Below are 57671 nucleotides of genomic sequence, written 5' to 3'. Positions count from 1 at the left end.
AAAAATCAATTTGTAAATAGTCTGATTTAGTGCAATTGACGAATGGTGTCATATTATTATCATCGATTAAATGCGAAGAATATTTAAGTAAGTTGCTGATTAATTGTTGAGTTTTATGTTTCTTATGATAACGATTTGTATATTCATGACAAAGAGCTATAAGATGTTCAGAAAGCCAAAACCAGTTATTTCTATTTGAAGATGCCCAAATAGTACAAGGGTGTTTCAAATGGGTAGGTTTATAAATATCAGGATATACAATTTGACTATTGCAGAAAATAGCAGTACTAAGTAATTGAGCAGACTCAACTATCATTTTTAGGACTCGTTTATTATCAAGTGCCTGTGCTGATAATATTGGACAAATATTAGTAATAAAAATGTTCATATATGTGTGATTTATAGACCTTGTTACAACAGAAATGTAAGATAAAATAGTATCTAATTATTAAAAAACTTGATTACTACAGCTTGTTATAATAGGAATTAAGTTAGGGACTTACAAGGTCATTTGTAATGGATGCTAAGATTAAGTTGCGTTTGAGTTGTATTAAGTTATATAAACAATTAGAGCATGCAGGAAAGGTATGCGAACATTATGGTATTTCACGCTTTACATTACGCAAGTGGTACAAACGCTATGAAGTATTAGGTAAAAATGGTTTGTGTGATATTAGTAGTAAGCCCAAAAACTTTCCTTTTCAAAAAAGAAGTGAAGTTGATGAAAATCTTATACTAGACCTCTTTCGAAAATCGCTTGTGCGCAAGGGTGTGAAGGAGACGCTTCACCTCGAACCGCAGCGTACTCTAATTCCGTTACGGATTCGAGTACCGCATCATTGTTCAAATCACCAGCAGAAGTAGAGTTGCGAAAGAAGTCTATTCTAAGGCCATCAGCAACTGTTCCTCCAAATTGAGCTTATTTTTACGCCCTCCTTTTGATTTCTTAAGACCATCAGCTTGCCTCAAAATATCCACCATCTTTGAGAATGTTCCCTTCTTTACTCCTGTTAATCGACGAAATTTTTCATCCTCTAACTCTTTAATATGTTCGAATTTCATTATTACTTCAAATCAGATATTTATAACACCATTCTACATCATTGTCTAGTTTCGAAAGAAGTCTAATAATGATATGCCTTTTATGTTACACGAATATCTTAATGATTTTAATTGGACTATGCTTGAACTAATGGCTTAAGAGCAGGAAATTGAAATTCTTTGGCATAGTTTGCAAAATAACTTGTGTAAGATACGAGAACAATTTATAGGGGAATAAAAATATAAAATTAACTTTTATATTTAATAACATATTTTATTATGCTAACTCCTATGTAAAATAAAGGAGTACTACATATTGTGAAGAAAAGTTTAAATAAATAGCTGTTCACTATAAGTGACCACATACGATCTATTGGTAGAACTCCAAATATACTCATGAAGCTAATAACAATACAAGTATCTACAAATAGCGAAATTGCTGTACTGCCATTGTTCCTAAGCCATAGCCATCTAGCATGAGTAACTTTACGTATCCATAAATAAATTGTAATATCAATGAGTTGAGCAGTGTAACAGGCAATAATTGAACCTATGAAAGCAATACTATATAACCCAAAAACCTTATGAAAAGTTATATTATCGATTTTAGACCATTCTGTGGCATTTAACCTATCCATTATTGCTATAATTAATACAACAATTATATTCATAGCTAGTGCAAGTTTAACACAGAAATTAGCTTTGGTTTTCCCATAAAATTCAGCAATTAAATCAGTAAGTAAAAATGTTAATGGGTATGTTATTGCACCTACAGAAAGTTCAAAAGTATAAAAAGGTAATATTGGTAAGAAAACAAACTTTTGATATATTAAATTACCTGTTACAATGAGAATTGCAAATAATACGCATATAGTAATATAAATTTTTTCATCTATGGTCATGTTTTTGGAATCATAAATTAAGAATATTTTGGGTGAAAACTATATTAAAATAAATAAGTCTACCTAGAATTCAACTTATAAAATTATTTATATATGGTAAAGCTTGTTGTATTACATCATCATCCACCACGGTTTCACCATATAATTAATATTGTGACATTAATACAAAAATTCTACTTTTCTTGTATGTAGAATAATACAATTATTCTTTACTAAAATGCACCAATATCTATATTAACTCTAAATTAAATTTTTTTAAAGGTTACAATTGTGCTCAAGAAAATTAAGGTACTTTGCATTGCTACTCTGATGGTTATAACACCAACTTTAACAATGGCAATTAGTGGTGAGGTTAGAAAAATTACTCCACCAAAATTAGACACTGCATATTTGGGACAAAAAATACTTTGTTATCGTCCAATGAGACATGGTTCTCCTAAAATGAGTGTAGAGGAAAAAGATAGTAAAATAATCGCTAATAACTATGGGCATGGTGGTAGTGGCTGGACTCTTGGACCTGGTTCTGCTGAGTACGTTAATAACTTACTTATAAACTCAAAATATGCAACTGATCTTACAAAAGATACGCCAATTACCATTATTGGAGCAGGCGTCTTGGGATTGTTTACAGCTTATGATTTAGAACAAAAAGGTTTTAAGAATATTACGATTGTTGCAGAAAAATTTGATGGACTGGCTTCTAATAATGCGGGTGGCTTACTTGCTCCAGTATCTATGGATAATGATCAAGAAATACAGACAGTTCTTCAGAAAATAGAAATTGATGCTTATAAATTTTATGCATCAATCGCTAAGAAACAGCATCCACACTTTAAGGAAGGAGCTATCATTGTTCCAACTTATTTTAGAACTCGGGAAGAATCTGGTTTAGAGCCTTATGTTGGTAAGGTCATGAAACCAGCAAAAGAGGTGACAGTTGACTTTGATAATGGTACGACAAGGAAGATGATTGTATATGATGACGGTATTTTTATGGATACAGGCATACTTATGGCAGAACTTAACGAATATTTAAGAAGTAAAAATATTAAGTTTGTACAGAAAAAAGTTAACTCATTTGCTGAACTTGATGGAAAATTTATCTTCAATTGTACTGGACTTGGTGCTAGTAAGCTTAATAATGATGAAAAATTGGTGTCAGTCCAAGGTCACTTGATTATGCTTAAAGATCAAAATCCTAAAGATATACAATATATGATTTTGACTCGTTGGGATGAAGGTAAAACTAAGTCTGGACAAAAAATAGAGCGTGATTTTTATATTTTCCCAAAACATATGCCAAATACTGGTGTGAATGATGTAGGAGTCATTGGTGGTACTTTTATTGAAGACGCAACACCTGAAACACCTAATGACGAGGAATTTGGTGTTATACTAAAAAATGCTAAAGAATTTTATGGGATTAAACAAGTCCCATAATTAGGGTCATTTAAAAGTTGTAACTAATGATAGAAAAGTTTGTTTTTTAAAATAGACCTCCTTCGAAACTCTACTTCTGCTGAGGGATTTGAAGGAGACGCTTCACCTCGAACCACAGCGTATACTGCTCGTAAATGAAGAGTTGGTAGACGATAGTATAACTTCAAGAAGAGCTAGGCAGTAGCAAAGTCGAGCAGCGTAGCGTACATTAGTACATGAGCAGCTTCGATCTTTAGACACGACAACGCCAATTCTTGAAGTTCACCGAGTATACTCTAATTCCGTTACGGATTCGAGTACCGCATCATTGTCCAAATCACCAGCAGAAGTAGAGTTTCGAAAGAAGTCTGTTCTTAGTAGGTATAATTGCCTATATACTTATTCAATAAATAACTTTCTATCAATTGACAAGCTTATTTTTATTTGTTAGCATCAAAGACTCCATAACATTATTTTAAAAACAAATTCACGACAACTTAACTAGAATATCAAATATGCAATTTCAAGATACTAACGATTTACATAAAATAGCCGATATTATTAGTACTAAGCTAAGTGAACATGATATAGCAGCAACAACATATTATAGATTAAAAGACCCTTGTTCTGCCTTAAATAAGATGATACTAAAGACTAACGAATTAAAGGATCTAGTTGCTTTTAGATTTATAGTTGATAAGCTAGAATATTGTTATAAAGTGTTAGATATTATCTGTGGCATCTATTCTGTTAAAACAATAGAGAAAAAGAATTATATTGATTATCCTAAAGATAATGGTTATCGTTCCTTGCATATTGTTACGAGTGTCGGCAACCCTAGACGTGATGTGGAAATGCAGGTACGAACCAATGAGATGCATGATATAGCAGAATTTGGTACAGCAAATCACCATGAATATAAAAAGATACAGGCAGCAAAGATAAGAGAGTTACTGCCTAGTGGCATGTTGAATGTGGCTGCTATTAATACTGGGCTAAATAAAGCGTACGACATCTTTACCAATTTTAATTGGACTATACAAGAACTTATTGATTATGAGCAAACAATTATAAACCTTTATCGTATTTATCAAGACAACTTGCGTAAAGTATGAAGTGCATAGTGTTATTGAGTAGCTAAAATATTTTCGGGTTAGCTATAGCTTCAAACCATGTTTGGCTAGTAAAGATGAAAGCTCTAGTTTTAGACTATTTAGTTTTTCCAAACTATCTGATTCATATTTAGCAATAATTTTAGCTTCAGTATTTGAAGCTCTTAGTAACCACCATGCATACCCTTGAGATTCATTGGGCATATTATGTGAGTCAACCCTTATACCATCAATATCGTTAAAAGTGATATTTCTACTGTTTAAATCCTCTTTTATTTGCTGAATAATATCAAATTTAAGGTTATCTGATACAGAAATCTTAATTTCAGGGGTACTATAACATTTAGGTAACTCATCTATCATATCGTCCAAAGTTTTTTTTGACCTTGATAGTAAATCAACAAACCGTAGGGCAGCATAAATTGCATCATCATATCCATAATATTTATCAGCAAAAAATATATGACCACTAGTTTCACCGCCAAGTAACGCCTTAGTTTTTTGCATCTTATCTTTGATAAAGGAATGACCTGTTTTCCACATTATCACATTTCCACCATAGGACTTAATTTGATTAAATATGCTGCTACTTGATTTGATATCCATTATAATAGTTGCATTTGGATTTTGCTCAATTACATCTTTTGCCAATATAGCAAGAATTTGGTCGCCTAAAATTATTCGTCCTTTCTTACTTATAATGCCTATACGATCTCCATCCCCATCGAATGCAATACCAATATCGCAATCCTGAGTCTTAACTATCTCTATTAGTTGTTCTAGATTCTTGGGAATAGTTGGATCTGGGTGGTGATTAGGAAAATTACCATCAATTTCTGAATTTATAACGATATTTTTGTTGGGTAATCTTAATGCTAATAAGTCAATAATATTTCCAGCCGCACCATTGGCAGGATCCCATGCGACTTTTATTTGAGGTTCTATAGTTATTCCTTGCAAAATCCTATCTAGATATTTATCGGTAACATTTAAATTGCGTATATTACTTAGTGCTAGAAAATTTTTTGGTATAATAAGATTGGTGGACCAATCTTGACTTAGAATATTATTCAGTAAATCTTGTATTTGTTGGTCGAAAAAAGACTCTCCTTGTGATAACAACTTAAAGCCATTATCATCTTTGTGGTTATGGGATCCTGTTATCATTATGCTAGCTTGTGGCTTAAATATTTTATCAGCAAAATATAAAACAGGGGAGGGTACAATACCTATTGAGGTAACCTTCCCCTTAGCTGAAATAATACCATTAACCAAAGCATGGTAAAGGGCAGGGGAGCTTAATCTACCATCACATCCTATAAATATTTCATTCCCTTGCTTTGATATATGCATTTTGGTAAAACAAAAGCCAATTTTATAAGCAATAGTTGGATTAATATCTATTAGACTGCTGCCACGAATGTCGTACAGTCTAAAAATTGTTCTATTTATTTCCATTGTCATTATAATTGAGTATACTTACAAAACTTGAAATCATAGCAGTATATATTATAAATGAAAATTTTAGCATTTGATACGGCAAATAATAGTGCATCTGTTGCAATCTCTGAAGATCAGATTATTCTAGCCTATATTGAGGAATTAAGGTCTTCCATGCAGGCTGAAACTATCGTGCCAATGATTGAAGAAGCATTGAAAATAGCAAAGCTTTCTTATCATGACCTAGATTATTTAGCCGTTACAAACGGCCCGGGTAGTTTTACAGGCATTAGAATAGGCTTATCAGTGGCAAAAGGCATTTTGCTAAGTACAGATATAATAGGCACTACTATATCTAATTTTGAGTTTTCCTGGTGGGGAGCCAGCAGGCAAGTAAAAAATTATGATAAAATTTTTATTTTTCTCAATGCATATAGAGGGCAATTATATAGCCAAGTTTTTGACCAAAATGAACAAGCTTCTATTCCGTCACTGATAAATTATGACCAAGCTGTGGAATTATTAAATACAGAAAATGCTGCTATTAATGTCTGTGCAGGTAGTGGGGTAGAGATGATATACGACAAGATTAGGGATATAAAAAATTTAACAATCTTACCTCGTTTTACTAGAGTTAAGGCACTGCATATATGTAAATATATAGCCGATAAAATAGACCTCTTGCGTAACTCTACTTCTGCTGGTAATTTGTGCGTCGATCCGGCACTCGAATCCTCACGTACATTTGAGTACGCTGCGGTTCAAGGTGAAGTGTCTCCTGCAAATTCCCTAGCAGAAGCGAATTTCGCAAGAGGTCTAATAAGGAAGCACAATTTCTCTAACTCCATAGAACCGTTATATATTAGACCAGCTGATGCGAAGATTAGACTTCTTACATAATTCTACTGCTGCAAGAAGTCTATTAAAAATTTTCCTAACCTCTTCCTTTACCTTCTGTTTTTTCATTATGTGGAGGTGGTGACGTTGGTGCTTTAGATGACATATGTGATTTTGCTTTTTGTCCGACAAATTTTGCCTCATTCTTCAATTGTTCAGCCAATGGTAGTTTGCTCTTGTCATCAGAATATCCATGCCATTTGTCTTTTAAATATTCACAAATTCTTTTAATAAAATTCTTCCTTGGTATTATCGTATTCGATGATGCAGCTTGATCATTTACTAATTGCTTAGTAAATTTCTTTACTGTATATTTATTTGGATTATCGATAAACTTATTTAACTGTTCCGCAGCTTTTTTAGCAATGTCATTAACGGATTGTGAACTTAATTTCCCTGTCTTTGTATCTTTTTGAGTTGCAATTGCTTGACCAATTTGTTCTATCAATACGTCAGCTAAAGCCTCTGTAGCACCATTTGCTTTTTTAAATGCGCTTATTGTTTCCGGCTTCACTCTTTCATCTGATATGATTTCTGCAACTCTTTCTTTCATATCTGTTTTATATTGATTTTCATTAAGAGGAGCAGTTAATAATTCTTTCGATAAAGCCTTATTGCTATCAATAATTGCTTGAGGGGATTTTTGCTCACAATTTGTTTGGATTGTTTGTATATCGCCAATAAATCGATCAGCAATCTTACCAGTACCAGCCACATCAATTACTACCTGCGTTTTTGGTTCAATATCTCCTACTTTTCCTAACGTAGCGGTAATATTTACAGCCATATAATCTTGACTATTAAATTCCGTACCCATCATCTTCCTAAGGTTACTCTGTGGCAAGAAAGCACCCATACTACAATCAAACATGAAATTCTGTCCGCCAATATATGATACGTTACGATCTTTATCTATAGTGATCTTGGACATACTACCATCTCTTAGCCATTCATTCGTAGGATCGCATCCATAGTTATTAAATGCTTTAAATCTTAGTGGAGTCAATCCACCTATACCACCAGCTATACCCCCTTGGTGATTTGCAGCTAAAATATATTTAGTTTGTTTTTGTGATAAATGATAATCTTTTGTTAATATATCATGCAGATCTTGATAAGTTACCTTATAGTCCTGATCTTTACCTAACTTACACTGATCTATTAAGTCTACTAGTTTACCGTCTTGAGATTCAAGATAGAAACCGCGGTCTATATCATTGTTAACCTGCTTTTCACGAGATTGAGGATTGTTTTGATAATCTTTGTCATGTTTAGGATCAAAGGACTCTGCCATATATTGTAAGTCTTTATCTATATTTTCTGCAGCATCATCAGATGTAAAACTATATGATTTCATAATATAATATCTCCTTAGTTAACTTGCATTCAATAAACTAGATTAATAAACTAGTTTTCAATAAGCTTTTTCCACATTGACTATGATAATGGGTGATTTATTTATCTCATGTTTCAATGTCTTACGAATAGCCGATCTTACAGCATTCTCAATCTGTTCATTGAGAATGTTACCTTTTGATTTCCTCTGAATTTCTATCGTTTCAGCAATATCATCTTTAATCATATTAATTAGCTGTGCATCATCGTCAGAGTCAAGAAGACCCGGCATAGATAAAATAGGTCTGCAACTAAGGCTACCATTTTTATTTATTACCAAACTTGCCACTACTATACCAGAATCACGCATACGTCTACGAGTTCTAAAAATCGATGAGTCTGCTGGTAAAAGATAATTGCCGTCTACAGCTAAATAACCTGTTGTTACCTTGGATAAAATACGAGGATTATGAGGATCAAGTAATAATAAGCTACCATTTTCGACTTCAACAGCATGTTTTATACCGTTTTTACGAGCTAATTTCGCGTGTTCATGTATATGTACCGGCTCACCATGCACTGGTACACAAATCTGAGGTCTAATTAGAGAGTACATGTGTTTGAGTTCGTCAATTGATGGATGCCCAGAAACATGTACAAAGTGATCTCGTTCAGTTACCACTTCAATTCCTGACCTCACAAAAATATTAAACATACGGAAAATTTTCTTTTCATTGCCGGGAATAATTTTTGAAGAAAATATAATTGTATCTTTAGGAGCTAACTTTATACTATGGTGACTATTATTTGCCATTTTTGCAGTAGCTGCTAGAGGCTCACCTTGGCAACCAGTAGCAATAACTAAAAGTTCTTGCCTTTTAAATCTTGCTATATCTCGTTCATCGATCAAAGGGGCAATATCTTTCATATAACCACTTTCCTGTGCTGCAAGCAAAATTCTATGCAAACTTCTTCCCGATAGGACAACTTTTCTTTTTGCCATCTGACCTGCGTGAATTAGAGTCTCAAGACGAGCCAAATTTGAGGCAAAAGTTGTTACCACAACCATCTGAGAGCAACCTGCTATAATATCTACTAAACTTTTACGCACTTCTCCTTCTGAACCAGAAGTTCCTTCATTAAATACATTAGTTGAGTCACAGACTAAAGCTAGAACCCCTTCATCACCATAAGATTTTAGTAGAGCTTCATCAGCTTTCTTACCAAGTACCGGATCATTATCAAATTTCCAGTCTCCTGTATGGAGAATATTGCCAGCTTGTGTACGTATCATAATCGCCTGCATTTCTGGAGCTGAGTGGGTTAGCGGTATCATCTCTAGTTGGAATGGATCAAGATTTATTTTTGCCGAAGGCTTTACTTCATGAATTTTTATAGTTTTAGCAAAATCATATTCTGCTAATCTAAGTTTTAGAAAATTTGCTGTAAAGGTAGTGGCATATATTGGACATTCTAGGCTACTCCACAAATATTGGATTGCTCCCAAATGGTCTTCATGTGCGTGAGTTAGAACTAAACTTACTATATCTTTTTTATAGCGTTCAATAAAGCTAATATCAGCAATTATCATGTCAACACCTGGTAAATAATCATCGGCAAAACCGCTACCGCAGTCAACCATCAACCATTTTCCTTGATAATGATATAGATTGACATTTATGCCTATTTCATTTGCACCACCAAGTGGTAAAAATAGTAAATCATTTTTATGGTTTTTAATGTTGAATGACATATTAACTTCTATATGATGTAGGATTTAAGTATACTTTTATAACTTATTTTTGGCTTTTAGTCTATGATTAATACTAATTTAGTTTATACTAGTATATTCACCTTTGGTATAGTTTTATTATTAACTATACTATTTCCTAATTTGGATATAGATTTCTCAAAATTATTCTACGACAGCAATAATGGATTTATCTATCGTAACAATAATATTGTACAATTATTATTTGAAGTTATTCCAATATTAACTACTATACTGACTATAGTAATATTATTATACCTACTTTACTTAATTGTTAAGTACAAAACTTTTAATAAGCTTATTATTTCAGGGGGTTTTTATATAATTTTATCTACAGCAATAGGTCCTGGACTACTAGTAAATTATATATTTAAAGAAAATTTTGGTAGGGCTCGTCCGCTGCAGATTAAAGAGTTTAATGGTACAAAAAATTTTACTAGAGCCTTCTCAATCTCTAATGAATGTTTACATAATTGCTCATTTTCATCAGGCCATGCAGCTATGGCGTATAGCTTAACTAGTTTTGCTTATGTTGCTCCTTTGATATTTTTCTCAAGAATTTATAGTATCACATTGATTTTTGGTACATTAGTTGGACTAAGTCGTATATTAATGGGAGGACATTTTTTAAGTGATGTACTGGCTTCATGTGTTGTTATACTAATAATTAATCATCTATTATATTTATGTTGGCAAAAACTAAAATTAATTTAAATAAAATTGCGATTGTTTATAATAGTGCTAAAAAATCATTAGAGCTAGTTAGACAGCTTGAACTAGTTTATAAGTTTTGTAAGGTAGAAGAAGCAGAAATAATTGTTGTAGTTGGAGGGGACGGAGAATTACTACATGCGATACACCGTTATATGCATCTTGATGTTTCTTTTTATGGAATTAATTCTGGTAACATTGGGTTTTTAATGAATCCAGTTATTGTTGAAAAGTTAATGGATAATTTACAAGAATCTATAATTTCTCATTTATACCCTTTAAAAATGCAAGCCGAAAGCATAGACAATAAAACCTATACTGCCCTAGCTATTAATGAAGTATCAATATTTCGTAAAACCAACCAAGCTGCTAAATTCAAGATCGAAATTGATCAAGTTGAGCGTATGAGTGAATTAGTAGCCGATGGGGCAATGGTTGCAACCCCAGCTGGCAGTAGTGCATACAACTTATCTGCTGGAGGTCCTATTTTGCCACTTGAGTCAAACGTATTATGCCTCACACCAATTTGTCCTTTCCGTCCAAGACGCTGGCATGGTGCGTTACTACCATTTTCTACTACTATAAAGTTTGAAATCTTAGAAAGTAATAAAAGACCAGTAAATGCAGCTGCAGATTTTCAAGAGTTTGATAATATTAAGTCAGTATTAATTAAATCTGTAAAAAACAAGAAGATAAAGTTACTATTTGATAAAAAAAATAGCCTTGAAAATCGAATTATTAAAGAGCAATTTAATGAGTAATTCACCTTATGTATAACATAAAAGTCATAGGGAAAATAGCCTAGAGCTATTAGCGAGGAGTTACTTTGGTGACACCCCCCCCTAATGGCGATGATTACTTGAGCCTACTATATATAGTCAATTGATGAGAAGTTGGTGACGTCGTCACTCGTCGCTCACCTATTACATATAGGCGTCGCTCCATCGCTCCTAGCACCAAATCCTCCTGAATTGACTATAATTTATTACATTGAACTGAGGTTAAAAAAATAATTTTTATCAAAACTAAAGATTATTTCTCCCATTTTTCTTAAAGCTTTGTTATAATCACTCTAGGTGCTGTGAACCTAGTATCATAGTATCTTACATTTTTCTATAATCGTCATAGCAAGGCTCTTTAGATGCCGTGGCGATCTAGGTAAACAGCGAAGCTGTTTTTTTAGAGTAACGCTTCGCGTATCCTAGATTGCCGCGTTGCTGCTTTTTCGTGACTCCTCGCTAATAGACGCTCGGAAGGACTCTTAACAGTAGTGACATAAAAAATGTAAAATTGCTATGACCTAGTATACTTAAACTTGCATACTTGCTAATCTTATAATTTAATATGAGAATAAATGAATAAAGAATTTGTAAGACATTTCCTAATAGGCTTTTTTAGTGTATTTAAAATATCTCAAACGACAGTAAGAAAAAAGCTAGAGACAGATTTACTTGAATACTTTATTAGAGTAGAAAAAGATATTAATTCAACATTTCAAGAAATAAGAAAAGAATATGAAAGATAGTAAAAGTTTTTTTGCTAATAACAATAGGTTGAATAAAGGATATTTAAAAGTTAGTAATCCTAAGGAGTCGGATAATAGCTTCTATAGTAAGAAGTTTGCACATGTTTTGCCACCTGTAGATTTAATGGCAGAATATGAAAATATTTATCCAGGAACATTGACAAAGCTAATTGCCATGGCAGAAAAAGAGCAAGTACATAGACATCAGATGGATATTAAAAGTATTGAGGTTTATGAAAGCGTAACAAAAAAAGGTAGAATAAGTAGCATTATATTCATGATAATGGTCTGTATTACTACTGTAGTTTTGGCTGTATTGGGACATTTTATAATTGCCAGTATTTTCACGGTTTCAGTATTGTTAGGCATAGGAACTGGCGTATTCTTGTCTTCTGCTAAATTTACTAAGCGGAAAGACTATACTAAAAGGTGAAATTATATAAGAATCTTATAATAATTGAGTAAAGATTATGAGTAAATTACAAAAAGAAATGCAAGAAAGGCAGCAAAGTCCTTTTAAATATGTGGCTTTTAGTGGTGGTGGAGCTAAGGGGGCTGGATATTCTGGTGTTTATGAGGGTTTGAATGAATCTAAAGTAATTGAAGGGGTAGAAGCAGTTGCAGGATCATCGGCAGGGGCAATAGCTGCTGCAGTGACAGCATTTGGTATACCACCTAAAGAATATGAAGCTATTTCAAAAAATACAAACTTCAAAGATTTACTTGGGACTCAAGGATTTTCAATTGGTCCGGTACCGCTTAGCAAAGATGGTACTCCATTATACGAGCTTGTAGATAAGACTATAAGAAAAGGTGCTTATAATTTTTTAAAGGGCAAAAATTTTGTGGAACTTGCTACAGCGAGATATGAAAGGATTTCAGAAGAACTGAGAGAGTTAGACAAAAAAAGGCAAGATCTTTTAAATACGATTGAAACATTAAAACAACAAGATGATAGTAATAGTCAGCAGATTGCTGATATAAATGAAAATATTCAAGGTTTAGATTTTCAGGAACAAAATTTTAAAAAACAATCCAAGAAAATTCAAGCTATAATAGAATCTAACGGGAAAGAATTCATTGAATTAACAGACAAATGTCAAAAGGGTGGTGAACTCCTTTTTAAGGATTTAGCTCTTTTAAGACTTCTTGATCCAGTGCAATTTAAAGACTTATTAATTACTGCAGTAAGGCGAGATGATAGTACTTTGCAAATTTTTAGTGCTGAAAATACTCCTGATGTTCCAATTGCTAGAGCTTGCCATGCTTCCGCTTCTCTTCCTTTAGTTTTTCAACCTGTAAAAATTGATGGTGTCGAGTATGTCGATGGGGGGTATAGAGACAATACTCCTATAGACTATTTCCCCGAAAATGACAGTAAAGTCGATGTTGCGGAAGAGTTGGATGGTTTTGAGAATGTTACCCTAGCAAAAAAGCAAGGTAGGGTTTTAGCTCTTGCCTTCGGTAGTGGTATGGATGATTCAGCAAATATTGCTATATATAGTGCTAAGAATTTTGAAGGTCCAAATGCCCTAGTGAAATTTTTAATTGATGTAGTATATAAAATGCTAGCTAAAGTTGGTGGAAATCTTATACACACAGAAACTAATAAAAAGACTTTTGATGATTTACGTGAGAATGCATTAAATACGGTTGCATTAAATACTCAAGGTATATCTACTCTCAGCTTTGATGATGCTGAAAAATATGCAAGTTACTTACATATTAAAGGTCGTTTTCAGACTTTGGAGTATTTAGATAATTTTGAACTTGGTAAAGGGGTAGATAAAGCATTTGAACAACAAAAATTTCTCCTAAATGTTTATGAAGTTTATGATAATGAAAATTTGAATAAAACTTTTTTTAATAAGCTATTAAATCACATAGCCCCACCCCCACCGGAAGAAACTAAAAAAAAGAACTCTTGGCAAGATCGTGATGTTATGCGAAATCATCAAGAAAAAGCTGACACATTGTTATCTTTTTGTACGGAAGAACGCTGGAAGGGGAAAGATAACAAGGCTGTATTAAAAGAGTATGTAATAGTTGCAGCAACTGCACGCAATAATGAACTTAGAAATGATACCAAGTCTATAGAATCACTGATTAAGACCTTAAATAATCCAACAACACCGAGTAAAATTAAAAATGATTTTGTAGAATTATTAGCTATTGATAAAAAACAAGATCAGAGATTTGATACAAGTAAAAGTCCAGCAAAGAATATTACTGAGTTTAAGTTTACAAAAGAAGATTTTAAAGATTTTCTAGGTAAAAATAAAAGTGAGGCATTTCGAATTAGTAGTGGAGGAAAGGGAGTAGGGCAGGCTAAGGGGGGATGACCATAAATATGGAAATTAATTATGGGAATAATTATGCAAATTACCACGTCTATTATCGAAGAAGTAGCGAAGCACTACGAAGCAATCTATTTTTGGTTACTTAGCTATTCTCAACTTTTAACAAATCTGTGGTACTATGGTAAATAATCTTATTTGTAATCCTACCAGCAAACCTTGGAGTACTAATGATTTAATCCACTCGGAACTTATTACATCGAGAGATCTAATATATAATCCATGTCAGTTTATATGTTCTGAACCAGTAATGGAAAGTGAAAGTATTGCATATGGAGCCTACATGTTCAAGTTAAATTCTATGAATGTTAGATTTCGTGTTGCTAAGATTACTCCTACAAAAATTGGTCAATTTGTAACACTATGGAAGAGAATTGGGAATGGATCAATCCAGCCATATGATATTGCAGATTCAATTGATCTTTTTATTGTAACAACGCGTAAAAGAGATAAGTTTGGTCAATTTATATTTCCACAATCTGTTTTGTATAAATATGATATAGTCTCGCATAATAACCAAGGTGGTAAGAGAGCAATAAGGGTATATCCACCTTGGGACATTGTTATAAACAAGCAAGCTAAAAAAACTCAAGCATGGCAACTAGAATATTTTTTAGAAATTCCAAGAAATAAACCAATTAACTACGCAAGAGCACAAATGCTTTATAATCAAGTTAAATAGTCATTACTAATTTTGGATCAAGGCAATAGATTGGCTTGCCTATGTCTAATCTCTTGATTGCTGCATTGCAGCTCCTCGCAATGATGGTGGTACTCTTACTGACAAAATATTTGTGGGTAATGCTAAGAAATAGGCTTTTCGTAGTGACGTAAGTTTGGTATATAGTTAAACCTATTGAATTAGGTGATATAAATAGAAAAAATATCATTAACCTTTAAGAAATTATTGTTATATTCTTGTCACCTAATATTACAGGTTTTACTATAAATACTTATTCGGGATAGTCGTAGAAATTAACCATCTTCTCAGATATTAATTGGCAATCATATTTTTCTAAAATATCTTGTCGAATTTTTTTACCTAGGTGTTTTCTAAGTAGAGGCATAGTGATTAATAGCTCCATAGCTCTTGCTAAATCTTCTGTATTTTGCGGTTTAACTAATAATCCGTTTATTTGGTCTTGTATTAATTCTCTACCACCTGGGGCATCAGTAGTAATAATGGCTCTACCATATGCTCCAGCCTCTAAAAGACTACGACTTAGCCCTTCACGGTAGGAAGGTAATACTGCAATATGTGCTTTTTTCCATATTTCTTCTATATTTTTCTGATAACCAAGATATTTGATATATCCTAGATTTTGATAGTCTTCTAATATTGATTGTGCTATTGATTGCTTATTATCTTTATCAGGTTCGCCAACTAACCAAAACTCAGCATCTATACCTTTTTGTTTTAATATTTTTGCAGCATATATAAATTCATATATACCTTTATCAATAATCATTCTAGCTACCAATGCCACCACTATTTTATTACCTAGTGGTTCTAGAAGAAAAGGAAACTTTTCAGTTTCTATACCAACGCTGCATTGTTTAACAATTAAATTTTTGGGTGCTATAGCTAATTTTACCAGTAAGGCTAAATCATCATCGTTTTGTACGACAAATAACATACTTCTATAATATCCTATTATGGATATTATTCTAACTATAATGCTTCTAACTAATCTTAGCAAAAAATTGCTACTTATAAAAATTAAACCCATACCAACAAAAGTGTTAATAACTTGCGGTAAACCCTTCTGTTTTGAGCATATACTGCATAAGAAGGCAGTTATACTCCCATAAAAAATTGGTTTTATAGTAAAATTATGCAATATATCCGGTTTCTCTTTATTTAATATGCTAATTAACTTGATTAATAATAATAAATCAGTAAAAGGGTTGATACTTCCACGCTTTATTGAAATTGGGATTACTTGTAAACCATGCTGTTCTATCTTATCTTTGAATTCACTAATATTTGTTAACACTTTTACTTCATAGCCTTGCATTTTAGCAGTTAAAGCAATTGGTAGAAGATGGGCATAAAAGTGCCAATCTGTATTTGTGAAAATGATAATTTTTTTCATTTGCTTTTCTTAATAATAATTCTATAAATATACCTATAGAGCAAATACCCACTTAATTATATCATAAAAATTAATTGCACTAATAGCATATGTCAAATTATTTAGTTACTGGAGGTGCTGGTTTCATCGGTTCACATCTTGTTAACTTACTAGTAAAAGAAGGTAATCAGGTTGTAATATTAGATGATCTTTCAACAGGAGATTTCAAGAATTCGTTAAAAAAAAATGTTAAATTTGTTCAAGGGAATATCTTAGATCAAAATATTTTAGAAAAACTATTTAGAAATATTGATGGTTGCTTCCATCTTGCAGCGATAGCAAATGTACAGGAATCAATTGATAATTGGTATCACAATCATCAAGTGAATTTAACAGGAACTATTAATATATTTCTTCAGGCAAGTAAACAGAATATACCCGTTGTATATGCATCATCTGCTGCAGTTTATGGCACAGTAAGTGACTTTCCTTTACAAGAGAATGGTAAGGTAAACCCGCTTTCTCCTTATGCAGCGGATAAATTAGCCTGTGAGCTGCAAGCTAAGGTTTTTGGTGAGCTTAAATCTCTTAAAACCTGTGGTTTACGCCTTTTTAATGTTTATGGTAAAGGGCAACTTAGAGGTTCTGATTACTCTGGTGTAATATCAATATTTAAACAGAAAGTAGAAGAGGGTAAGGAGCTGGTTGTTTTTGGTGAGGGTAATCAAAGTCGTGATTTTATACATGTTTCAGATGTTACCAACATGTGTGTTAGAGCCTTGTCTATTGCGAGTAGCTCAGCCCCTATACTAAATGTTTGTACGGGACGTACCTACTCTATAAATGAACTTATTCAACTAATTAATAAGATTGCTATTGTCAAAGGGGTAAAATATCTACCAACTCAGGCCGGGAGTATAAATATTTCTGTTGGCAGCACAGAATTGGCTCAGCAGCTTTTAAATTATATGCCAGTATATGAGTTAGAAGCTGGATTATTAGAGCTATTTAGTGTAAATTTATGAATTCAAAAGAAACCCTGATTTTAGTATCTGATATTAGGGGATGGGCTTTTGATAACGTCGCTCAATATGTTCAATCTTTGCTAAGCAACCAATATGATTGTCATATTATTTACAGCTGTGATTACAAAACATATAAGGATTTTTTAATCAAATTAAACCAATATACTTCTATTAAATTAATACATTTTTTCTATCGTGGCTATCTGACAGAATTACTAAGAAGCATAGCAGATAATTCTAGTAATAGTAAGGCTACAGGAGAAATATTAGTAAATACTACCATTACCACTAGCATACCTGATCATCTATTTATTGAAAGTGAAAGTGAAATATTAAAAAATTTACCAACTTTCCAATTTATTGATAACTACTACACTACTTCTAAAAGATTATATGATATTTATGTAAATATCATATATTATCCAAAGCCTTGGCAAGTAATTTATGATAATGTACTAATTCATGATGCGGAATCAAGTCATGATGAAGATCATGCAAGTTTAGTTGTAACATGGATTGGTAATAGTTCTTGGGGAAGTTGGTATAGTAGTACTCCTGATTATAAAGGTCTAAAAACAGTAATTATACCGTCACTAGAACAGATGGATAAAGATGGAATTCATATCAAAAGATGTATAGTGGATAAAAATGAGCGAATACGTTCTAAACAAGAAATTTGGGAGATTTTAAAAAAAACAGACATTTTGCTAATAGCATCTGTGCAAGAAGGAACGCCGCTAACCATTATTGAAGCTATGGCATTTGGTTGTGCAATTATTACTACGGATGTAGGTATTGCTAGGGAGGTGTTACCTGAGGTGCAACATGAATTTATAATTAACCGGAATCATACAGGATTTATAAATGCAATAAAAAAATTAAATGTTGAAAGGGAACTATTAGCAAAGATTAAACAACAAAACTGTCTGTCTTATCAAGAAATCTTTGCAAATAAAACTCAAATGCAAAACTTATGGTATTCATTTATAGAAGATTCAGTAAATAATCATACTAAAAAACAGATATTACAAACAAAACAACAAATTTTAAGAAATATAGAGCTTGTTAATAATAAAGATTCTTCCTCTGTAACGTATAGACTACTCTCAAGACTCCTTTCCTTACCCTTTCTTAAGAAAATAGCCCGATTTCTTCTAAAATATTCTTGGGTTAAGTTGCCTGTTAGACGAATAATTACTATGTTCTATTCTTTTTTTTCAAAAAATGACTATGATAATTTTAAAAATTTTATCATCAAATATCAAGGACAAAAACAAGATCGATGTCATTCCAGCAACGGCGGAAATCTAGACCCGCTGCCTCTAGGGCAAAAAGATATGGATGATATTTATGTAATTTATCCTAGCATTTTTCCTGGAGTTGCTAATTCTACTAAAGGATTATTTAATAAAACCATTCCTTTTCCTATGGGAAAACTCAACGTTTTGATAAGTTATATTAACTCGTATTTACCTGACAAAATTATTACTCAAATAGCAAAATTACTTATAAAAACAGGTATTAAAAACTTAATTATATCTGGAGGGCTTGATGTTCATATTCAATTAGTAGAGAAGCTACATGAAATGAAAGGGGATAATTGTTTAAATATCTACTATTTATGGCATGGTTCTCCTGCCCAATGGGTAGGTATTGGTCATTGCCAAACTTTTTATAGATGGTTGAATTTATATAAGCAGCATAAAATTAAATCTATTATCACTCTGAAAAATGGTCTAGAACAATTTCTTATAGCCAATGGTGTACAATCTTATCTATTACAAAACTTCATACCATTGCTGCTAGAAAAAAAGATAATTTCCCGAGAAGCTGGTAAATTTACAATTGGTATATGGAGCACATCAAACATATGGATCAAGAATCTCTACCCTCAATTTGCGGCGATAAGTATGTTCAAAGATCGAGTTTGTTGTTATACTAATTTCTCTTTAGATAACAATAAATATGCTTCTTGGATGATGGAAGATGTAGAACTTAAAGTTTTTCCTGAAAATTTACCACATAAAGAATTAATAAAATTGATGGCAAATACTAATTTAACTTTATACATTACTAATTCGGAATGTTCCCCTATGATAGTTTTAGAAAGCCTAGGTTTAGGAGTACCTTGTTTAGTCGGTCCTACAGCGGATGTTTATGATGATGAATTTTTACGTGATATGTTAACGGTTAACCGTGTTGACTGTCCGTTAACTATATTTAATGCCATAGAAAAGGTTCAACAAAATATTGATATAATCTGTTCTAAGCTACCTGACTTCATTAAAAAATATAATGAAAAAGCTCTTGTTTTAAAAAACTCTTTGCTGACAGCAATAAAAGATAATCATATGAATTAACTATGCTTAACTTCAACCACATTGGTTAATTTAATAATGAAGCTAGTAGTACTATTGATTTTATGCTATATTAGCTTTAATAACTTCACACAGCCTAATAACATAAATAATGATTATGAATAATGATAAACCATTAATTTCCTTTGACTATGCTATTAAATACCTTCTGAAAGATAAAGGCGATTATTCTATAGTAGAAGGTTTTATCTCAGCTCTTCTTAAGACCAAGGGTTATAAGGACGTTAAAATAGTAGCCTTACTTGAGACCGAGAGTAACAAAGAAGATAGTAAAAGCAAAAGAAGTCTAGCTGATGTAATTGTAGAAGACGAAGATCACCATAAATACATTATTGAAATCGAGCGTAATGTTAAGGATTCTTTTATTCATAAGGCATGTTTTAATACCTCAAGACTTATAGTTGATACTCTTGCCCAAAGAGAAGATTATACTCAAATAATCAAGATATTTCATATATCGCTACTCTATTTTCCTATAGGAAATGGTAATGGAGTTATTTACCATGGTAAAACTATTATTCATGAGGTAGAAACTAATGAAAGATTAAATGTGCATATTAAAAATATGGAGACTTCTGAGGTTTTTGATGCTACTAACATCCTACCAGAATATTTTTATATATCAGTACCTCTATTTAATGATCGTTTAGAGAAAGAGATTGATGACTGGCTACATGTCATGAAATATGATGAAGTCCCACCAAACTATCATTCGCCTTATATGAGACAAGTAGCAGACAAGCTGAGCATTCTCAAAATGACCAAAGAAGAGAGGGCAAACTACTCCTATTACCAAAAAAAGCTTTATAACGATAGAGATGAATTGCAAGCTGCTGAAGCTAGAGGAGAAGCTAGAGAAAAAATTGTTATAGCTAGAAATTTACTTAAAGCTGGATTATCAATTGATATCATCGCTGAGTCTACTGGTTTGAGCAGAGAGGAAATCCAAAAATTAACTCTTGTAGCTAACGAACCCACAACTGTTGAAAGTTAAAAAACCGTCTATTAGCGAAGTGCTATTGTAAGGTTTAAACGTCTATTAGCAGTTGTATGGATAACACCGAAGCTGCTTAAGTTAACAAAACGCACACTTGGTAAACTATCTGACTATAACTCCACTAATCTACAATTGTAGTACTAGATCATGACACAACAAAGTTTCCTAAACTCATTAAATCCTCAACAACTGCTAGCAGTGTCCCATGTACATGGTCCTATTCTTGTGCTTGCTGGAGCAGGGACTGGTAAAACTAAAGTGTTAACGACTAGAATAGCCAACATAATCCAGCAAGGGTTAACTCTACCTCAAAATATTCTAGCAGTTACTTTTACTAATAAAGCTGCTAGAGAAATGCAAGATCGAATCAACAAAATGATTGATTGTTATGGGCTAAATATAGGTACATTTCATTCTATAGCAGCAAGAATTTTGCGTCAGCAAGCAGAACATTTGAATTTTAGCTTGAATAGTAGGTTTACTATTATTAGCCCTGATGATCAACTTAAATTGGTTAAAGATATAGTTAAGCAGAAAAATATAGATACCAAAAAATATGTTCCCAAACTTTTACATATTATTATTTCGTGTTGGAAAGATCAGGGATTATTGCCGTATAAACTTTCTGAATCTGATATTAAGCTACCAATTCATAAAGTGGCTCAATTTGTCTATGACGAATATCAGCAAAATTTACTAGCATCTAATGTAGTAGATTTCGGGGATTTACTACTTTACAATAATGAATTGTTTATAAAAAACCCTATAATATTAAAGTATTATCAGGAACAATATAAATATATTCTGATTGATGAGTATCAAGACACTAACGCTGTTCAGTATCTTTGGGCAAGGATGCTGGCAAGTAGCTCAAAAAATATCTGCTGTGTTGGTGATGATGATCAATCTATATATAGTTGGCGGGGTGCAGAAGTCGGTAATATATTACGTTTTGAAAAGGATTTTCCAAATGCTACAATAATAAAATTAGAACAAAATTATAGATCTAGTTCAAAAATTTTATTAGCTGCATCAAGTGTAATTAACCATAATAAGAATCGTCACGGTAAAACATTATGGACTGATAAAAATGATGGAGAAAAAATTAAAATTATATCTTGTTGGAATGATAAAGAAGAAGCAAGATTCGTTGTATCTGAAATTAGCAAGTTAGTTACAGAGGGAAAGTATAATGCAGGATTAGTTGCGATATTAGTTAGAGCAGGTTTCCAAACTAGAGCATTTGAAGAAGTGTTTATTAGTAATGCATTACCATACAAAATTATAGGTGGTCTTAAGTTTTATGAACGAATGGAGATACGTGACCTACTTGCCTATATACGTATCACTTTAAATCATAGTGACAATCTTGCTCTTGAACGCATAATAAATGTTCCAAGGAGAGCAATTGGTAATACCACATTAAAACAAATAAAAGATTATGCGGTTGAACATAATATACCTATTATTGCTGCCATTCGTCAGATGTTACAAGCAGAAATTTTTAAAAATAAAGTCAAAGATAGTCTAAACAAATTTATTAGTAATATCGATAATTGGAGTTTACGATATAGAAATGACCCAGCTATTAATGTCACTAAGTCTTTACTAGAAGAATCAGGTTATCTTGAGATGCTACAAGAAGAAAAAACAGATGAAGCAACTGGCAGAATTGAAAATATTAATGAAATGCTTAGAGCAATCGCGGAATTCGATAATATTCAAGATTTTATAGAACATTCTAGTTTGGTAATGGAAAATGAGGAATTAGAATCAAATTTTGGTGGTTCTGTTAGCATTATGACTCTTCATGCTGCTAAAGGTCTTGAATTTGATCTAGTTTTTCTACCAGGTTGGGAAGAGGGGGTGTTTCCACATCAGCGATCACTAAGAGAGGGGGAAAAAGGTCTAGAAGAAGAGAGAAGAATCGCCTATGTGGGTATTACTAGAGCTAAGAAAGACCTGTATATTACTTATGCAGAAAGTCGTTTTATGTTTTATGAAATAATAAGATCCTCTCCTTCTAGGTTTCTTGGAGAAATACCAGGTAATGTTTGTATTAGAACTTCTTCAACCAAACAACTTAATTATTTAGGGACAAAACACAAAGTTTCTTTTTAATCTTTATAAAATTATTTCATAAATGGTATTAGTGTATTCAAATTTTATGATATATTGTTTACAAGTTTTAAGAGAAATTTAGCTTGCAAGGATGAAGAAGCTTATTGCTTAATGGAGATATTTTTATATAATCCTTTCATTTTAAGAGATATAGAATGCATAAATACAGGACGCATAATTGTAATGAATTGCGATTAAAGGATGCTGGGCAAAGGGTAAAATTATCCGGCTGGGTACATAGAAGAAGGGATCACGGTAATTTAGTCTTTATTGATCTTAGAGATCATTTTGGTATAAGCCAGTTGGTATTTACTGATCAAAATCCAAGTTTAATGGATGATGCTAGTCGGTTAAGGTATGAATCAGTTATAACTGTTGTAGGTAAAGTGATAGCAAGGAGTGATGAAACAATAAACGACTCGTTAATGACTGGTAAAATTGAAATATTGGCAAGTGAGTTTATAGTTGAGTCTAATGCTGAAAATTTACCATTGTTAGTCAATTCTGAACAAATTTCTCCCGAAGAAACTAGGTTAAAATACCGTTTCCTAGATCTTAGGCGTGAAAAATTACATAATAACATTATGTTAAGATCGCAAGTTATTGCTCACGTGCGGCATCTGATGACGCAAAAAGGGTTTACGGAGTTTCAAACACCGATTCTAACAGCTAGTTCACCAGAAGGAGCTAGGGACTTCTTAGTTCCAAGCAGATTACATCCTGGTAAATTTTATGCATTACCGCAAGCTCCTCAGCAATTTAAACAATTACTGATGGTATCAGGATTTGATCGCTATTTTCAGATAGCCCCTTGTTTTAGAGATGAAGATGCTAGGGCTGATAGGTCACCAGGTGAGTTTTATCAGTTGGATGTAGAGATGTCTTTTGTTACGCAGGAAGAGGTATTTAATACCATTGAGCCGGTAATGTATGAGATATTCAGCAAATTTTCTGATAAAGAAGTATCAAATACACCTTTTGTACAAATTCCATATGAACAAGCAATGTTAAAATATGGTTCTGATAAGCCGGATCTTAGAAACCCACTGATCATTGCAGATGTTACAGAATTATTTAGAAATTCTAACTTTGCTATTTTTAAAGAAAATATAAAAAATGGCTCTGTTGTTAGAGCTGTGCCAGCTCCTAAAGCTTCTGCTTTACCTAGAAGCTTCTTTGACAAAATGGCAGAATTTGCAACTTCCGAGGGAGCAAGCGGGCTTGGTTATATCCAGTTTCTAGAAAATGGACAAGCTAAAGGACCTATTGTTAAATTTCTAACAGATGAGCAATTATTGAATTTAAAGTCTTTAGCGAATCTACAAAATGGTGATGCTGTCTTCTTCTCTAGTGATAAAGCTGATAAAGCATCTAAACTTGCTGGCAAGCTACGAACTAAATTAGGGGAAGAATTAGACCTACTTAAAAAAGATTGTTTTGAGTTTTGTTGGATAACAGATTTCCCATTTTATGAATTAAATGAGCAAACCAAAAAAATAGATTTTAGCCATAACCCATTTTCTATGCCACAAGGTGGCATGGAAGTGCTAGAATCAGCCAAAACAGTAGATGATTTACTAGCCATCAAAGCTTATCAATATGATATTGTTTGTAATGGTATCGAGTTATCTAGTGGTGCAATTAGGAATCATAAACCGGAAATAATGTATAAAGCTTTTGAGATTGCCGGATACTCCCCGGAAGTTGTTGATAAAAAGTTTGGTGGTATGATCAGGGCTTTTAAATTTGGAGCCCCTCCACATGGCGGGATAGCCCCTGGAATAGATAGGATGGTTATGTTATTAACTGATTCAACTAATGTTAGAGAGGTAATAGCTTTCCCACTAAATCAGCAAGCGGAAGATTTATTGATGAATGCTCCTGATTATATTGATGAAAAAGCTTTAAAAGAGCTTAATATTAACTTAGCACCTTCAGTTAGAAATAAATTGTTAACTGAAGGCTCTTAAACAGAGTACTAAAGAGCAGTATATAGTGAAAAAAAAAACAAGAAATAAAATTATCGGAGCATTTCTAGGTACAATAGTTGAATATTATGATTATGGTTTGTATGGTTTCTCTGCTGGTATTATGGCAGCAAAATTCTTTCCAAATACTGATTATCTAACTAATCTAATAAATGTTTTTGCTATTTATGCGATAGCATATTTATCAAAACCTATGGGATCACTGATTTTTGGCCGTATCGGAGACTTGTATGGGCGTAAAACTGCATTAAGTATAACCATCATAGGTATTGGAATACCTACTATGGTTATAGGCTTCCTGCCAGAATACTCATCTATTGGTGTGTGGGGTGCAATAATTTTGGCTTTGTGTCGCTTTATGCAAGGTTTTTTTATAGGTGGAGAATATGATGGAGCGGCTATTTATGTTATCGAACATTTAGGGGAGAAATACCGATATACAGCTTCAGCAATAACTCGTTGTACTGGGGTTGTAGGTTTATTACTAGGGAATGGGGCAACCAATTTTTTTAATGCCCATATTTTTCTAGATTGGAGTTGGCGTATTCCTTTTTTCTTTAGTTTACCTTTAGCTTTAATCGTTTTATATTTTCGCCGAACATTTGATGAAACACCGGAATTTAAAAAGAATCAAGACAGTAAAACGAAGACGCAAAGCTTAGCTATTTTAATTAAGAAGCAGTGGCGAGTTATTTTGATGGCAGTGTTTCTTGCTGGTGGATTTGGTGCGACTTATCAAATATCCGTTATGTTTATGAAACAATATTTGCCTATGATCCTACCGCAAACTAGTTTCATTATTAGTACATTTTCAGTTTTAATAACCATATGTTTTGCCATTCCTATGCCTATTGCTGGCTTGTTAGCAGATCGGCTTAGTCAAATGTTAGTATTTAAGTTTAGCTTATTTGGTACTATTGTATCTAGTCTATTATTTATTATATCCGTTAACTATCAGATGGTTAATTTAGCTTTGGGTTCTTGTTTAATGCTAGCATGTTTTGTTGCTCCTTTCAATGCTCTTTCGCATGGTATAATGACAAAAGCTTTTGCTGTCAATGATCGTTATCGTGCAGTAAGTCTTGGTCATAATATTGGGTCAATGTTGATGTCTGGCAGCGCTAATTCTGTTTGTTTAATATTAATGAGATACCTAAATTTTCAATTATTGCCAATCATATATCTTATGTTCTTTGCAATATTAGCATATTTCATGGCAAAATGTTTTGAGAAAGATTATAAAAACAAAATTAAGTTGCAAATTGATATCAATTTATAAAATTATACTACTATAGTTGTAGTACTAGCGTCAAAACAATATCATCCCACAACTCTGTTGAAAGTTAGTAAATACAGCTTCTTTATACGTCTATTAGCGAGGAGAGGCGATGGAATCGCCAACGCGGCAATTTTGTTGTGAAGTAGGGACAAGTATTACTTCAAAAGATTGCTACGACGCCGCTTTTCGCGACTCCTCGCTAATAGACGTATCTTTTAATAATTCTAAAAAACTTGATTATCTAGTCTTACATCGACACTTAAGATTAAACTAGTTTCTGTTGAATTAAATTTATAGAGTCGTTAATACCAAAAAGCTTAATAAAAGACCCAAGCCTTGGTCCTTCAGTTTGCCCAAGTAATATTTGATATAATTCTTTAAAATAATCTCTTAAATTATTATAACCATGCTTATTACCAATATCATAAATTTTTTCTTGGATTTGCTCGGAAGTAATATCTCCCGGCAAAACATTTAACATAGCGATAATTTCTTGTAAGATAATTTTTTGCTGATCATTAGGAACTAAATAGCACTTATTAGTTTTAATAAAGTCATTATAATAACGAGTGGCAAAATCTGTCAAATGATCAAGGTACGGGGCATTTTGTTTCGTTGCACTCGGGGCGTACTTACTGATAAATCCCCAAAGTACCGATTTATCTTCAGGATTGCAAACCGATGCAAGGTTTAGCAATAAGCTAAAACTAATACCAAAAGTTTCAATAATAGGCACATTCCCATGATGAATATGGTGTACTGGATTGGCAAAACGCTTTACTTGATCTAGTTCTAAATGATATTTTTTATTGAAGGTAATATATTCATCAACATTTTTAGGTATCACATCAAAATGTAAACGTTTGGCTCTTGTTGGATTTTGGTACATAAATAACGACATACTTTCCATCGGTGCATATTGCAGCCATTGATCAACAGTAATGCCATTGCCTGTAGATTTAGAGATTTTCTCTCCGCTTTCATTAAGAAATAATTCATAAAAAAATTGTACTGGTGGAATCCCCTCTAAAATTCGACAAATCTCAGAATATAACCTAGCATTAGGCATATGCTCCTTACCATACATTTCATAATCCACTTGCAGGGCAGCCCACCGCATACCCAAATCAGGTTTCCATTGCAGCTTACAATGTCCCTTTGTCACAGGAACTTCTACAAATTTCCCTTCATTGTCTTTATAGGTAATAGTAGCGGCTAAACGATCGATCTTTGCAATAGGTACTTGTAATACAATACCGGTTTTTGGACAAATTGGCATAAAAGGTGAATAAGTTGCCTGTCGTTCTTCTCGAAAAGTTGGTAACATTAGAGCCATTATTTCATCATATTTGTCTATGACTTTCAGCATCATCTGATCAAATAAACCGGATTTATAACATTCTGTACTACTAAAAAATTCATATTTGAAGCCAAATCTATCTAAAAATGAACGAAGCTTAGCGTTCATATAATGTCCATAACTTTCACATTCGCCAAAAGGGTCGGGAATAGATGTTAAAGGTTTGCCAATATGTGATGCCACCATATCAAGGTTTGGGATATTATTTGGGACTTTACGCAAACCATCCATATCATCAGAAAAACAGATAATCTTAGTTGGGATATTGGATAGTTGTTTAAATGCTTCTTGCACCATTATAGATCTAGCAACTTCTGCAAATGTACCTATATGTGGTATCCCTGACGGTCCATAACCAGTTTCAAATAATACATAACCTTTAGCTGGAATTTTGCTACCCAGTTGATCTAATATTTTTTTTGCTTCTAAAAAAGGCCAAGCGTTTGATTTAACGGCATTTTCTAAAACATTTTCTAAAATTTCTAATTCTGACATCTGTATATCCATTTCCATATAGTTTGATTTCGCATATTGAATATAATATACGTGGTTTCTGTAAATTTATAAATTTATCTCTTGAGTTTTTTCTAATATTCTTAGACAATAGCGCTTAAAAATTAGTATTTACTTATGACTATTCTTTCTATTGTCCATTTTATTCGCAAAGATAGCTTTAGAGTTTTACATATAGCCCTAATTTGCACATGCATCTTTGCCTTATCTTTGGCTTATTTTGTCGAATATATATTACATTTTTCACCTTGCCCTTTGTGTATTTATCAAAGATTCCCATATTTATTTATAATCAAGATTTCAGTTGTAGCGATTCTTATCAAGAAAATCAGCAAATATACTTTATTTTTTATCGTTCTAAATTTATTAGGTGCTTGCATATTAGCAGGCTATCATAGTGGAGTGGAAAGAGGGATATTTGAACCAAGTAGTCTTTGTTCAACTTTAATCCATATTCCAAAGCACTTATCCATTCAAGATATTAAAGAAATATTTTATAGCCAACCTATTGCGACTTGCACAAAACCGGCAGTTAAATTATTTGATATATCTATGACAGAATGGAATTTACTACTAAACCTATCTTTATTATTTGCCGTACTCTTTATTTGGTTTTATCCTAATCCCAAATCTAAAAATTAATACTAATATAGAGGAAATTTGACTAGCACTAAGTATAAATCTTGAAAAATATAATAATTATGCAAATATTTTACATACTTGGATCAAAAAGAAAATTAAATTCTTTCCAGCTATTGTAACGCTGAGGGTCTAGATTATTAATAGGGCTTGCTTGCCATACTGCCCTCATTGCACTGTCAGATAGAGCGTCACAAGCTATTTTTGTTATATTTGGACATATTGTTTCTTTGACTTTTACTTCTTTGACACTGCCATCTTGATTTAAAGCTATATACAAAGTTACCCGTAGCTGCTCAAGGTTTTGTATCCCAATAGGTTTGCTCCATACTCTTTCTATTTGTTGTTTAATTAAAGATATTTCACTGATGGAAAGAGGCAATGTGTCATCGTAAGGACCTTTTGATTCTTGGGTTTCTTTATTTTCTTTGGATCTAGCTTGTTTATTTGATTTTGCACTCGATCCTTCAGATGATTGTTCTAAATTTTTAAGCAAAGAATCTAAGTCACTTTTATTAGGAACTTTCTTTTTTTTCTCGAGTGGCTTCTTTGTTTCTACAGGTTTTTTTTCTTCTGCAGGCTTCTTCTTTTCTATAGGCTTTGTTTCTATAGGCTTCTTCTCTTCTATAGGTTTTTTATCTATAATCTTCTTTTCCTCGATAGGAAGCTTGTCTTCAATAGGTTTCTTTTCTTCTATAGGCTTTGTATCTACAGGTTTCTTTTCTTCTAGAAGTTTCTCTAGAGGCTTCTCTAAGGGTCTCTTCTCTTCTGTATCATCAGGTTTGCTTTGTTCTACTTTTTTTGCATCTTGATTTTCTATAGCTTTTTCAGGTTGTTTGGTTTTATTGGGTATATTAGATTTAGTATTAATTGGTAACATTTCAAAAACTATTACTTGTTCTTCAGGAGATTTTTTAAACAATGATGGAAGACCAAATAAGAAAAAATATATTATTAGTAAATGAAGTACTACGGAGCAAATAAAAGAAATAGAAAAAATATTATTATTTTTCATTATATTTAATATTTGAAACTAGTGCTACCTTAGAAAAGCCTGCTGCATGGATTTCAGATACAACGCTAACTACCTCGCCATATGGCACATTTTTGTCGCCTCTTACAAAAATTCTAATATCTTTTTTTTCTTTTGTAATATTAGTTAGCTTAGTAGCTAAATTTTGTCTCTCTATTTTAGATTCCAATAAATATAATTCTCCTTTATTGTTAATACTAATCACTAACGGTTCATCTTGCCCTGACAGGGGGGTAGAAGTTGTTTCTGGTAAATCAACATTAATACCGGATACTAGCATTGGAGAGGTTATCATAAAGATGATCAATAGCACTAACATGACGTCAACGAGTGGTGTAACGTTGATCTCACTGACTAAATTACGTCTAGATCTTTGATTGTTTGAATTTGGTAATTGTATAGCCATTACATTTTCCCTTCATCTATGGCTCTTGATAGTATAGAACTAAGCTCATTAATGAAATCATCAATTTTGTTATTAATCTTAATTATTTGTGAAGAAAGGTAGTTGTAAAAAATCACTGCCGGAATTGCTGCAAATAGACCTATTGCTGTTGCAAGTAGAGCTTCTGCAATGCCAGGAGCTACGATAGCAAGTGAGGTATTTTTTGATGCTGCAATAGATTGAAAACTATGCATAATCCCCCAAACAGTACCAAATAACCCTATAAATGGTGTACTAGAAGCAACAGTTGCCAAAAAACCTAAATTTTGTTCTAATCTTTCAAGTTCACGATTCCTTATCAAGTACATAGATTGTATTATTCGCTCTTTATGGCTAATTTTAAGTGCATCAGTGAGGTTGTTAGGATTTTGGCGTTTACATTCGTTCATAGCTGCTACAAAAACTGCGGCAAGAGGATTATTCATTGTTCTTTTAATAGTTTCATATAACTGATCTAAAACTGCTCCAGACCAAAAAGTAGCTTCAAAAGTTGCAATTTTTTTTCTTATTTGAACTAAATGAACTATCTTATCTATAATTATTGTCCATGCCCAAATTGAAGCAATTACCAAAATTATCATAACAGATTTTCCTATAATATCAGTGGATGATATCATAGAGAAAATTGATGAACCACTTTGTGCTGTAATTTCTACAACGTCATTAATATTGTTATGTGTACTCATTTGATGTAACTAACCTTCATTGCTTAAATATTGTTTCTGTATATATACTCAGCTAGACCTTCAAGAATTAAGGTCATCGTACCCTAAAAAGATCAAAGTTGTTCTGTTACTCATGTATACTGCTCGTAAATGAAGAGCTGGTAGACGATAGTATAACTTCAAGAAGAGCTAGGCAGTAGCAAAGTCGAGCGGCGTAGCGTACATGAGTAACGGAGCAGCTTCGATCTTTAGACACGACAACGCCAATTCTTGAAGTTCTACCTGAGTATACGCACAGCTAGCTCTTCTTGAAGTTATACGATGGTACCTCTGGCCGGACTTGAACCAGCACGCCTTTTGAGCTGTAGATTTTGAGTCTACCGTGTCTACCATTCCACCACAGAGGCATTAAATCCCTAAAAATTAGTTCATATTTTTTTAACTTTTGTAGACAAAATAGCAATATCTTTGTATCATGTAAATAACTAAATTGCCTTGGACTAAATTCCGTTACAAATTCGAGAACGGAAATAACGATATATAAGACCATTAGATAGAAATGTCCACACAACCTAAATTATCCTTGTCGTATTTGTTATCTTATCTTGACAAAGTGATAAGAAGCATAGTTAATTAATTAAGGTTTCTTATGAAAAATACATTCAAACCAAAACCAGTTTCTGTTAATTACAAGAACATAGACCTTGCAAATCCTAAAGAAAAAGCAAAATTAATAACACAGCTAAGAAAAAAGAATGTCGAGGCTCTTGATTTATCTAATAGTAAGGTTCAATTGGACAAAGAGATATTAGAGGCTATTATAGAAAATCCAATTTCCGAGCTTAATTTATCTAGTAACAATTTGGGAGATGGCGGAGCTGAGCTAGTTGCAGGCATTATTCAGAATAGTACTAAGCTTAAGATTCTAAAGTTAAGTGATAACAAAATTGGAAGTGAGGGCATGGGAGCTTTGTCATCCGCTTTTGATCATAATAAAACTGTTACTGATCTTGATCTATCGAATAATTATCTAGGAGATGAAGGAGCTAAAGAAGTTGCAACACTTCTTACTAATAATTCTACTATTACTGATATAAATTTAGATTATAACGAATTTAGCACACACGGTCTGCTACGTTTACCATTCTCTCTTCTTAATCGAAAATAACACTACTAATATTTCTTTAGCTTCTGCTGATATTCCAGAAGGAGCTGTTGCACGTTTTGCAAGAGTGTTACAACAGAACGAAAACGTACACTCAATTAACTTCGTGGATAAAGAGCAAAAGAATGAGAAAGCAGTGCATGCTCAAAAATTATTTGATACTATAATTAAAATTAGAGATTCCAATGGTCTTGATAAAGAAAGTCAGAAAGAATTTAATAACCTAGTTTGGGAATGTATTGTACCATATCCCAAGTGGAAAGAGCTTTTTCGGGACTTAGTGAAAGACTCTAAGGAACCTTACTTATTTGACCCGGATACTCTTGATGCAAACGGAGAGCGAATGTTAACCAAAGTTTATGATCCTGATCTATTCGACGTTGTTGCCAGGCATGAAGTAGCAAATAGATCAAAAGCAGCGCAACAAGGCGAGCTACCTCCACTAGATGACAAATGGTTCGACAGAACAGTAAGAGACGGTGCTCTGCCATTAGAGAATGCTGCTGCTCCGAATGTAACAGAATCACTTTTGACATCAGTAGTAGGTAATGAAGACCTGGAAAGAGCGTATGCACGGCTTAATGATGATATTCCAGATTCGCCTAGTCCATTAGAGAGAATACAGGCAAGAAATCTACGAAATTATAATCTCGCAGACACACTTACTCCTAGTTCAGAAGAAGGGGTAGAAATGCAGACAATAATTGGAGGTCATCCTGACCTAGATATGACAATTTTAGGTAATGATAGCTCACATCCTGGTTCACTAGATATGACAATTGTTCATGCTCAAAATGTATCAACAACAGATAGATTATCGTCTGTTGCTCCTAAAAAAGCTACACCAGAATATGACCCAAAAATGCAAGTAGCGGTACAAAAGCTGGGAAAAACTATGTCTTCATATATGGCTTCCACATCTCAAAGTAATGCTACACCCAATGCACCCAATACACCCAATATAGGCAAAAAACATGAGCAGGCTAGTGATTTTAAAAGATAATTTAATAAAAACTCATAGGATCGATATCTACTTTTAATTTTATAAATCTTACATTTGACATAAATATTGTATGCCCAAAAAAACTAAAAACATAAAAGATGATATAGACAAGGGTTATCTAGCTGACTTAGAAGATAATGAAGATAAATTACCTAAAAATAGAAGTACTAATAATAATGCTGAAAGTACTAAAATTTATAATATTTCTATTTGGGACGAAATGAATGCGGCGGATAGTAAGATACATGAGTTGAAACTTGCTGGTAATGATGATAATTCTGATAGTGTTAGTGAATAATAAATATTAATCTAGGAAACTAAATTATAAAATTTCCTCTCTAATCTTTTCTTTGCTTTTATAAACGTTTCATGATAATTTAAATAAATATTTCACGATTTTCTTCTTGAAAAGAAAAGGTATGAAGCTTATACTATTATAGTATAAATAATAACATGATTCATGGGGTTTCTTATGATTGATTACACAAAAACTTTTACTGCTACTCAGAAAACATATGATGTCGGACTGAGAGAATATATGCTTAAGGTCTATAATTATATGGCGTTAGCTCTTGTGCTAACTGGAGTAATGGCTTTTGCTACTATATCATTTGAGCCATTAACTAGGCTTTTATTTCAAGTTGAAGCAAATGGACAGTTCATGGGCTATACCGGTTTGGGAACATTGGTAATGATTTCTCCTGTGGGAATTGCTTTGTACTTTTTTATGGGATTTGGCAGGATGAGTCTAGATACTACTAAAGTATTGTTTTGGGTTTATGCTGCTTTAACTGGTATGTCTTTAGCATCCCTCGGGCTTATCTATACAGGAGAGTCAATTGCTCGAACTTTCTTTATTTGTGCATCTGTTTTTGGTGCAATGAGCCTTTATGGGTATAGTACCAATAGGGATTTGACATCAATGGGGTCATTTCTTATCATGGGGTTATTTGGTCTTATCATTGTGTCACTAGTCAACATATTTTTACAAAGCTCAGCTATATATTTTGCAACGTCTCTCATTGGGGTTGGTATATTTATGGGTATTATTGCATGGGATACTCAAAAAATTAAGTCTATGTATTTTATGTCTGGAGGTGGAGAGTTAGGACAAAAAATGTCCATAATGGCCGCTTTTAATTTGTATTTAGACTTTATTAATTTGTTCTTACATCTTCTAAGATTCTTTGGTAATAGAAGAAACTAATATTACAGTTGTAGTTATACAGAGCTGTTATCTCCGTGAAAGCACAACAGTTGTGAGTTAAAAAATTGTCTATTAGCGAAGTGCTGTTGTGCCTAAATTTTAAAAACCCCAGCACTATGAGCCTTCCAAGCTTATGCCTTATTAAAAAATGCGGAAGTCGGGAGGTCTAATTTAGTATTTTCTGTCATTAGTTGAGACCTTTAAACTGCCCTAGGGTGACATTGAAGGTACGGTAATGTTACATTATATTGAATTCAGGATATTCTAGTAAAACTAGTTTTTATCGTATAATTTTTGTTAGGGCCTAAAACTTTATAACTCAGTTCAAAAGAATTCTTATTTAAAAATGTGTAATTAGCTTGATAAATATCTAAGTTACATTGATGTGTACCTTTAGCCTGAAGTTTATCCTGAAAAGGAGTATTAGAGATAAAATGTAATTGGTAAAATAGACCATTGTTATTTTCATTAACAAAATATTTAACAATTTTGTTTTGCTCTAGAGAGTATAGATACTCCTTAAAAGCTTTTACCCTATTGGTATTACCATAATATTCAACATCAAGCTCCTCTCTGTATAATATACGTGAATGAGGTGAGCTATGTCCTTTATCTTCTATAAAGTAAGCGATTCCTTTAGCTGTACCATAATTGCCTAAAATTCTTGTAATAGCATATGTTCCAACTAGGTTGTGAAATATATACTCTTCTACTTTGAAGAATTGTTTCTTTGTAAATACTTGCTGGGAATTCACGTACTCACGTACTTCATGTATGCTCACCCCTTGTTTATTGTCCCCATTCATAGAATCATTTAAATCTATTAAATCATTTGAGTACATTTCAACCTAGCAATAGCATTTTCTTTACCAATTATGGCGATAATTTCAAAAATACTTGGGGAAGCAGTCATACCTGTTATTAGAGATCTAATGGATTGCATGAGATCTGCAAGTTTAATATTATTATTCTTGGCTATTTCTTTAAATTTTATTTGAATTGAGTCTTTATCAGAATGTTGTAAATTCTTTAATTCCTCAATAACTTGCTCTAGCAAATTTTTATCACAATTCTTGATTATCTCTTTGGCTTCCTCAGAGTAGATAATAGGAACGTTAATCAAGTAAATCTTGGCTAGTTCAGCTAATTCGACTAAATTTGTGCTTCTTATTTTTAAGTTTGGCATTGCTTGCTTAATATATTCCGTTTCTTCCGTGGTGATTTTATAAGTTTTTTGCAAATTCTTACAAATCATTTTTGTTAATAGCTTAACATCAAGCTGACGTAGATAATGAGCATTTAAATTATCCATTTTGGCAAAATCAAGACGGGAAGGTGATTTACCAAGCCCTTCAAGGTTAAACCATTCTATAGCTTGTTGTCTTGAAATAATCTCATTATCTTTGTGACTCCATCCTAACCTTAGTAAATAATTACACAAGCTCTCGGGTAAATATCCCATATCTTGGTATGCTTTTATTCCAAGAGCACCATGTCTTTTAGATAATTTTGCCCCATCATCACCGTGTATTAATGGTATATGTATCATATGTGGTACATCCCAACCAAAGGCTTGATAAAGTAGGATTTGACGAGCAGCGTTAGTTAAATGGTCATCCCCCCTGATAATATGGGTAATCTGCATATCGTGGTCGTCCACTACTACTGCCAACATATAGGTGCTACTTCCGTCGCTACGTAACAGCACCATATCATCTAGGTGGGAGTTTTCAATGGTAACATCCCCTTGTAAAGCATCATGGATAGTTGTATAGCCAGTTCTTGGAGCTTTCAGCCTAATCACTGCTTTTGTGGATTGGTAACCTTTCGGAAAGTTACAAGGGTCAGCATCTCGCCAAGGACTTTGAAATAAAAAATGTTGTTTATTAGCTATAGCATTATCTCGCTGCCGATCTATTTCTTCTTGAGGTGTAAAACAATAATAAGCTTTTCCTTCATCTAGTAATTTCAGAGCTGCTTTTTTGTATAAATCATTTCTTTTAGACTGAAAAATCACTTCACCGTCCCAGTCTAAACCAAGCCATTTCAAACCAGAAAATATAGCATTTACTGCATCTTCGGTTGATCTTGTTTTATCAGTATCCTCAATTCGAAGTAAAAATTTGCCATTATGGTGTTTGGCAAATAAATAATTAAACAATGCTGTCCTTGCCCCGCCAATATGCAAGAAGCCAGTAGGGGAGGGGGCGAATCTAGTAATTATAGTCATAGTATTTTCTTTAAAGTTAATCTAGAGGGAGTTCTGCAAGAGGTCTAGTTAAATAAGCAAAATAATTTACCTCTATATCATCACTCAACTGCCAACTTCTATTGACAATATTATAAGTTAAGCCCTTAAGCTCTTTAAGCTCTATGTTATTTTTACTAAACATAGAATAAATTTCAGATGGTTTAAGAAATTTACTATGGTCATGGGTTTTTTTTGGTATCCAATTAAGCAGGTATTCTGCCATCAAAATAGCTAACATATAAGCTTTTACAGTACGGTTAATTGTTGAAATTATAATCATGCCATTTGGTTTTACTAGATTGGCAAGATTTTTTACAAAATCACTAGGATTGTCTATATGTTCCATAACTTCTAAACATAGTACCACATCATACTGTTTGCTATTTGAGTATACTAATTCCTCAGCAGTAGATTTAAGATATTGTATATTCAAATTTTCTTCTTCAGCATGCTTCATCGCAATATCTATATTACTTTGTAGCGCATCTATGCCAGTGACTGTGCCATTTAGTTTACAGAGAGCAGAGGTAATTAATCCCCCGCCACATCCTACGTCTAAAATATCTAATTTTGAAGATAGTACTACATCGTCATCTATATTAAAATGATCTTTTATCTTATCTATTATGTAACCAAGACGAATAGGATTTATTTGATGAAGAATTTTAAACTCTCCATCTTCCTGCCACCACCCGCTAGAAATTTTACTAAACTTTTCTAGTTCTATTTGATTAATAGAAGATTTTGTAGACATATTTCTTTACTGGTTATAGAATCCATTCCTAATATACCATAGAAATCATGAAGCACTAAGTGCTATTCTCAAATTATCTAGCAAAAATCGTATAAAATGACTATAATAATATTAACTATAATTCTAATCAGTCTAATTTTTGCTCCTCTTGGTTGTATAAGCTTATGGAAAAAATATATTTATTTTGGTGATGGTCTTTCGCACGCGAGTTTACTGGCTGGAAGTATTAGTATCCTTGTCCATTTGCCTGTTGTTTATTCAGGACTAGTTGTTGCCGTTATATTTGCTATCTTGGTGTTTACGTTAAAACATAGGTCAGGTGGTAGTAGCGTGGTAATGTTAATATCAAGTTTTATGTTATCTTTAGCCTTAGTAGTAGGTTATATGTACCCACTACAGATTAAGATCACTAACCTATTATTTGGCGATATTTTATCTGCCTCTTTAAATGATATATTAACCTTATCAATTATACTTATATTCGTTATTTCTTTCGTTTGGTATTTCTATAGCCAGATTATTCTAATTGTCATTAATAGAGATATTGCACAAATTAAGGGGGTGAAAGTAAGAACGATTGAATTGGCATTTTTGTTACTGTTATCTTTATCAGTATTCTTGACTATTAAGATTGTTGGGGCATTACTCGTTACTAGTATTTTGCTGATTCCAGCCATGACTGCTAGGATGATTTCTAGTAATCCAGTACAAATGATTATCAATTCAGTTATCGTAGCTTTAATTGTAGACTTCCTTGGCTTAGTAGTGTCATTATATCTTGACATACCAATTACCCCAATAATTACGGTAATAAACACCATAGTTTATTGTTTATTCTATATAATTTCACGGGCAAATAAAACAGGATTTTTTAGATTATAGTCAATTGATAAGAGTTTGGTAACGTCGTCTTCGATCGCTCGCCTATTATCTAGAGGCTTCGTTCCATCGTTCCTGCTATCCAATTCTCCTGAATTGACTATACCTATCATTCTTGGCAAATAGAACAATAGAAACTAGTTCTGCCGGATTGTTTTATTTTCCTTATTATTCCCTTGCAGTTTAGACATTTTTGATTTTCTCGTGCATAAACCTGTAATTCTTGTTGGAAGTAACCAGGTTTACTATCACCGCTAACAAAATCTTTGAGAGTAGTACCTCCTGCTGATATTGCCTTTGTTAAAACATTTTTAATGGCTAATACCAAATTACTTATTTCCTTGTTTGACAAACTACTACCCAGTCTGCTTGGGTGTATTTTAGCAATAAAAAGGCTTTCAGAAGCATATATATTACCAACACCGACAATAATCCGATTATCCATTAATAAATTTTTTATCGGAACAGAGCGATTTAATAATTTTGTTTTTAGATACTCATCAGACATATCATTTGACAAAGGTTCTACACCTAAATTTAGTAAAAATTTTTCTTGGGCAAGGTTTGTTAGCATACTATAAATCATCCCGAAACGTCGTGGATCATTAAAAACTAATTTCTCGCAAGTTGTCAAAGATATAACCACATGATCATGCGTTTGTAGCTTATAATCACTAGGTTGTAGGGTCAGCCTACCAGTCATGCCAAGATGTACAATAATGGAATAATAATTATCCAAATCTATTAGCAAATATTTTGCTCTACGTCTTAAAGCTACAATTCTTGCTAACTCTACATTTGACTCTAACTGATCGCTTAGTTTATAGCGTATATCATCTCGTTTCTTATCGAGTTTATTGATGGTAGCCCCTACTATTCGCTGTTCTAGACAACGTTTTAATGTTTCAACCTCAGGAAGTTCTGGCATTTTTACATTTTAACACTATTAATAATTCATTATATATCATAATATAACATATAAACAACTTAGCACTAAGTAGTAATATGAAAAATAATGATAACCAATCTGAGCAAGTAAATTTTGGCTTCTCAAAAGTGAGCTTTGATCAGAAAAGAGATTTAGTTAAAGATATCTTTTCTAGTGTTGCTAATAAATATGATGTAATGAATGACTTAATGAGTTTGGGAGTACATCGTTTGTGGAAAGATGAATTTGTTAGGCAAATTCCCAATTTAAAATCAAATATATTGGATGTGGCAAGTGGCACAGGTGATATAGCTTTTAGAATAATAAAGCGAGCATCGGCAAAAAATATATTAGTGCAGTTGACAATGTGTGATATAAATCATGATATGCTGGAGGTAGCACGTCACAAAGCTATTGATAGTAATATATTACAGGGATTAGAGTATGTCGTTGCTGATGCAGAAAGCTTACCTTTTGCTGATAATAGTTTCGATTATTATACTATAGCATTTGGTATTAGGAATGTGGCAAAAATTGACAATGCCCTAAAAGAAGCATATCGAGTACTAAAACCTGGGGGGAAATTTTTATGTTTAGAATTTTCTAAAGTGGAATACGATTGTTTGAAGCAATTATACCAGTTTTATTCGTTTAATATTATTCCTAAGATTGGTAAAATTATAGCAAACAACGAATCAGCTTATCAATATTTGGTGGAAAGTATTAATGTATTCCCAGATCAGGAGAGTTTTGCAATTATGCTAAAGGATGTCGGCTTTACTGATGTTAGTTATAAGAATCTTACTTTAGGTGTTGCTGCTATTCATAGTGCTTATAAATAATAGACTTGCTGCATAAATCAAAGATAGTTGAGGGATTTTTAGGAGAAACGAAGCCGGCTACCTTCGCGTACACAGACGTACGTGAGGAGCGGAGGCGAGTTTCGACGACAAAATCACCAACTAGATTGACTTATGCAGTAAGTCTAATGAAGATGTTGCTAAAATATCAACTGAGATCAGAGAGTTATTGACCCTCATTCACATATACCATGCTAGTGAATTATTGGATATTGTTTTTATAGATAAAAAAATATTAGAAATTAATAATAGTTACAATTTAAGAATGCTTGACTAATAATTTAGTATTAGTTTTAATAATAAAATAGTTAACCAAACCCTAATATGGTGAAATATAAGTGAAATATAAAATGACCAATGATTTAGATAATGATGCTTCTAAGAGGAATTTCATTAAAAAAGAGTATGAAAAACTTGAGGGGAGGGTACGTAATGCTACTTCAAGGACGCAATTAGCTTTGATTATAGCTGATGCTGGTAGTTTAGCTTTAATGGCTAGTCAGTTAGGGATAGATATTGGAATACTGGAATTAATAGCAACTGCAGTAAGTAAAACTCTTGATTATGAAACAACTGAGCAAATCCAAGTTGTGGATTTCAATGAGGGCATAAGATTAGCAAAAGAACAAGAAAAAATTGATAGAGAGCATAAATTTCAAGGCATTTATAAAGCTTTTGATTCTTTTTATGATGATTCTCTTAATAGACAAAGGAAAGATAATGAAAGTTTACACGAAATCTTTGAAGCTACAAAAGCAGGTCGGAAACTTACTGAGGAAGAAAAGCAGAAATTCAGTAAAACACCTGAACAAATAAAAGAAGAAAACGCTCGTAGTAAACACATGCGGCTAACTAAAAAGCTAGCTAAAATAGAACGAGAACATCACTCTAATGAAATAAAGAAAATTGAGGAATATGAGGAACAAGTTAAGCATTTATCAGAGAATCACCCGGAAAGAGTCTTGTTGGCTAATCAGAAAAAACATCATGAAGATTACTGTAATTTAGTTAATAAGAAAATAGATCAGTACAAAGCATACAAGCAAGGAATAAAACAACAGGCTTACAATATTTGTCTTAATAAAGAGTTAGCTGAGAACAATAGATGTAACGAAGGTTTAGTACAATCTTGGGAAGAAGTATTTCATAAGATATACGATATTACTCCAGAGGAAATGGCTAAAAAGTTAACTCCAATGGAAAAACAGCCCCAAACTTTTATTACTTTGCCACCTTCAAAATCTAGAAGTACATTATCGTCAAAAAGCCTAGCCGTTCCAGTATCGCAACAAGAGTTAGATACAAAACAAATAATTTCTGATTATAAGTTAGAGAAACATATGGGAATATTAAGTGGTAAAGAAAATAAGGATACTAAATTACAAAGAACAAATTCTATAAATCTTAATAACCCAAAGGATAAAGATACTAGCAAAGGTAGAGGTGGAAGAGATTAGCAGAATTAAAGGATTTAAAGATAAATAATAGGTATTATTATGGCAAAATCAACATCACAAAATAAACTTACCTCTGAACATCATCACCGTTGGGGAGAGTACTATTATGGCTTAGCTGCTGATATGGAAGATCAGGATGCACCACAAAGCAAAATAGATGCAAGTTGGAAAATGGCTGCTATGGAATTTTGGTTTGCATTAACTTTAGGTAGTGAAAAAGCTCCTCTCTCCTTGTTTAAGTGTTTTAGACAAGGTGTTGGTGTAGAGAAAGATCCTTATATAAGAGATCTCATGTATGGTGCAGCATTACAACTTACACCTAAAGACTGTGCTGATAAGGTCAAACCTGAAAATAAACCAATAATTGCTAAGTCTATGCAATCTGAAATTGATACACTAGTAAAATTAGTAAAACAAACTCGTGATCAGTTGCCAGTTGAGGGAGTGGATGCAAAGGTATTTAATGAGCAACTCACTAAGTTCAACCACGCCATCAAACTACCATCAGGCAAGCCAATACAGAGTTGTTTTATTGAGAAAAGTGCTAAAGCTACTTCTAAAGAAAAAGATTTAAAGTCCAAAGCATTAGAATTAACAAAGAATCTGTCAAATAAGAATAAACCAACCACAACTACTATGAACCATGTACCTAGAAAGGCTAATAAATCTTCATCTAGAATTGGTTGTATTATATCATAAATATGTAATTTATACAACAAGATTAGAAAATACGCATCTTTTTAAAAATAAAAAGCAGTAAATGCTTTAAGTAATCAGAATTTTAGTTTATAATAACTTTATAATTAAAATATCATGGTTTCTTACGGAAGATGTTAATAACTATTGGGATAATTCAAAATACCAGTATTGTGCATATGCTGAGAGGTTGCTTAATGAATTAATTTTGCTAAATACAAAAGTAAAGCAACCAATAGACATGTATGAATTCAAAAAAGGCATCTACTATGCTAAAAAATATCATGGCAGTCAAATGAGGCAGTCTGGTGAGCCTTATTACTCGCATCCGATTGAAGTGGCTTATATGCTTGCCCAGTACACAGCCCTAGAGCTTCCACAATATTTCAGAACAGACATGATTGTTACCGCATTACTACACGACACCATCGAAGATACAACACTTACCGAAAAGATGATTGCCTATATTTTTGGCAGTCAAGTGGCTAGTCAAGTGCAAGACTTGACTAGGGTTAAGCCTCATGGCAAGATTAGCTCGGCGGAAATGGTCGAAATGTTATATAAAGAAAAGAAACATGATATGCTTTTAGTTAAGTTATTTGACAGATTACATAATATACGAACGGTTAGTGCTAAATCACCGGAGAAAGCTAAAAAGATTATAGAAGAGACCTTACGGTATTTCATAGTTCTAGCAGAATATTTAGGGTTACCTAGCGTATCAAAATTAATACACACATATACTACTATTAATGTATTGACAGATATTGATTTAAATGCAACTAATTTTTCTTATCAAGATAATTACCAGCCGCTTTCTCTAATCTACCAAAATGCATTACACCAAAACTATAACTTATAACCACAGGTATCATTATAATTAATAATCCTATATAGCCAAAAAACTCAACTAAATACACCAGTCCGAATGAAGTTATTATATACATTATAACACGTGATAAAGCATACGAAAAAGATGAATAAGTAAAACGTCGGAAAATTGATATATGCGTATATGTTATTGGTCTTGCTGGCACATAGTCACAGGCAAATAGCATTATACAACATTGAATAAAAAATATAGTATAATGACTAGATGTTTTTGTTATTAACATTGGGGTAAATAACATAACAATTATAAACAAGCATAGTTTAGCTTTGATGATTTTTGGTGGATAAACTTTATAACTTAAAAAAGTCAATACTAACATTCCTATTAATTGAATTATTGAAACAATAAAATTTTGATGAATGATTTGTTCTGAGCTGAATCCAAAATCTTGCTTAAGAATATTACCACAATAAACATAAGCAAAGTAAAAACATACTGGCCAAGCACAATCCATAAAAAACAAAGCTATTATGTTTTTCCTATCACTATTTTTTTCTACAATTCCTTTCCATATAGGATTAGATTTTAAGTCTTTTTTTGAGTCACCTAAAATATTTTCCACCCGTCTTTTTGCGTCAGCAAAATCAGTAGTTTCCTTTAAAGTTGTTCGGGCTATAACACCTATTATAGCTACCCCTGCTCCAAACCAAAACGCTATACGCCAGTTTAAATTATGTAACGTTGTAAAAGATGCAATAGCTAATGCAAATGTACCACCTAATATAGAAAAGACAGAGGTTAATGCTACTACTGGGTATTGGATAGGTGGTTTTGTTATTTCAGTTAAATATAATTGTGCACCTATAAATTCTCCCATAGATGATAAGCCTTGAAGAATTCGACATATTGTAACTAATATAGTAGCAATGAGTCCAACTTCAGCATAAGTTGGAAGAGTAGCCATCACAAAACAGGATAAAGCCATCATAAAAGTTGTAATAATAACAGTCGCCTTACGTCCAATATTATCTCCTATCCAACCAAATAGTAAAGCCCCAAATGGTCTTAATAAATAAGTAGAACAAAAAGCAAAAGCAGAATAAATTGCTGCAGTATGAGGATCGGCTTTTGGAAAAAACAACTCATTTAACAGTACAGCCATATGAACATAAAGCATCAGATCAAAATATTCCAAAAAAGTCCCAATCGATAGCAATCCAACAGCTTCTTTTTGTTCTTTAGTTAGGCTTCTTTGTTCTTGCTGATATCCTATCATTTATTCACCTTAATATATTTATTAATACTAATAGATATTGATAATTTGGTTAATTAATAGCAAGAAAAAATAATGCAGAAAATTGAAATAATAAGTCTTGGTTGTAACAATATCACGGTTCTATAAACAAATTAGAAGGGGGAAAAGAGATATTGGCTGTCAAAAGTGCATGACATGTTAGTAAATTATTAAAATAAAATACTAACATTGTTGTTATGTGGATCGAATGATTTAAAGAATTGGCTTCGTAAATACTTGCGAGGAATTTGCGTATTCACGTAGTTTATCTATAATTGGTTGCTCACCCATTGTTTATTGTCCCTATTCTTCAAATCTTCGAGTATATTTGCCCTTGAATTCGATATAAGAATTGAGATTATACTTATTATAGATATATCTACCGCTATAAATCTCGTTTATGTTTATCAATCTCTAGGATATCATCATTTTCTAGCCCTTGTTCTATTGCATGTTTTTCAAACATTGATTGCATCATACTAATATCTTGAAAATTTTCTAGATACTCTTCTAGTTTATCAAGCTCAGTCATACAGCTATTCTTATCGCCCTGTTTAAGATGTAATTTGGCTGATTCTACTAGTTGCTGTAATGTACCTAAAACATCCAATTTCATTAGTTCCTTCAGGGAATCACCTTGCGTAGCATAAATACACCTCTTTAATTATATATCATATTTCTTATGCTATGCTAAGTAGTTTAGATGTCAAAAATTTAATTTCTATTGTAATAAATAATTATCTTTAAAGAGTGAAAGTTTAAACCAGTAGTGATATTGTTCAAGAATTTATTATTTCAATTTTTGATATTAGACTTCTTTCGAAACTCTACTTCTGCTGGTGATTTGGACAATGATGCGGCACTCGAATCCGTAACGGAATTAGAGTACGCTGCGGTTGGAGGTGAAGCGTCTCCTTCAAATCCCTTGCGCACAAGCGAGTTTCGAAAGAGGTCTATTATTTTTTTTCTATACTCAAATGATTTGAAGAATTGGATTTGAAAATGAATGGTGAGTATGCTAGGTATGCATATTAGTACATGAGCATACGAATTCCGTGATATTTTCAAAAAACAATTCGTAGGAGCAGAAGAGTATAGCAATTAACCAAATCATCAATATCTACAACACTAGATATCTTTGGCAAACTTGCTTATGCTGAGGAATTTAAAGAAGCCACGGAATCTTGATCCACAGCGTACTCAAATGTATTTGAGGAGCAGAGGTAGCACGAATAAATTACCAGCAGAAGTCAGGTGAGGTTATCAATTAAATCAGCCATTTTTTTTTCGTCCAAATCCTCAAAGAAATCATCATTAATTTGTACAACTGGTGCATTGACACAAGCTCCCAAACATTCAACTTCTGTAAGGCTAAATTTTTTATCACTTGTTAGTTCACCAAAGTTAATACCAAGTTTTTTTTTACAAATAGTTACAATTTTATCGCTACCCCTTAGCCAACAAGGAGTAGTCCCACAAATTTGTATATGATATCGTCCTACTGGCTTTAGATTAAACATGGTATAAAATGTTGCAACTTCATATGCTCGGATGAAAGGTAAATTTAAAAAATTTGCTACATACTCTATGCAGCCTCTTGGTAACCAACCATTCATTTGGCGTTGTGCAAGGTCAAGTAATGGCAAGATCGCACTCTTTTGTTTGTTTTCAGGATATTTCTTAATGATATTTTGGGCTTTTTTTAAGTTCTCATCATTAAAACTGAAATTTAGTGGTTCATCATTCATCGATCAATTTCTCCAAAAACAATATCAAGACTGGCAATAATAGTTACCACATCTGCCATCAAATGTCCTTTCGACATAAAGTCTAGACCTTGTAGATGAGCAAACCCAGGGGCTTTAATCCGGCATCTATAAGGTCTGTTTGTTCCATCAGAGTATAAATACACACCAAACTCGCCTTTTGGTGCTTCAACAAATTTATATATTTCGCCTTTTGGTACATCATATCCTTCAGTGTAAAGTTTAAAATGATTAATCATGGCTTCCATTGATTCTTTCATTTTTTCTCTTGAGGGTGGTGCAATTCTAGGATCATCGGTTTTAATAGAACCCTTTGGCATTTTTTCAAGACATTGCTGTATAATTTTAAGTGATTGGTACATTTCTTCAATACGCACCAAATACCTATCATAACAATCACCATTTTTGCCAATTGGTATATCAAAATCTAGCTCATCATATACATCATACGGGGTGGCTTTTCTAAGATCCCATGCGATGCCTGAGCCTCTAAGCATTGGACCAGAAAACCCCCAATCCATAGCTTCTTTTTGACTTACTACTCCGATATCTACTAAGCGTTGTTTCCAAATTCTATTGTCATTTAACAGACTCTCGACGTCTTCTAGTTTTTTTGAGAATTGCTGAACAAAAATATTTATATCTTCTAGTATACCATTTGGTAAGTCCTGTGCAACACCACCAGGTCTAAAATAATTTGCATGCATTCTAGAGCCGGAGACACGCTCATAAAATTCCATAATTTTTTCGCGTTCCTCAAATAACCATAATAGGGGGGTAGTAGCACCAACATCTAGGGCTTGTGTTGTTATATTCAGTATGTGGTTAAGGATACGAGTAAGCTCAGAAAACATCACTCGAATAAACCCTGCTCGTCTTGGCACGTTGCAGCCAAGCAATCCTTCAACTGCTAAGGCAAAAGCGTGTTCTTGGCACATTGGCGATACGTAATCTAACCGATCAAAATATGGTATAGCTTGTAGGTATGTTTTATGCTCAATTAATTTTTCAGTACCACGATGCAGCAATCCAATATGCGGGTCTGCTTTATTGATAACCTCACCATCCATTTCTAAAATTAATCTTAATACCCCATGGGTAGCTGGATGTTGTGGCCCAAAATTTAACACAACACTTTTATTATTATCACTCACCTTGTTTTAGACTCCGGCAATTGTTGATTTTAATCGAGTATATATCAAAATTTTTGTCCACTAAGTGAAAAAATTATATAATATTAAAATAATAGCATTATTTTTCCATGTCATCTATTAAAGCTTGCTCTCCATCATTCAGATCTTTTGGAGAATGAATTTTGTGGCTCTTTGTATCTTTTTCTTCGATAGAAGGCAATTCATAGTGAGGGGGAACTTCTAAGGTTTTATTGCGTTGTACCCTATACTCATCAGGACCAGGTGTCACTATACCTATTGTTTCTTTTACTTTTTTATTGCAGGCAGACAGTGTTACTAAGGTAGTAAATAACAAAAAAATTATACGCATACTCTTCTGCTTTAAAGAATTGGTTTTTGCAAATACTTGCTGGGTATTCGCGTACTCACGTACCTTATTGTACTGTTTGCGTTCGCTTATCCCTTGTTTGTTTTCCCCATCCTCCAAATCATTTGAGTACATATCAATCCTCTTTATAAATTTATATTTTTCTTAGAATCAAGCTCACGAATCCTATCCGCTTCAGTTTGCAATCGAGCGTGATTATATTCAACATCTTGTTGTTGTTCAACAATTTTCTTGGTCTTATAATAATCGTGCAATAAGAATATTGCACCTAATGAAATGAAACTATCTGCTAGATTAAATACCGGAAAACCAAAATCTTTATAGTGAAAATAAATAAAATCAAATACCGCCCCATGAACAAAACGGTCGATCAAATTACTAATAGCACCACCAATAAAAAAACTATAACCAACGAAGCTTGGCATTGTTTTACATTTTAATAAGATATACCACAAATATGCTATAAGGGCAGAGTTAACAACTATAAAAAGCATATTACTATACTGGTAATAATTTCGAAGTATTCCAAAACTAATTCCATAATTCCAAATATAAACCATATCTAAAAAGCTGGTTATTTCTAGCGTTAGACCAGCTTTACCTCTTAGATAACCTATAAGATACCATTTTACTAATTGATCTATAATTACTAATTTAACAATTATACGACTACTTTGGCGAATAATTAGTAATATTTTCTTAAATATTGATGGTATACGCATATTAGAATTTAATTTTTGATTATATACTCAGGTAGAACTTCAAGAATTGGCGTCGTCATGTCTAAAGATCGAAGCTGCCTAGTTACTCATGTACGCTACGCCGCTCGACTTTGCTACTGCCTAGCTCTTCTTGAAGTTATACTATTGTCTACCCAACTCTTCATTTACGAGCAGTATACTCTTCTGCTCCTACGAATTGTTTTTTGAACATATCATGGATTCGCATGCTCACCATTCATTTTCAAATCCAATTCTTCAAATCATTTGAGTATACTTCTATTTTATTAATCCTTTCTAGACATATCTTTTCAGTCACTATCTTTAATTCCTCTACCCGGTTAATAAGGTAAAGTAATTGTTCTTTACTAATTGTATAATCTTGATCATACCTTGCGTCAACATAAGCATTTCGCAATAACGTAAAGCACTCTTCTTGCTCAGGAGTCTCATGTGGAAATATCTTATAGAGATCGTAATGATGACTTCTAGCCCTATCGCCAAGTCCCAGTATATCATGTGACTTTGCCTTGTAACCAGTAAAAACTAACAGGATAGCATTATAAAAGCTCTCGGTAGCTTGGTGAAGCATAAAGGCTGCATTATTCAATTGTTCTATATCTAAACACAAATGAGCAAGCAATAGAAAGTCCTTGGCTTTTTTAAACCAATATTTGTAATCTTTCTCAGCTATTGGTCTACGTTCCTTCCATGATAGTTCCTTAGCTTCAGATAGTATAAATTCACCACTATTATATAAAAGAATGCCCTCTTTCTTGATATCACTAAAGAAATACTGCCCCTTTTCCAGTTGCCTATTTACCAGTTTAATAGGTTCAAGTATCAGAGTAATTGGTGGTTTTTCATCTAATGAGAATTTTTTACCTAGCCTATTCTCTATCTTATGTTGTAGGTTTATAGCTGGATAGCCGGCATATTCTCCGTTCTTTAAAATCAACAAAAGGTCAAAATCACTTTGATACTTATAATAACTAATATCCCCTACCTTCTCTATATCCTCTACCCAATCTCCTCTAGCATAAGAGCCAAATAAGATAATCATTGCTATTTTTGATTTGCCTACATATAGGATTTCTTTAACAATATTATCTAGCTTTTCTTTAATCACTAGTGAACGACTAGGTAAGGTAGTTTTCATAAAGCTATTTTTTTTATCCTAGATCAACTAATATACCAAATATTTAAATAATCAACAACAATTTAATCATAAATTAAAAAATAATTTAAAATTACAATCAATAGTTGTTATATGTGTCATAATCAGTAACAATAACATAAGAATTCAGGATAAGAATTAGTTAATTCTTATCCCAAATTCGCGGGAGTAGTATACAAGACATGAGGTAGCCTAGATGTTATCCCAAATTCGCGGGAGTAGTATACAAGACATGAGGTAGCCTAGATGTTATCCCAAATTCGCATAAATTACTATACTTCCCTAGAACTAGGCTCTTTTTTGATACCAACTAGTTTGGGGGATGGAGTAGGAGGAAGGGTTTTGTATCCATCTTTTGGGGTCATGGGGAGATTTCCTCCAATAGCTTTTGCTGCTGACTGTAACTTTGGTGGGAATTGTCCTTTTGTCGTATCAACGTTAGCAACAGGGTTAGACGGTAACTCAGCCAATTCTCCTCTATCAAGATTTTTCTTAATCTTCTCTAGCTGCTGGATGACTTTATCTCGTTTTTTCTCCCTATCTTCATCATCCCAAATGTCGTCATCATTAATAAGTTTAATTAGCTCCTTATCATCTTTAACACCAGCCTTGTTAATAAGAGTTTTAAGGGTATTCTCATCAACAATCCTTCCCTCAATAAGTTTCACAAGATCAGCATGTTCAGGTTCCTCATCTTCATCATCACGAAATGCCTTAGATCTATCTATTATAGCCTGTCTAAGGCTATCTGCTATTGAACCAGAAGGGCTAGTAGGTGGTGTTTTTGGTTTTTCCTCTAGTTTTCTCTCTAGTTCTTCTAGTGCTTTATTTCCCCCTAATACAGATAGTTTTTCTTCTCTAAGCTTTGCCTTCAGTACCATTTCAGTTAAGAATTTTGTTTCTCCTTCCCCTTGCTCTCTTACTGTTGCTTTGTCATGATCAGAACCTGACGGTGGAGATACTGGATGGGTTGTTGTGGGTGCTTTTTTAAGTTGTATCCCCTTCCTAATTTCATCCCATAATGCTCCCCTATCTTCTCCTTGTCCTTGCGGTGTTACTGCTGCTGCCTTCTGAGCTTGACCTGCCGTAGGTTCTGCAGGCGGTGGCGGAGGGGGCGGTGGAGGAGGTGCTGCCATAGCATTTCCTGCTGCTTGCTGAGTGGCACGTAAACCTTCTATCGGAGGAGGTGGAGGTGGTGGCGGAGGAGGTGGTACTGCCATAGCATTCCCCATTGTGTGCTGAGTACCTTGTGGCAATGGAGGAGGTGGAGGTGGTGGCGGAGGAGGTGGTACTGCCATAGCATTCCCCATTGTGTGCTGAGTACCTTGTGGCAATGGAGGAGGTGGAGGTGGTGGCGGAGGAGGTGGTACTGCCATAGCATTTCCCACTGCTTGCTGCACCTCTTGATTCTGCGACGGTGGAGGAGATGGTGCTTTGCCTTTACCAGCTATATGTGCTTTCGGTTTAGTTTCCTCTCTATGCTGAATATTTTGTGAATCCTGCAATGATGTATGAGGAAGGGGTGAAGATGAAAGAGAGCTTGTTATAGTGTTTTCCGCTGCTTGATGAATAGTTGGGTTCGGCATCGACGTAGTACGCATAAGTGGAGGAGGTGGCGCTGGGCGTTTAGGTGTTATCCGTTCAGGCATTGATGATGACATGGCTTGAGATTGAGCCAAATCTTGGCTTGTAGATAATGGCTGTGAAGCAGTAACTGCAGATATAAAAGTGGTTTCAAGCTCATTTCTTAAAGCTTCTACTTTGTCTGACCTGAGCTTTAGTATATCTCTACCTTCAAGTTTTTCTAGTTCTTTCCGTAACTTATTTGTTCTAGCTACTGTTGAATCTTTTATGTTTTTACCAGTGATCTCTAATCCCTCATCAACCCTTTTTAATATTGTATTATTGAGAGGTATGTTTTCTTTTAAAATTTGTTCTGGAGTTTTTACGAAAACATGCTTAATCTTTGCAGTAATTTTTTTAAGACCATCTAGCCATGTTGATGGTAATTCTTCCCGTAAGTCTGCTAAGTCTTTCTTTATAGTAAGAAGTTCTTTAATATTATCATTAGCCTTTACCAACTTAACTAGGTCTTGTTGTACGTGTAACAGTCTTATTCTTTCTTGGTGTAGTGCCTTTGCTTCATCAGCATTATAAACTTGTGGTACAATTTGGCTAAATTTTTCATGAGATATACCTAAATTTACTAAGGATTCTCTTAATCCTTTTACCTTTTCTAGTTGTTTCTCTGATAGTTCTTTGGTTATGATATCATCAAATCCTGCTTGTAACTCTGTATCTATAATTTTCTGTAAATATAAGTTTTTTTTACCTACATCTCTTAACTTATTGTCAACATTTTTGAGAGCCTTTCTGTTGTCTCTTCTCTTTTTTTCAGCAATTTCCTTATCATTTTGTATAAACAGATATTTTACTTGTGTAACAGTATGTACAAACCTTTTAAACCAAGGTAAAGAAGGGTATTCTTTCTTTAAATCTTCCACTTTCTGTTGTAGATGTCTACTATTTTCTAATTGTTTATTAGCCTCTAAAAGATTCCCTACAGAATTTATTGTATCCAGTAATTTACCTTTTTCCTGTGATAACAGGCTTTCTATTTGTTGATCTTTATCTTTCGACATGTAAATACCTCCTTATTAACTCTAGTAAATAGTAGGGTAAGCAAAAAAGATATCATGCCCGCTTTTAGTTAGGCAATGATATTTTTTTAGTATTGATTACAATTTTGAAATTACCCTGTGGCATTAATGTAAGCAGCTTTAAAGCTGCTTGTCAAATTAATACTTGAATTTTTTAACATTTAGTACTATCATCTATGCTTTAAAAGCTCTTAGGAGAAAAAGATGAGTGAACTATTAGAACTTGCAGCAGAAATGCGGGCGAAATTTGGTACGGGAGTCGCAAGAGAACTACGTAGGAAAGGTATGGTTCCAGCCATAGTTTATGGAGCAGGTAAAGAAGCCTTAGCCGTTTCTATCGAAGAAAAAGAGATAACTAAGCATTATAGAAAACCCGGTTTTATCTCTACAGTTATTCAAATTAAAGTGGGTAGTAAAACGCATAAAGTGTTACCAAAGGCTGTAGAATTGCATCCTATCACTGACATAGTTAGGCATGTTGACTTTGTCCATTTAGAGGAAAAAACCCAAAGAATGGAAGTGCCGGTAGTCTATGAGGGTAAAGAAAGAGCTTTGGGAGTTAAAAGAGGTGGATTCTTCAATATAATAAAAAGAACTATAACTCTTTTATGTGATGTCAATAATATACCTAAAAATATTAATATTGATGTTACTAACATGCATATCGGTCAGTCTTTAAAAGCAAAAAGCATTAAACTTCCTGAAGGAGTCGAGCTAGCTAGTAAAAATGATTTTATTATGGCTACTATAATCGGTCGTAAGGGTAGTAAGTCAGAAGATGAAGAAGCTGCAACTGAAGAAGTGAAGCCGACAAAATAGTTGTTTTTGAAGCTATAAGGGTACTATGTCTTGGATATCACCCACAACTGTTGAAAGTTAAAATCGTCTATTAGCGAGGAGACCGTAGGTCGACGAAGCATCCATATGACAAGTTTCATGGGATTGCCACGCTCACGTACGTTCGCTCGCTAATAGACGATTTTAACTTTCAACACTGCTTCGCTAATAGACGATTTTTTAACTTTCAACAGTTGTGGGTCGAGGTGCTAGGCGTACATATAGTATGTGAACACCGCAGATATTGGATAATGACAACACAATTCTTGATTTTCATCGAGTATACAAATCGCTCTCTAATGATATTATAATATGCTTAAATCTGAAGACAAAGGATATATACTTGTTGTAGGTTTGGGCAATATAGGCAAAGGGTATCAAAATACTCGCCATAATGTTGGCTTCATAGCTATTGATTATTTATCAGAATATTATAAAATTTCTTGGAATACCAAAGTTAAATTTCATGCAGAACTTGCACAAGGGACAATAGAGGGGCATAAATTACTATTAGCAAAGCCTCTGACTTACATGAATCTGTCCGGTAAAGCAGTACAAGCAATATGTTCTTACTATAATATCAAACCACCAAATATTTTCGTTTTACATGATGATATAGATTTAGAAACTGGTAGAATAAAATATAAATTGGCTGGTGGTAGTGGTGGACATAATGGTCTAAAATCATTGGATCAGTGTATAGGAAATGATTATCACCGTATCAGAATCGGGGTAGGAAGACCAGTAGCTAATGGCGATGTATCGGATTACGTCTTATCTGCTTTTTCTAAAGAAGAGTATAAAATTATTGTTAATTCCATTGAGGTAATAATTAATAATTTCCGTTTATTGCTTTCAGGTGAAATGGAAGAGTTTAAAAGAAGCATCGTTTAAATATGAAACAACAATTAACTTGTGTCTATGCAGATGACATGGATGCACAATATTCAAAGATAATGCAGGATGGGTTAGATGAACTTGCTAAAAACAAGAAGGGTCTTGATGCTGTCCAATCATTTTCCTTCTCGTGTTTTGATAAGGATAAAAACTTTGTTGCTGGTATAAAAGGTGTACTTATTTATGGTTGTTTACACGTTGATACGTTATGGGTTTCTGAAGATTTTCGAGGTCAGAATTACGGTACTTTGCTAATGTCCAAGGCAGAAAATCTAGCACGAGAGCGTAATTGTAAATTTATGACTTTAAATACTACCGATTGGCAGGCCAGACCATTTTATGAAAAATTAGGTTTTAAATTAGAGTTTGTAAGAAGTGGCTATGATAAAGATTCGGAAGCATATTATTTAAGGAAAGATTTATGACACTAAGATGTGGTATTGTTGGTTTACCAAATGTAGGAAAATCAACTTTATTTAATGCTCTAACTTCTAGTATTGCAGCAGAAGCGGCTAATTATCCTTTCTGCACTATAGAACCAAATTCTGCTATAGTATCAGTACCGGATGATAGGCTAAATGAGTTGGCAGCTATTGCTAATTCTATTAAAATTATTCCTACTTATATAGAAGTTGTCGATATTGCCGGTTTGGTAAAAGGGGCAAGTAAAGGTGAAGGGCTTGGTAATAAGTTTTTATCTCACATACGAGAGGTTGATGCTATTTTGCACGTACTACGTTGTTTCGAAGATATAGATATTACTCATGTGCATAATAAGATTGATCCAATATATGATGCTGAGATAATAGAAACAGAATTAATTTTAGCAGATCTTGAATCGGTAGAAAAACGCTTAATAAATTCTGAGAAACGTTTGAAAACAGGCGATAAAGCTTTAAAAGAGCAAGTAGAATTATTAAAAGAGATTCAAGCAACTCTTGCAATAGGTAAACCAGTCCGTAGCATGATTGGGACTTATAGTAAAGAGGCTTTGGAACAATTACAATTATTAACTTCTAAGCCGGTTTTGTATGCTTGCAATGTACTGGAAGAAGATGCGGTTACTGGTAATAAATTTACGGAACTTGTAGCAAAAAAAGCTGAAGAAGAAGGTGCAAAACATGTTATTATTTCATCAAAAATTGAAGCGGATATTGCAATTTTAGAAAGTGACGAAGAGAAATCTGAATTCTTAAATAGTATGGGTCTTGTGGAAACGGGTCTAAGTAAAATTATCAAAGAAATGTATAATTTATTAGACCTAAGAAGCTTTTTTACTGTAGGTCCCAAAGAAACACATGGCTGGACTTTTCGTAATGGTACGCTAGCTCCTCAAGCAGCCGGTATTATTCATACTGATTTTGAGAAAGGTTTTATCCGGGCTGAAGTTATTAGCTATCAGGATTATATAAAGTTTAATGGGGAAGTAAAAGCCAAAGAAATGGGTAAAATGCGTTTAGAGGGCAAGGAGTATAAAATGCAGGATGGGGATGTGGTGCATTTTAGGTTTAATGTTTAAAGAAGGGTAGTTAATTGAGGAAATTATATCATTATCCTATTTGTCCATTGTCACGTCAGGTTCGGGTGTTATTAAAAGAGCTAGATGTGCAGTTTACTATGGTTAAGGAGGATTATTGGCTTCGAGACAAGGAATTTTTGTCTTTAAATCAGGCGGGGACGACACCTGTCTTACAAGAGGCGTCCACTCTAATTATAGCAGGAATTTATCCCATCACTGAGTATTTACATGAAAAATATCCAAATTTTAATTTTATCGATGAAGATATTGATATTAAATGTGAAATTCGTAGGTTGCTCAGTTGGTTTAACGAAAAATTTTACCGTGAAGTAACAAAAATTATTATCGATGAAAAAATAGTAAGGTCCTTCTGCCAATTAGGTGGTCCTAGAACCGATTTTCTTAGGGCAGCAAAAAATAATCTATCACACCATTTAAACTATATGTCAAATTTATTTGAAAAGCGTAGCTTTATTGCATCAAATTCTTTAAGTTGTGCAGATATAGCTGCTGCCTGTCATATATCGGTTCTAGATTATTTTGGCGAAATTAGTTGGGACAAATGGCTGTCTATTCGTCATTGGTATGCAATCATCAAATCTAGACCTAGCTTCCGCTCCTTATTACATGACCAAATACCAGGTTTCACTCCACCACCTTGTTATGCTGATTTAGATTTTTAGTGGTTGCGGTGCAGTTACTTTTATGATAGCTTCTAGGTGAATAGTATAATTAAAATAGAGGATATTATGAGTGAAAGTGACGATAATAATACAAAAGTGGATTCTCTACCGTCTCATAAGGAAGGAGCTACGGGGGTAAGTATAACCCCGACTCATGACCAAGGCGTGGGAACAAGAAGCGGTGTTGGACCATTTGAAGATTTAAACATAGCATTAAGTGAAATTGCAAATTATTTACAAAATGCAGAAGAAAATTTGCAGAAAATTGCACAATTAAAAGGATTGGAGAAATTGCAAGGTGAACAAGCACAAAAACTTTTTCAAGATTTTAAGAATGGTTTTGACAAAGTAAGACAAGGGGTGACAGATTATACTGATACTGTGCATGCCTCTCCTATCAAAGCTTTTGCTGATGAACAGAGTAGAGAAAATTATGAAAAGAGTCCAATTGGACGCCTAGAAAAATTTGCCAAAGATCAATTAATGAAAGTTGGAAAAATATTTGAAGGTTCAGCTGATGCAGTTAGAAATAATCCAATTTTAAATGCAGTAGGGAATGTGATAAAATCTGCATGTCATGCGGTTGGTACTATAGCTAAAGGTACTTTAAACAATGCGATAGCTACTGGAGAACTTGCCAAAAGTGTTGTTAATCTAGGTGTAGCAATAAAAGATAGCATTGTAGGAAAAGGAGTGAAACAAGCAACTAGGGGCGTTTAGTTTGACATAGTACCCTACATTTTTCTATAATCGTCATAGCAAGGCTCTTTAGATGCCGTGGCGATCTAGGTAAACAGCGAAGCTGTTTTTTTAGAGTAACGCTTCGCGTATCTTGGATTGCCGCGTCGCCGCTTTCAGCGGCTTCTCGCAATGGTGCTCGGAAGACCCCTTAACAGTAGTGAAATAAAAATGTAGGGTACTATGGTAGTTTGACAACACCCTATATCCGACTTGTATTGATATATTCATGGATTTTTAGTAAATCATACCAAGTGGGTTTTTTCTGCATTGGTTGTCTAAGCAGATAGGCAGGATGGAAGATAGAAGTGGTTTGAATTGGCTTGCTAAGATACTGATTGGTATATAAATAATATTCTTGTCTGATTTTACTTATACCAGCATTTTTGCCAAGTAAGCTGGTTGCTGCAACGTTTCCCACTAAAACAATTAGTTTTGGGTTTATTAAAGCGATATGCTTCTCAACGAAAGGTCGGCAAATATCTATTTCTTCTTGCGTTGGTTGGCGGTTGGCTGGTGGCCGCCAAAATACAGTGTTAGTAATATAAGCGTTATGTTCTCTTGAAATATTGATCGAGGCTAAGACATTATCGAGTAACTTACCACTTTCACCGCAAAATGGTATCCCTTGTGCATCTTCGCTACTACCCGGTGCTTCCCCAATAAACATTATAGAACTTTGTGGATTGCCATCAGCAAATACGGTTTTATTAGCTAATTTCTTTAAACCACAACCATCAAAATCCATTAGTAGTTTTTTTAATTCTTCTAAATTGCGAGCTGAGTCAGCTAAAGTTCTA

Annotated in this window: 56 protein-coding genes, 1 tRNA gene and 1 pseudogene (2 of these 58 only partly in view); 32 read left to right on the top strand and 26 right to left on the bottom strand. The window is 33.4% G+C overall.

Features of this window, described 5'->3' with window-relative positions; translation table 11 throughout:
- Window positions 1-388, bottom strand: partial view of a pyrimidine dimer DNA glycosylase/endonuclease V gene (locus AAGD26_RS01370; RefSeq protein ID WP_341751920.1) — the 5' portion only. The gene continues 119 nt to the left of window position 1, outside the view; only the first 388 of its 507 coding nucleotides appear in the window; its start codon is at window positions 386-388; its stop codon lies off the left edge, out of view.
- 128 nt (window positions 389-516) lie between these two features.
- Between AAGD26_RS01370 and AAGD26_RS01365 the strand changes: the two genes are divergently transcribed.
- Window positions 517-864 (top strand): helix-turn-helix domain-containing protein, encoded by a 348-nt coding sequence (locus tag AAGD26_RS01365; RefSeq protein ID WP_341751919.1) that lies wholly within the window; start codon window positions 517-519, stop codon window positions 862-864.
- Between the two features lie 18 nt (window positions 865-882).
- Here AAGD26_RS01365 and AAGD26_RS01360 read toward each other — a convergent pair.
- Together AAGD26_RS01360 and AAGD26_RS01355 are read right to left on the bottom strand one after the other, a co-directional pair.
- Window positions 883-1062 (bottom strand): annotated as a pseudogene (locus AAGD26_RS01360) (IS5/IS1182 family transposase); the annotation flags it as partial.
- A gap of 227 nt (window positions 1063-1289) precedes the next feature.
- Complete coding sequence (locus tag AAGD26_RS01355) at window positions 1290-1943, bottom strand: queuosine precursor transporter (protein WP_341751918.1); 654 nt, start codon at window positions 1941-1943, stop codon at window positions 1290-1292.
- A 270-nt stretch (window positions 1944-2213) separates the two neighbouring features.
- Between AAGD26_RS01355 and AAGD26_RS01350 the strand changes: the two genes are divergently transcribed.
- Window positions 2214-3383: an FAD-dependent oxidoreductase gene (locus AAGD26_RS01350; RefSeq protein WP_341751917.1), complete on the top strand. Its 1170-nt coding sequence runs from the start codon at window positions 2214-2216 to the stop codon at window positions 3381-3383.
- A 494-nt stretch (window positions 3384-3877) separates the two neighbouring features.
- Window positions 3878-4477, top strand: a complete 600-nt coding sequence (locus tag AAGD26_RS01345; protein ID WP_341751916.1) for a bifunctional (p)ppGpp synthetase/guanosine-3',5'-bis(diphosphate) 3'-pyrophosphohydrolase — start codon at window positions 3878-3880, stop codon at window positions 4475-4477.
- A gap of 42 nt (window positions 4478-4519) precedes the next feature.
- Here the strand turns inward: AAGD26_RS01345 and AAGD26_RS01340 are convergent, their stop codons facing one another.
- Window positions 4520-5932 (bottom strand): phosphomannomutase/phosphoglucomutase, encoded by a 1413-nt coding sequence (locus AAGD26_RS01340; protein ID WP_341752281.1) that lies wholly within the window; start codon window positions 5930-5932, stop codon window positions 4520-4522.
- 57 nt (window positions 5933-5989) lie between these two features.
- On the opposite strand from AAGD26_RS01340, the gene tsaB reads away from it, so the two are divergent.
- Window positions 5990-6814 carry a tRNA (adenosine(37)-N6)-threonylcarbamoyltransferase complex dimerization subunit type 1 TsaB gene (gene tsaB, locus AAGD26_RS01335; protein WP_341751915.1) on the top strand — a complete coding sequence of 275 codons (825 nt, stop codon included), beginning with the start codon at window positions 5990-5992 and terminating at the stop codon, window positions 6812-6814.
- Window positions 6815-6848: 34 nt separating this feature from the next.
- Here tsaB and AAGD26_RS01330 read toward each other — a convergent pair whose 3' ends face one another.
- Window positions 6849-8168 (bottom strand): hypothetical protein, encoded by a 1320-nt coding sequence (locus AAGD26_RS01330; protein ID WP_341751914.1) that lies wholly within the window; start codon window positions 8166-8168, stop codon window positions 6849-6851.
- Between the two features lie 57 nt (window positions 8169-8225).
- Window positions 8226-9899, bottom strand: coding sequence for a ribonuclease J (locus tag AAGD26_RS01325; RefSeq protein WP_341751913.1), 1674 nt, complete (start codon window positions 9897-9899; stop codon window positions 8226-8228).
- Window positions 9900-9962: 63 nt separating this feature from the next.
- Between AAGD26_RS01325 and AAGD26_RS01320 the strand changes: the two genes are divergently transcribed.
- From AAGD26_RS01320 to AAGD26_RS01295, 6 genes are all read left to right on the top strand, one after another.
- Window positions 9963-10631 carry a phosphatase PAP2 family protein gene (locus tag AAGD26_RS01320; protein ID WP_341751912.1) on the top strand — a complete coding sequence of 223 codons (669 nt, stop codon included), beginning with the start codon at window positions 9963-9965 and terminating at the stop codon, window positions 10629-10631.
- Window positions 10622-11389 (top strand): NAD kinase, encoded by a 768-nt coding sequence (locus AAGD26_RS01315; RefSeq protein ID WP_341752280.1) that lies wholly within the window; start codon window positions 10622-10624, stop codon window positions 11387-11389. The genes AAGD26_RS01320 and AAGD26_RS01315 overlap by 10 nt, the downstream gene beginning before the upstream one ends.
- 593 nt (window positions 11390-11982) lie before the next feature.
- Window positions 11983-12153, top strand: a complete 171-nt coding sequence (locus tag AAGD26_RS01310) for a hypothetical protein (RefSeq protein ID WP_341751911.1) — start codon at window positions 11983-11985, stop codon at window positions 12151-12153.
- Window positions 12143-12586: a DUF2335 domain-containing protein gene (locus tag AAGD26_RS01305; RefSeq protein ID WP_375331754.1), complete on the top strand. Its 444-nt coding sequence runs from the start codon at window positions 12143-12145 to the stop codon at window positions 12584-12586. The genes AAGD26_RS01310 and AAGD26_RS01305 overlap by 11 nt, the downstream gene beginning before the upstream one ends.
- A gap of 37 nt (window positions 12587-12623) precedes the next feature.
- Window positions 12624-14495, top strand: coding sequence for a patatin-like phospholipase family protein (locus AAGD26_RS01300; RefSeq protein ID WP_341751910.1), 1872 nt, complete (start codon window positions 12624-12626; stop codon window positions 14493-14495).
- A gap of 136 nt (window positions 14496-14631) precedes the next feature.
- Window positions 14632-15192 (top strand): MepB family protein, encoded by a 561-nt coding sequence (locus tag AAGD26_RS01295; RefSeq protein WP_341751909.1) that lies wholly within the window; start codon window positions 14632-14634, stop codon window positions 15190-15192.
- A 271-nt stretch (window positions 15193-15463) separates the two neighbouring features.
- Here AAGD26_RS01295 and AAGD26_RS01290 read toward each other — a convergent pair whose 3' ends face one another.
- Window positions 15464-16606 (bottom strand): glycosyltransferase family 4 protein, encoded by a 1143-nt coding sequence (locus AAGD26_RS01290; RefSeq protein WP_341751908.1) that lies wholly within the window; start codon window positions 16604-16606, stop codon window positions 15464-15466.
- 89 nt (window positions 16607-16695) lie between these two features.
- On the opposite strand from AAGD26_RS01290, the gene AAGD26_RS01285 reads away from it, so the two are divergent.
- The 6 genes from AAGD26_RS01285 (at window position 16696) to AAGD26_RS01260 (ending at window position 26373) form a co-directional block, all read left to right on the top strand.
- Window positions 16696-17610 carry an NAD-dependent epimerase/dehydratase family protein gene (locus AAGD26_RS01285; RefSeq protein ID WP_341751907.1) on the top strand — a complete coding sequence of 305 codons (915 nt, stop codon included), beginning with the start codon at window positions 16696-16698 and terminating at the stop codon, window positions 17608-17610.
- Window positions 17607-19970 (top strand): glycosyltransferase, encoded by a 2364-nt coding sequence (locus AAGD26_RS01280; RefSeq protein WP_341751906.1) that lies wholly within the window; start codon window positions 17607-17609, stop codon window positions 19968-19970. Before AAGD26_RS01285 ends, AAGD26_RS01280 begins: the two co-directional genes overlap by 4 nt.
- A 115-nt stretch (window positions 19971-20085) precedes the next feature.
- Window positions 20086-20982, top strand: a complete 897-nt coding sequence (locus AAGD26_RS01275) for an Rpn family recombination-promoting nuclease/putative transposase (protein ID WP_341751905.1) — start codon at window positions 20086-20088, stop codon at window positions 20980-20982.
- Window positions 20983-21132: 150 nt separating this feature from the next.
- Window positions 21133-23106, top strand: coding sequence for a UvrD-helicase domain-containing protein (locus AAGD26_RS01270; RefSeq protein ID WP_341751904.1), 1974 nt, complete (start codon window positions 21133-21135; stop codon window positions 23104-23106).
- Between the two features lie 155 nt (window positions 23107-23261).
- A complete protein-coding gene (gene aspS, locus AAGD26_RS01265) occupies window positions 23262-25076 on the top strand; it encodes an aspartate--tRNA ligase (RefSeq protein ID WP_341751903.1) in 1815 nt (604 codons plus the stop codon).
- A gap of 22 nt (window positions 25077-25098) precedes the next feature.
- Complete coding sequence (locus tag AAGD26_RS01260; RefSeq protein WP_341752279.1) at window positions 25099-26373, top strand: MFS transporter; 1275 nt, start codon at window positions 25099-25101, stop codon at window positions 26371-26373.
- 265 nt (window positions 26374-26638) lie between these two features.
- On the opposite strand, the gene AAGD26_RS01255 is transcribed toward AAGD26_RS01260, so the two are convergent.
- Window positions 26639-28228, bottom strand: coding sequence for a lysine--tRNA ligase (locus tag AAGD26_RS01255; protein WP_341752278.1), 1590 nt, complete (start codon window positions 28226-28228; stop codon window positions 26639-26641).
- 135 nt (window positions 28229-28363) lie between these two features.
- Between AAGD26_RS01255 and AAGD26_RS01250 the strand changes: the two genes are divergently transcribed.
- A complete protein-coding gene (locus AAGD26_RS01250; protein ID WP_341751902.1) occupies window positions 28364-28888 on the top strand; it encodes a disulfide bond formation protein B in 525 nt (174 codons plus the stop codon).
- Window positions 28889-28958: 70 nt separating this feature from the next.
- On the opposite strand, the gene AAGD26_RS01245 is transcribed toward AAGD26_RS01250, so the two are convergent.
- The 4 genes from AAGD26_RS01245 to AAGD26_RS01230 all read right to left on the bottom strand — a co-directional run bounded on the left by AAGD26_RS01245 (window position 28959) and on the right by AAGD26_RS01230 (window position 31435).
- Window positions 28959-29900 carry a cell envelope integrity protein TolA gene (locus tag AAGD26_RS01245; protein WP_341751901.1) on the bottom strand — a complete coding sequence of 314 codons (942 nt, stop codon included), beginning with the start codon at window positions 29898-29900 and terminating at the stop codon, window positions 28959-28961.
- Complete coding sequence (tolR, locus tag AAGD26_RS01240; protein WP_341751900.1) at window positions 29890-30324, bottom strand: protein TolR; 435 nt, start codon at window positions 30322-30324, stop codon at window positions 29890-29892. The genes AAGD26_RS01245 and tolR overlap by 11 nt, the downstream gene beginning before the upstream one ends.
- Window positions 30324-31049 (bottom strand): protein TolQ, encoded by a 726-nt coding sequence (tolQ, locus tag AAGD26_RS01235; RefSeq protein ID WP_341751899.1) that lies wholly within the window; start codon window positions 31047-31049, stop codon window positions 30324-30326. The genes tolR and tolQ overlap by 1 nt, the downstream gene beginning before the upstream one ends.
- A 301-nt stretch (window positions 31050-31350) precedes the next feature.
- Window positions 31351-31435, bottom strand: a tRNA-Leu gene (locus AAGD26_RS01230).
- Window positions 31436-31677: 242 nt separating this feature from the next.
- Between AAGD26_RS01230 and AAGD26_RS01225 the strand changes: the two genes are divergently transcribed.
- From AAGD26_RS01225 to AAGD26_RS01210, 4 genes are all read left to right on the top strand, one after another.
- The gene (locus tag AAGD26_RS01225) at window positions 31678-32196 is read left to right on the top strand and encodes a hypothetical protein (RefSeq protein ID WP_341751898.1); all 519 of its coding nucleotides are present in this window, start codon (window positions 31678-31680) and stop codon (window positions 32194-32196) included.
- A 64-nt stretch (window positions 32197-32260) separates the two neighbouring features.
- Window positions 32261-33196 carry a hypothetical protein gene (locus AAGD26_RS01220; protein WP_341751897.1) on the top strand — a complete coding sequence of 312 codons (936 nt, stop codon included), beginning with the start codon at window positions 32261-32263 and terminating at the stop codon, window positions 33194-33196.
- A 70-nt stretch (window positions 33197-33266) separates the two neighbouring features.
- Window positions 33267-33494, top strand: coding sequence for a hypothetical protein (locus tag AAGD26_RS01215; RefSeq protein WP_341751896.1), 228 nt, complete (start codon window positions 33267-33269; stop codon window positions 33492-33494).
- Window positions 33495-33668: 174 nt separating this feature from the next.
- On the top strand, window positions 33669-34403 hold the full coding sequence (locus AAGD26_RS01210; protein ID WP_341751895.1) for a Bax inhibitor-1/YccA family protein: 735 nt from the start codon (window positions 33669-33671) through the stop codon (window positions 34401-34403).
- 254 nt (window positions 34404-34657) lie between these two features.
- On the opposite strand, the gene AAGD26_RS01205 is transcribed toward AAGD26_RS01210, so the two are convergent.
- Genes AAGD26_RS01205 through ubiG form a run of 3 tightly spaced genes read right to left on the bottom strand, consistent with a single transcriptional unit; the run spans window position 34658 to window position 37408 of the window.
- On the bottom strand, window positions 34658-35245 hold the full coding sequence (locus tag AAGD26_RS01205) for a DUF6314 family protein (protein WP_341751894.1): 588 nt from the start codon (window positions 35243-35245) through the stop codon (window positions 34658-34660).
- On the bottom strand, window positions 35227-36633 hold the full coding sequence (gltX, locus tag AAGD26_RS01200) for a glutamate--tRNA ligase (RefSeq protein ID WP_341751893.1): 1407 nt from the start codon (window positions 36631-36633) through the stop codon (window positions 35227-35229). Before gltX ends, AAGD26_RS01205 begins: the two co-directional genes overlap by 19 nt.
- 16 nt (window positions 36634-36649) lie before the next feature.
- A complete protein-coding gene (ubiG, locus tag AAGD26_RS01195) occupies window positions 36650-37408 on the bottom strand; it encodes a bifunctional 2-polyprenyl-6-hydroxyphenol methylase/3-demethylubiquinol 3-O-methyltransferase UbiG (protein WP_341751892.1) in 759 nt (252 codons plus the stop codon).
- A 96-nt stretch (window positions 37409-37504) separates the two neighbouring features.
- Here ubiG and AAGD26_RS01190 point away from each other — a divergent pair, with 96 nt between their 5' ends.
- Entirely contained in the window at window positions 37505-38290 is a 786-nt protein-coding gene (locus AAGD26_RS01190) for a metal ABC transporter permease (protein ID WP_341747497.1), read from the top strand.
- A 106-nt stretch (window positions 38291-38396) separates the two neighbouring features.
- On the opposite strand, the gene mutM is transcribed toward AAGD26_RS01190, so the two are convergent.
- Window positions 38397-39215, bottom strand: coding sequence for a bifunctional DNA-formamidopyrimidine glycosylase/DNA-(apurinic or apyrimidinic site) lyase (gene mutM, locus AAGD26_RS01185; RefSeq protein WP_341751891.1), 819 nt, complete (start codon window positions 39213-39215; stop codon window positions 38397-38399).
- Window positions 39216-39292: 77 nt separating this feature from the next.
- Here mutM and ubiE point away from each other — a divergent pair, with 77 nt between their 5' ends.
- The 4 genes from ubiE (at window position 39293) to AAGD26_RS01165 (ending at window position 43090) form a co-directional block, all read left to right on the top strand.
- A complete protein-coding gene (gene ubiE, locus AAGD26_RS01180; RefSeq protein ID WP_341751890.1) occupies window positions 39293-40057 on the top strand; it encodes a bifunctional demethylmenaquinone methyltransferase/2-methoxy-6-polyprenyl-1,4-benzoquinol methylase UbiE in 765 nt (254 codons plus the stop codon).
- Window positions 40058-40425: 368 nt separating this feature from the next.
- A complete protein-coding gene (locus tag AAGD26_RS01175; RefSeq protein ID WP_341751889.1) occupies window positions 40426-41532 on the top strand; it encodes a hypothetical protein in 1107 nt (368 codons plus the stop codon).
- A gap of 39 nt (window positions 41533-41571) precedes the next feature.
- Window positions 41572-42231: a hypothetical protein gene (locus tag AAGD26_RS01170; protein ID WP_341751888.1), complete on the top strand. Its 660-nt coding sequence runs from the start codon at window positions 41572-41574 to the stop codon at window positions 42229-42231.
- Window positions 42232-42436: 205 nt separating this feature from the next.
- A complete protein-coding gene (locus AAGD26_RS01165; protein WP_341751887.1) occupies window positions 42437-43090 on the top strand; it encodes an HD domain-containing protein in 654 nt (217 codons plus the stop codon).
- Here the strand turns inward: AAGD26_RS01165 and AAGD26_RS01160 are convergent.
- From AAGD26_RS01160 to AAGD26_RS01120, 9 genes are all read right to left on the bottom strand, one after another.
- Complete coding sequence (locus AAGD26_RS01160; protein ID WP_341751886.1) at window positions 43011-44336, bottom strand: MFS transporter; 1326 nt, start codon at window positions 44334-44336, stop codon at window positions 43011-43013. The genes AAGD26_RS01165 and AAGD26_RS01160 overlap by 80 nt on opposite strands.
- 403 nt (window positions 44337-44739) lie before the next feature.
- Window positions 44740-44970, bottom strand: coding sequence for a hypothetical protein (locus AAGD26_RS01155; RefSeq protein ID WP_341747505.1), 231 nt, complete (start codon window positions 44968-44970; stop codon window positions 44740-44742).
- A gap of 179 nt (window positions 44971-45149) precedes the next feature.
- Window positions 45150-45287 (bottom strand): hypothetical protein, encoded by a 138-nt coding sequence (locus tag AAGD26_RS01150; RefSeq protein WP_341751885.1) that lies wholly within the window; start codon window positions 45285-45287, stop codon window positions 45150-45152.
- 317 nt (window positions 45288-45604) lie between these two features.
- Complete coding sequence (gene nuoE / locus AAGD26_RS01145) at window positions 45605-46102, bottom strand: NADH-quinone oxidoreductase subunit NuoE (protein ID WP_341751884.1); 498 nt, start codon at window positions 46100-46102, stop codon at window positions 45605-45607.
- A complete protein-coding gene (nuoD, locus tag AAGD26_RS01140; protein WP_341751883.1) occupies window positions 46099-47274 on the bottom strand; it encodes an NADH dehydrogenase (quinone) subunit D in 1176 nt (391 codons plus the stop codon). The genes nuoE and nuoD overlap by 4 nt, the downstream gene beginning before the upstream one ends.
- Window positions 47275-47371: 97 nt before the next feature.
- Complete coding sequence (locus tag AAGD26_RS01135) at window positions 47372-47755, bottom strand: hypothetical protein (protein WP_410520622.1); 384 nt, start codon at window positions 47753-47755, stop codon at window positions 47372-47374.
- 11 nt (window positions 47756-47766) lie between these two features.
- A complete protein-coding gene (gene lspA / locus AAGD26_RS01130) occupies window positions 47767-48363 on the bottom strand; it encodes a signal peptidase II (protein ID WP_375331772.1) in 597 nt (198 codons plus the stop codon).
- Between the two features lie 241 nt (window positions 48364-48604).
- Window positions 48605-49519 carry a HEPN domain-containing protein gene (locus AAGD26_RS01125; RefSeq protein ID WP_341751882.1) on the bottom strand — a complete coding sequence of 305 codons (915 nt, stop codon included), beginning with the start codon at window positions 49517-49519 and terminating at the stop codon, window positions 48605-48607.
- Between the two features lie 290 nt (window positions 49520-49809).
- Window positions 49810-52179 carry a WH2 domain-containing protein gene (locus AAGD26_RS01120; protein ID WP_341751881.1) on the bottom strand — a complete coding sequence of 790 codons (2370 nt, stop codon included), beginning with the start codon at window positions 52177-52179 and terminating at the stop codon, window positions 49810-49812.
- A gap of 222 nt (window positions 52180-52401) precedes the next feature.
- On the opposite strand from AAGD26_RS01120, the gene AAGD26_RS01115 reads away from it, so the two are divergent.
- The 6 genes from AAGD26_RS01115 to AAGD26_RS01090 all read left to right on the top strand — a co-directional run bounded on the left by AAGD26_RS01115 (window position 52402) and on the right by AAGD26_RS01090 (window position 56853).
- Window positions 52402-53016 (top strand): 50S ribosomal protein L25/general stress protein Ctc, encoded by a 615-nt coding sequence (locus AAGD26_RS01115; protein WP_341751880.1) that lies wholly within the window; start codon window positions 52402-52404, stop codon window positions 53014-53016.
- A gap of 330 nt (window positions 53017-53346) precedes the next feature.
- Complete coding sequence (gene pth / locus AAGD26_RS01110; RefSeq protein WP_341751879.1) at window positions 53347-53928, top strand: aminoacyl-tRNA hydrolase; 582 nt, start codon at window positions 53347-53349, stop codon at window positions 53926-53928.
- Window positions 53929-53930: 2 nt separating this feature from the next.
- Complete coding sequence (locus AAGD26_RS01105) at window positions 53931-54356, top strand: GNAT family N-acetyltransferase (RefSeq protein ID WP_341751878.1); 426 nt, start codon at window positions 53931-53933, stop codon at window positions 54354-54356.
- Window positions 54353-55450 (top strand): redox-regulated ATPase YchF, encoded by a 1098-nt coding sequence (gene ychF / locus AAGD26_RS01100; protein WP_341751877.1) that lies wholly within the window; start codon window positions 54353-54355, stop codon window positions 55448-55450. The genes AAGD26_RS01105 and ychF overlap by 4 nt, the downstream gene beginning before the upstream one ends.
- A 14-nt stretch (window positions 55451-55464) precedes the next feature.
- On the top strand, window positions 55465-56133 hold the full coding sequence (locus AAGD26_RS01095; protein WP_341751876.1) for a glutathione S-transferase family protein: 669 nt from the start codon (window positions 55465-55467) through the stop codon (window positions 56131-56133).
- A 66-nt stretch (window positions 56134-56199) separates the two neighbouring features.
- Window positions 56200-56853: a hypothetical protein gene (locus tag AAGD26_RS01090; RefSeq protein WP_341751875.1), complete on the top strand. Its 654-nt coding sequence runs from the start codon at window positions 56200-56202 to the stop codon at window positions 56851-56853.
- A gap of 220 nt (window positions 56854-57073) precedes the next feature.
- On the opposite strand, the gene AAGD26_RS01085 is transcribed toward AAGD26_RS01090, so the two are convergent.
- On the bottom strand, window positions 57074-57671 hold the 3' portion of the coding sequence (locus AAGD26_RS01085) for a uracil-DNA glycosylase family protein (RefSeq protein WP_341751874.1). Its footprint extends 233 nt past the window's final position; only the last 598 of its 831 coding nucleotides appear in the window; its start codon lies off the right edge, out of view; it ends in the stop codon at window positions 57074-57076.

This window comes from Candidatus Tisiphia endosymbiont of Piscicola geometra (assembly GCF_964026415.1).
In the GTDB taxonomy this organism is placed as follows: Bacteria; Pseudomonadota; Alphaproteobacteria; order Rickettsiales; family Rickettsiaceae; genus Tisiphia.
The sequence above is the reverse complement of the archived record's forward strand: the minus strand, read 5'-3'. Positions and strand labels throughout refer to the sequence as shown.

Bases quoted from the DNA above. Each gene is read 5' to 3' on its own strand.
- AAGD26_RS01225 (WP_341751898.1), top strand. From the start codon at position 31,678: ATGAAAAATACATTCAAACCAAAACCAGTTTCTGTTAATTACAAGAAC.
- gltX (WP_341751893.1), bottom strand. From the start codon at position 36,633: ATGACTATAATTACTAGATTCGCCCCCTCCCCTACTGGCTTCTTGCAT.
- ubiE (WP_341751890.1), top strand. From the start codon at position 39,293: ATGAAAAATAATGATAACCAATCTGAGCAAGTAAATTTTGGCTTCTCA.
- ychF (WP_341751877.1), top strand. From the start codon at position 54,353: ATGACACTAAGATGTGGTATTGTTGGTTTACCAAATGTAGGAAAATCA.
- AAGD26_RS01170 (WP_341751888.1), top strand. From the start codon at position 41,572: ATGGCAAAATCAACATCACAAAATAAACTTACCTCTGAACATCATCAC.
- AAGD26_RS01215 (WP_341751896.1), top strand. From the start codon at position 33,267: ATGCCCAAAAAAACTAAAAACATAAAAGATGATATAGACAAGGGTTAT.
- AAGD26_RS01245 (WP_341751901.1), bottom strand. From the start codon at position 29,900: ATGAAAAATAATAATATTTTTTCTATTTCTTTTATTTGCTCCGTAGTA.
- AAGD26_RS01090 (WP_341751875.1), top strand. From the start codon at position 56,200: ATGAGTGAAAGTGACGATAATAATACAAAAGTGGATTCTCTACCGTCT.
- AAGD26_RS01355 (WP_341751918.1), bottom strand. From the start codon at position 1,943: ATGACCATAGATGAAAAAATTTATATTACTATATGCGTATTATTTGCA.
- tolQ (WP_341751899.1), bottom strand. From the start codon at position 31,049: ATGAGTACACATAACAATATTAATGACGTTGTAGAAATTACAGCACAA.
- AAGD26_RS01270 (WP_341751904.1), top strand. From the start codon at position 21,133: ATGACACAACAAAGTTTCCTAAACTCATTAAATCCTCAACAACTGCTA.
- AAGD26_RS01285 (WP_341751907.1), top strand. From the start codon at position 16,696: ATGTCAAATTATTTAGTTACTGGAGGTGCTGGTTTCATCGGTTCACAT.
- AAGD26_RS01160 (WP_341751886.1), bottom strand. From the start codon at position 44,336: ATGATAGGATATCAGCAAGAACAAAGAAGCCTAACTAAAGAACAAAAA.
- lspA (WP_375331772.1), bottom strand. From the start codon at position 48,363: ATGCGTATACCATCAATATTTAAGAAAATATTACTAATTATTCGCCAA.
- AAGD26_RS01120 (WP_341751881.1), bottom strand. From the start codon at position 52,179: ATGTCGAAAGATAAAGATCAACAAATAGAAAGCCTGTTATCACAGGAA.
- AAGD26_RS01320 (WP_341751912.1), top strand. From the start codon at position 9,963: ATGATTAATACTAATTTAGTTTATACTAGTATATTCACCTTTGGTATA.
- mutM (WP_341751891.1), bottom strand. From the start codon at position 39,215: ATGCCAGAACTTCCTGAGGTTGAAACATTAAAACGTTGTCTAGAACAG.
- AAGD26_RS01305 (WP_375331754.1), top strand. From the start codon at position 12,143: ATGAAAGATAGTAAAAGTTTTTTTGCTAATAACAATAGGTTGAATAAA.
- AAGD26_RS01105 (WP_341751878.1), top strand. From the start codon at position 53,931: ATGAAACAACAATTAACTTGTGTCTATGCAGATGACATGGATGCACAA.
- nuoE (WP_341751884.1), bottom strand. From the start codon at position 46,102: ATGAATGATGAACCACTAAATTTCAGTTTTAATGATGAGAACTTAAAA.
- AAGD26_RS01255 (WP_341752278.1), bottom strand. From the start codon at position 28,228: ATGTCAGAATTAGAAATTTTAGAAAATGTTTTAGAAAATGCCGTTAAA.
- AAGD26_RS01365 (WP_341751919.1), top strand. From the start codon at position 517: ATGGATGCTAAGATTAAGTTGCGTTTGAGTTGTATTAAGTTATATAAA.
- AAGD26_RS01290 (WP_341751908.1), bottom strand. From the start codon at position 16,606: ATGAAAAAAATTATCATTTTCACAAATACAGATTGGCACTTTTATGCC.
- AAGD26_RS01300 (WP_341751910.1), top strand. From the start codon at position 12,624: ATGAGTAAATTACAAAAAGAAATGCAAGAAAGGCAGCAAAGTCCTTTT.
- aspS (WP_341751903.1), top strand. From the start codon at position 23,262: ATGCATAAATACAGGACGCATAATTGTAATGAATTGCGATTAAAGGAT.
- AAGD26_RS01125 (WP_341751882.1), bottom strand. From the start codon at position 49,519: ATGAAAACTACCTTACCTAGTCGTTCACTAGTGATTAAAGAAAAGCTA.
- AAGD26_RS01175 (WP_341751889.1), top strand. From the start codon at position 40,426: ATGACCAATGATTTAGATAATGATGCTTCTAAGAGGAATTTCATTAAA.
- AAGD26_RS01280 (WP_341751906.1), top strand. From the start codon at position 17,607: ATGAATTCAAAAGAAACCCTGATTTTAGTATCTGATATTAGGGGATGG.
- tolR (WP_341751900.1), bottom strand. From the start codon at position 30,324: ATGGCTATACAATTACCAAATTCAAACAATCAAAGATCTAGACGTAAT.
- AAGD26_RS01310 (WP_341751911.1), top strand. From the start codon at position 11,983: ATGAATAAAGAATTTGTAAGACATTTCCTAATAGGCTTTTTTAGTGTA.
- AAGD26_RS01205 (WP_341751894.1), bottom strand. From the start codon at position 35,245: ATGTACTCAAATGATTTAATAGATTTAAATGATTCTATGAATGGGGAC.
- AAGD26_RS01295 (WP_341751909.1), top strand. From the start codon at position 14,632: ATGGTAAATAATCTTATTTGTAATCCTACCAGCAAACCTTGGAGTACT.
- tsaB (WP_341751915.1), top strand. From the start codon at position 5,990: ATGAAAATTTTAGCATTTGATACGGCAAATAATAGTGCATCTGTTGCA.
- AAGD26_RS01345 (WP_341751916.1), top strand. From the start codon at position 3,878: ATGCAATTTCAAGATACTAACGATTTACATAAAATAGCCGATATTATT.
- pth (WP_341751879.1), top strand. From the start codon at position 53,347: ATGCTTAAATCTGAAGACAAAGGATATATACTTGTTGTAGGTTTGGGC.
- ubiG (WP_341751892.1), bottom strand. From the start codon at position 37,408: ATGTCTACAAAATCTTCTATTAATCAAATAGAACTAGAAAAGTTTAGT.
- AAGD26_RS01340 (WP_341752281.1), bottom strand. From the start codon at position 5,932: ATGGAAATAAATAGAACAATTTTTAGACTGTACGACATTCGTGGCAGC.
- AAGD26_RS01155 (WP_341747505.1), bottom strand. From the start codon at position 44,970: ATGAAATTGGATGTTTTAGGTACATTACAGCAACTAGTAGAATCAGCC.
- AAGD26_RS01275 (WP_341751905.1), top strand. From the start codon at position 20,086: ATGAATAATGATAAACCATTAATTTCCTTTGACTATGCTATTAAATAC.
- AAGD26_RS01190 (WP_341747497.1), top strand. From the start codon at position 37,505: ATGACTATAATAATATTAACTATAATTCTAATCAGTCTAATTTTTGCT.
- AAGD26_RS01115 (WP_341751880.1), top strand. From the start codon at position 52,402: ATGAGTGAACTATTAGAACTTGCAGCAGAAATGCGGGCGAAATTTGGT.
- AAGD26_RS01210 (WP_341751895.1), top strand. From the start codon at position 33,669: ATGATTGATTACACAAAAACTTTTACTGCTACTCAGAAAACATATGAT.
- AAGD26_RS01330 (WP_341751914.1), bottom strand. From the start codon at position 8,168: ATGAAATCATATAGTTTTACATCTGATGATGCTGCAGAAAATATAGAT.
- AAGD26_RS01325 (WP_341751913.1), bottom strand. From the start codon at position 9,899: ATGTCATTCAACATTAAAAACCATAAAAATGATTTACTATTTTTACCA.
- AAGD26_RS01135 (WP_410520622.1), bottom strand. From the start codon at position 47,755: ATGTACTCAAATGATTTGGAGGATGGGGAAAACAAACAAGGGATAAGC.
- AAGD26_RS01250 (WP_341751902.1), top strand. From the start codon at position 28,364: ATGACTATTCTTTCTATTGTCCATTTTATTCGCAAAGATAGCTTTAGA.